Raw genomic sequence first — 55338 nt, 5'->3', positions numbered from 1 at the left:
GGGCGCGAAGAACCCGCAGCCCCTGCGCCGCCCGCGGCAGATCACCCTCCAGCCCCGCATCGACATCAGCCATTGCCATCAGCAGCGCTTCGCCGCTTCGATTGTCGTCAATGAGGTCGGCGGCGGGTTTGGGGACCGTCGAATTCGCCCCGAATGCCTGAAGCAGGATTTCGGCCCGATCTGATCCATTGCCGTTCGGCGGCGTCCTGCCGGCAAGTCCGCTGGCGAAGTCGAGCAGCCATAGATCGAATTCGGGAATGTCGGCGGGGGTTGATTGAACAACCTGCCACTGCCCGGCCTCAAGGGCGAGCCACCTTGCCATCTGCCCCGCAGTTCCATCCAGCGGCAGGGCGCCCACCTCGGCCCCGATCATGTCTGCCATGGCGGGTCCAAGCCCGGCGCGGACCATCGCGTTGAAGGCGGGCGGAAGGCTTGTCGCAACGCCTTCCACGTCGCGGGCGGTCAGCGCCAGATCAAGTTCCTGGATCGCTGCGGCGCGGTCCCATGCACCACCCGATGCGGCAGGGCTTTGTTCCTCATAGATTCTGCGCAATTGCGACGCGGGGATGGCGCCTGCGCGTGCGAGTCTTTCCGCCGCGTCGAGCCTTGCCTTCCAGCCGCCATTCTCGTCCAGATCCGCCAATGCGAAGGCAAGCGGCAGGCTCGCCGATGGCAATGGTTGCCCGATCGCTTCATGCAGCCGCAGGTCAAGCGGGGTCACGACCTGAGGCGGCGTTATGACCTCCTCCTGGTCGGAATAGGCATCGTCCAGGAAATGCGCGAGCAACGTCGCCATCTGGGGATTGATCAGGCCGGCTGTATCGGCCCCATGAAACACCAAGGCTGCGGCGGCCCAGTCCCCGCCGAGTGCGAGGCAAAAGATCCGGGCTGGAAAGCTTGGCGCGACACCGGGCGTTCTGTCCATGATATCACAAGCTTGTGCTTCATTGTTTGAAAGCAATGCAATATCGAACAGCCGACGGAACCGCTGTGGATCGGCAGAACCGGCTGTCTGAAGAAGCTCTTCGGCCGCACCGGTTGCGCCCATGTCGAGCAGCTTGTCGACGCGCGCGAGGAAAAGCTCCCCCTCGCCACCTTGCTCGGCTTTCGGAGGATCGAGCTGCGCGGCAAGAATGCGACGCTCGAGCCTGCGCAATGCCGGCAGGCGAGGATCGGATGCGAGGACCAGGCGCGCGAGCGTATGGCTGTCGCTGTCGCCCCACAGATCCTGCGGCAGTCCCGCGGCGCGCGGCGAAACCGTTCCCTTGCCGTCGGGATTGCCTTCGCCAAGGCGCGTCACGCCCACAGGTTCGACTGCGCCGCTTTTCGCGACTGACGAGTTGCTGCCCGGAGGACGGGTCGGTTCTCTGGGACGCCAGGCCGAGATGTTGTCAGGCTGCCGGATACTGCCCGAAAGCCAGTCGCTGGCCGATAGCGGCGGCCGGGCGACAGCCGGCTGCACCGTGATCGCAAAGGCGGTGACAAGCGGCGCGACGGCCCGACGGATGATCTCAGTCGAGCTCATCTTGCCCCGTTTCACTGGGCTCTTCCGCAGAAGCCTCTGGCGCTCCAGACATGTCGGATATCGCCGCCGCCGGGGCAGGCGCAGCAGGTTCGCTGCCCAGATCCAGCTGCACGGGCAGGCGCATCTCGCGCGGATCGGCCTTCATATCGCCGAAATAGGCGTAGCCCGTCAGCCCTACCACGGCCAGAATTATCAGCACCACCGCCACCCACAATAGTCTCATCGACTGTCCTTTCCGCCTCGATCGGTTCTTGTTGCGGCCGCTTCTACGACGGCTCGCGCGAAATATATATGGCATTTCCCGAAAGATCACGCCATTCAGTGCCACCAACAACTTGGCCGCGGCGGGCGCGGCGAAACGGCGGCAAACGGGGGGGTGATGCGGCGGAACATCGTGCTGATCGGAATGATGGGAGCGGGTAAGACCGCGATCGGGGCAGAGCTGTCCCGTCGCCTTGGTCGGCCGTTCTGGGATACCGATTCCGAGATCGAACGCGCCGCCGCAATGACCATCCCCGAGATTTTTGCCCGCGATGGCGAGGACTTCTTCCGAGCCCGCGAATCGGAAGTTCTGGCCCGCGTTCTGGGCGGGGGCGATAGTATCATCTCGACCGGCGGTGGCGCCTGGCTGCGGGAAACGAACCGGCAGCGCATCTCGCAAAACGGTGTTTCGGTCTGGCTTGATTGCGATCTCGACACGCTTTGGCAGCGCGTCCGCAGCCGGCCCACCCGGCCATTGCTGCAGACCGCAGATCCCTATGGAACGCTTGAGCGGCTGTTGGCCGAAAGGCGCCAGTTCTACGCTCAGGCCGACATATGCGTCCCGGCCTCGCGAAGCGACACGATCGAGGATACGACCAACCATGTCCTGGCCGAAATCAAGAATAAACAGCCCATGATCCTGGAGGCGGAATGAGCATCGAAACAGTTCATGTCGATCTGGGGGATCGCTCTTACGATGTCCGGATCGGGACGGGGCTTCTGTCCAGAGCAGGCCAGGAAATCATGGCCCTGGCCGGAAAGCGGCGTGTCGCGATCCTGACCGATGAGACGGTCGCGGGTCTGCATCTTGCCGCTTTGCAGGATGCGCTGGCTTCGGTCGGCATCGATGCCCCCGCCTTGCGGCTTCCTGCGGGCGAGGCCACGAAATGCTGGCCTGAACTGGGCCGCGCCGTCGAGTGGCTGATCGAACAGAGGATCGAACGCAAGGATCTGGTCATCGCGTTGGGAGGAGGGGTCATAGGCGACCTCGCGGGCTTTGCGGCGGCAATCCTGCGCCGCGGCGTTCGCTTCGTCCAGATCCCGACGACGCTGCTGGCGCAGGTCGACAGCTCTGTCGGGGGCAAGACCGGGATCAACAGCCCACAGGGCAAGAATCTGATCGGGGCCTTCCACCAGCCTGCCCTTGTGCTTGCAGATATCGGTGTTCTGGGAACCCTTGCGTCGCGCGATTTCCTAGCCGGTTATGGCGAGGTGGCGAAATATGGGCTTCTCGGCGACGAGCAGTTTTTCGAATGGCTCGAGGATGCAGGTCCAGATCTGTCGGGCAATCCTGCCGCGCTGCAACGCGCAGTCCGACATTCGGTCGGAATGAAGGCAGGAATCGTGCAGCGCGACGAGACCGAACAGGGCGAGCGCGCGCTTTTGAACCTGGGCCATACCTTCGGGCATGCGCTGGAATCGGCAACCGGCTATTCCCAGCGCCTGCTGCATGGGGAAGGCGTGGCGATCGGATGCACCCTCGCCTTCGAACTTTCCGCGCGGATGGGGCTTTGCAGCCAGGAAGCACCTTCCCGCGTCGCGGCACATTTCGCGGCCATGGGCATGCCATCGCGCATCTCGCAGATCCCGGGACAATTGCCCGACAACGATCAACTGGTCGCGCTGATGGGACAAGACAAGAAGGTTCAGGATGGCAAGCTGCGTTTCATCCTCGCCCATGGGATCGGTCGGGCCTTCGTCACGGATGACGTGGATATGACCATGCTCCGCACGGTCCTGTCCGAGTCGCGGAATTAGTCGGAACCGCCCGGTTCGTCGGTCGAGATGTCGGTCTGACCCTCGACTTTCGCGCTGCGCGACAGGATGCGCCTGTCCATCATGCCTTCGCCATATTCCGACAGATCCCGCGCAGGGATTTCGATGCCCGCCCCGGGTGAGATTCGCGGAGGCACAATTTCATCATGCCCCAGCTTCGCATCCCGATCTCGACGCAGCCCCGCCCGTCCCAGCATCAGAAGGCTGATCGGGGTGGTGATCAGCATGAAGATGCCGATCACCAGCTCATGGACAACCAGCCTTTCTTCGAGCAGCGAAAACATCATCATCGAGCCGATGATAATCAGCAGTGCGCCATAGCTGTAGGAAAGGGTCGGGGCATGAAGTCGCTGATAGAAGCTGCGCAGCCTAACCAGCCCCAGACTGCCCAGAAGCGCGAGCGATGAGCCAAGCACGACAAGAACAGCGACGAGAATGGCGATGATGGGTGAGAGATTGTTCAGGTGGCTCATTCGATGACCTCGCCCCGCATCAGGAACTTGGCCGCGCAGGCGGTGGTGACGAAACCCAGCACGGCGATCACGAGAGCGCCCTCGAAAAAGAATACGTTGCCATTTCCCATTCCGATGACAAGGAAAAGCAGCATCGCGTTGATATACATCGTGTCTATCGCCAGCACGCGGTCTTGCGCACGCGGGCCGTAGAGCATTCTCCAGCCTGACAGTCCCAGCGCAATGATCATCGCGATCTGCGCGTAGCTCAGGGCATATTGCAGAACCAGCATCGCGTTCATTCGAAGATCTCCATCAACAGGGCCTCATAGCGATCATGAATTAAGGCTTGCCAGTCATCCCCGCTCCGCAAGTCGAGAACATGCAGCAGCAGCCGCCCGTCTTCACGTTCATATTCCAGCCAGGCTGTGCCGGGGGTGGCGGTCAGAATGATCGCAAGCAGGGCGATGGCGTTCTGGTCGCGCAGCTTCAGCCGCAGCTCGACGAAACCCGAATGGTATCGCGGATGATCGGGCCCCAGCAAAAGCACCCTCGCCACCGCAAGATTTGAGCGGAAGATATCGACCGACACCACGGCCATCAGCCGGGGTATGGCGCTCCAGCGACGAATTCTTGGCCGGGGCGGGTGCAAACGTGCGACGGTCCATCCGGCGAACAATGCCACAATCGAGCCAAGAGCAAGGTGGCCCAGGGAAAATCGCGTCAGCATCATCCACATCAGCACGAGCGCCGCCGAAAGAAGCGGATGAGGAATTGCCTGTCTCATTCCTCATCCTCCGCGGGTTCGATCGGCGCCAGGTTTTCCGGCGGGGTCGCGTCGACGCGGGCGGCGTCCTGCAGGACCGCCTTGCGATAGGTTGCTGGTTCCAGCAGGGCGACGGCGGTGTCGCGCGCATAGCTCAGCACGGCATCGGCGCGCAAGGTCAGCAGCAGCAGCATGCCCAGCAGCATGACGACCGGCACGATTTCCAGCGCGAGAATGCGCGGCGCAGGCCCCTCTTGCGCCCAGAACCGACGGATGCCGAACCGGATCAGGGCAATCAGGGCGCCTAGTCCTGACAGGATCATCATCGCCGTATAGACCCAGAGCATGACGGGCAACTGGCCAGAAAGCCCGATATTCTGGGAAATCGCGCCGCGCAGGATGGCGACCTTGCCGACAAATCCCGGCATCGGCGGCAGGCCGGCCAGCATGGCGGCGATCAGAGAAAAACAGATTGCCATGGTCAGCCACGATACGGTGCGGGTGCTGGCGGGGCTCGGCGTATCCTCGACCGTGTCGAGACCCATCGGTGTCCACTCCCAGCGCTCGGCAAGGTGCAGGCTTGCGCCTTCATCATGGGGATGGGGTTCGTCCTCGCCCGTGTCGTTGCGCGAGACCGGTTCCGAGATGAGGAAGAATGCAGAGACCGCCGCCGTCGATCCGACGAGATAATAAAGCGCACCGCCAAGCAGATCAGCACCGCCTCCGGCCTGGGCAAGACCGATGGCTCCGAGGATCGTGCCCGAAGAAATGATGGCGATATATCCCCCCTTGCGAGCAAGATCGGGCGTGCCCAGGACGCCCACGGTGCCGAATGCCATGGTCAGTGCGCCTGCGATCATGAGCACGGGTGCGCCAAAGCCGGCCGAGGCGCCCGCCTCCCGACCGAGGATCAACAGCGATAGCCGCAAGATGACGTAAATGCCGACCTTGGTCATGATCGCCATGATGGCCGCCGCAGGAGGAGAGGCCGCCGCATAGGTGGGCGGCAGCCAGAAACAGAGCGGCCAGGCCGCCGCCTTGATCAGGAAAGCCATGCCGAGGAAAGCAGCCGCCGCATGGAACAGCAACCGCTGCGCGTCCTCGAGCGTCGTCAATTCCCGCGCGATATCGGCCATGTTGAGCGTGCCTGTCGTTCCATAGACGAGAGCGACCCCGATCAGGAAGAACAGCGATGCGGCCAGGTTCACGGCGATATATTGCAACCCGGCCTTGATGCGGTCAGGTCCCGAGCCGTGCAGCATCAGGCCGTAGGATGCGGCCAGCATCACCTCGAAGAAAACGAAGAGGTTAAAGAGATCTCCGGTCAGGAACGCGCCATTCACACCCGCAAGAAGGAACTGGAACATGCTGTGATAGTGCTGGCCCTTGCCGTGCCAGCCAGCGGCGGCATAGATCAGCGACGGACCGGCAAGCAGGGCCATCAGCATGACCATCATCGCGGACAGCCGATCGAGCACGAGTACGATGCCCACCGGTACCGGCCAGTCGCCTAGCCGGTAAAGCTGGACAAGGGCCCCGCCTTCCTGATTCAGCGCCTTTGCGTCTTCAAGGAGCTCGACCGAACTGAGAAACATTAGCCCCACCGCCGCGAGTCCCAGCAACAGCTTCGTCTGGCGATTGCGGTCGTTGTAGAACAGCATGATCGCGCCCGCGATCAGCGGGATGAGGATCGGCGCGATGATCATGTGGTTGGGAAGCGCTTCGGGTGTCATTGGCTGCGCTCCTTGCCATCGACATGATCCGTGCCGGTAATCCCGCGCGAGGCGATCAGGACCACCAGGAACAATGCTGTCGTGGCGAAACTGATGACGATCGCCGTCAGGACGAGCGCTTGCGGCAGCGGGTCGGCGTAGGCTGTCGGATCGACGAAGCCGCCTTTTGGCATGATCGGCGCCGCGCCTATGTAAAGTCGGCCCATCGAGAAGATGAACAGGTTGACGCCATATGCGAGAAGACAAAGGCCGATGATCACCTGGTAAGAGCGCGGCCGCATGAGCAGCCAGACACCCGAACCCGTCAGGACGCCGATGGCCAGTGCAAGGATGAGTTCCATCAGCCTTCCCTTTCGGTATCAGAAGGGCGGGAGCGCGGCGCGACACGCAGCGACTGGTGGGCGATCGCGATCAGCATGAGGACGATCGCGCCGACCACGAGGGAAAACACCCCAAGATCGAAGAGCATGGCAGTCGAGGCCGGAACCTTCCCGATCAGCGGGAGGTCCAGGTATTGGTAATGGGTGGTCAGGAACGGCGCGCCGAAGATCCACGATCCGGCCCCCACCGCCGCCGCAATCAGCAGCCCCGTGCCCATCCAGCGCACCGGAAGGATGGTCAGGCGCGCTTCGACCCAACGCACGTTGGTCGCTGCGTATTGCAGCAGAAGACCGATCGCGAAGGTGACGCCTGCAGCAAATCCCCCACCCGGCAAATCGTGTCCTCGGAAAAAGAGGTATGCAGCTATCGCGATGATCGGCGCAAAGAGCCACTGCATGAGGATCGCGGGAACGAAGAGATATGCCTCCAGCGCCTGTTCTTCTGCCTCATGCTGCGGCCGGGGACGGGCCACGCTTTCGGGGGCGGGGCGGAACCGGCGCAGCAGCGCATAGACCGTCAGCCCCACGATCGCGAGAACGGCAATTTCGCCGAAAGTGTCAAAGGCGCGGAAGTCGACAAGGATCACGTTGACGACATTTGTGCCCCCGCCCTCGACGTAGGAATGGCGCAGGAACCAGTCCCCCACCGAATTGCCCGGCCGGGTCAGGAGAACGGCAAGTGCGATGGCCGTCATTCCCGTTCCGCATCCCAGTGCAATCAGCAGGTCGCGGAACCTGCGAACCCGAGATCTCAGGTTGTCGTCGCCAGCGATTTCCTCGTTTCGCTTGGGGAGCCAGCGCAGGCCCAGCAGCAGAAGAGCAGTAGTGGCGATTTCGACCAATAGCTGTGTCACGGCAAGATCGGGGGCCGAAAGCCAGACAAACGTCGTGCAGGTGACAAGGCCTGCGCCACTCATCAGGATCAAGGCGGCGAAGCGGTGGTACTTCGCCTGCCATGCCGCGCCCAACGCACAGGCACCCCCGATCACCCAAAGAAGAGCGAAGACAAGCTCTCGCGATCCGATCTGCGGCAGGGGGATGTTCCAATCCAACGGTCCCAACGCGAAATAGGCGGCCGCCATGCCCATCAGGACCATGACGCGCAATTGCGACTGGAGCCCGGGCGCTGAGATCACCCTCAAGAACCGACGGGGAAGGGTCTGGCTCAGAAGCTGAAGACCCTGTTCGAAGCCTCGGCCGAAATCGAGCCTGCGCAGCAGCCGCAGACCTTCCTCGCCCCGGTCGATCCAGCGGCGCGATGAAAGATAGATCAGGATGCCGAGACCGGTCGCGATCAGGCTCATGACCAGCGCGGGATTGAGGCCGTGCCAGACTTTGAGGCTGAAATGGGGAAGATCGGGGCCGAGGATCGCCATGCTGGCGCTTTCAAGCCAGTCGCCAAGCGCCGCCTGGGGCATGATGCCGATGAAAAGGCAGGCCCCGGCAAGCAGGAAGACGGGCAGCCGCATCAGGGCCGGTGGTTCGTGCGGAGGATGGGGAAGATCGGTAGCTGGCGGGCCAAAAAAGACTGTCGCGATGAAACGCAGGGAATAGGCTGCGCTGAAGGCGCTGGCACAGACAGCGACATAAGGGGCGGCATTGTCGAGCGGGCTTCCATTGTTCCACAAGTAGGTCGCTTCGAAGAACATCTCCTTGGAGAGAAAGCCGTTGAGCAGGGGCACTCCGGCCATGGCGGCGGACGCGATGATGGCAAGCGCTGCGGTGACTGGCATCGACCGCGACAATCCTGAAAGCCGGCGCATGTCCCGGGTTCCAGTTTCATGGTCGATGATCCCGGCTGCCATGAAAAGCGACGCCTTGAAAACCGCGTGGTTCACGATGTGGAAGATGGCCGCGATCATTGCAAGCGGCGTTCCAATGCCCGCAAGCGCTGTGATAAGTCCCAAATGGCTGATCGTCGAATAGGCGAGCAACCCTTTCAGATCGTGTTTGAAAAGCGCGACGAATGCCCCCATCAGCATGGTCACTAGTCCCGCTCCGGTCACGAATTGGAACCATGCGTCGGTTCCGCCTAGGGCCGGCTGGAAGCGCAGCAGGATGAAGACTCCGGCCTTCACCATCGTGGCCGAGTGGAGATAGGAGGAAACCGGCGTCGGCGCCGCCATCGCGTTTGGCAGCCAGAAATGGAACGGGAACTGCGCGGATTTCGTGAAGGCACCAAGCAGGAACAGGATCAGGACAACCGGATAAAGCCGGTGCTCGGTCAGTTTCGTGCCCGCAGTCAGCACGTCGTCAAGCTGATAGCTGCCGACGATCTGTCCTATGAGGATCATCGCGACCATCAGGCATAGCCCTCCGGTCGCCGTGACGACCAAGGCCATGCGCGCCCCGTCGCGGCTTTCCTGCTTTCGATACCAGTAGCCGATCAACAAGAACGAGATGAGGCTGGTCAGTTCCCAGAAGACCACGAGCATGATGATATTGCCCGAAAGCACCAGACCCGCCATCGAACCGGCAAAGGCCAGCAGAAAGGAATAGAGCCGCGGCACCGGGTCTTCTGGTGCCATGTAGTACCTTGCATAAAGCAGGACGAGAAGTCCGATGCCTGCGACAAGGACCATGAAGAGCCATGCGAACCCGTCGATTCGGAAGGTCAGATCCAGGCCGATGCTGCTTGCCCAGTCGAATGTCCCGAGAATGCGCCCACCCTCGGCAACGCTGGGATAGAGCACGACAAGGATCACCAGTTCGACGACCATGGTCAGACCGGCGAGCCATGTTTCGGCATTGCGCGACCCGACCGGCAGGGTGGCCGCGAGCAAGGATGAGACGAACGGCGTCAGAACAAGCAGGAGCAACAGGTTCTGTTCGACCATCGTCATCTTTCGCCGTTTCGGGGTTGTGCGCCATCATAGGCGGCAGCTGCCCGAAAACACAATCGAGCCAGTCGCGAAAAAGCGCGGTCCCGCGCGTCGCTCAAGAGTTTTTTATCTATTGTGCAAGGGGATTCAAGCCGCCCCTCAGAAAACCGCGATCACGCCTGCTTCACGATTCACCGATGCGGGTCGCGTCGATCATCTGCCCACCCGTCACCAAAATCTCCGAGGGCATGGGGTGGCTGATGAAGTATAGCGGGCTTGCCGTTGGGCCATAGGCACCGCCAGCATGTACCGCGATCAGGTCACCCTCGTTCAGTTGTGGCAGAGTGACCGCGCTCCCCAACCTGTCGATCGAGGTGCAAAGTGGCCCGGTGATGTCCTGCTTTTCCTCGGGCAGGCTGGCATTTTGGTCTTTGCCGATCCGGTGCATCACATAGTTCCGGCGGATCACCATTCCGAAATTTCCTGAAGCGGCAAGGTTGTTGTTCAGCCCGCCATCGCAGATCGCGATGCGGGTTCCGCGCGATTGTTTGATCGAGACCACGCGCGTGACGAAATATCCTGCCGGGCCGACCAGAAAGCGGCCCAATTCCAGCACAAGACGGGTTTTCGAGAAGCGTGGAAGGGCCCGGAATGCGTCCAGATCCGGGCCGATCTCGGCGGCGATGCCTTCGAGGTCCAGCGGGGCATCGCCCGGGTGATAGGGAATGCCCAGACCCGATCCGAAAACCAGCTTTTGCGGCGAGAGGTCGAGTTCGTCACAAAGCGTGCGATAGATCTCGATGAAGATGCGCCAGTTCTCGCAAATCGCCTCGGGCTTGAGGCTTTGCGTGCCGGAATAGATGTGCAGGCCGATGATGCGAAGGTGGGGCAGTGCGGCGATCTGCGGAATGATCTCGGCGGCATCCTCGATATCTATGCCGAACGCGCTGGGTCGGCCCGCCATCTGGTCTCCAAACCCTCGGGGGACCCGATCTGGCGCTATGCGCAGCAATACGGGCTGGGTGATGCCAAGGTCCGCGGCAATCGCATCGGCCAACTTCGCCTCGCGGAGGCTTTCCAGAACGAGCTCCCCAAGGCCATTCCCGATCGCGGGTCTCAGTTCGAACTCACGCTTTGCCGGTCCGGTGAAACTGATCAGTGCCGGATTCCATCCGGCCTGCTGGCTCAGCGTGAACTCACCACCGGACGAGATGTCCAGATAATCCAGCCGGTCGCGCATCCAGCCGAGCAGCGCCGGATTGGGATTGCTTTTCACCGCGTAGCTGATCGCGAACCACCGCCCAAGCGTGTCGCGCAGATCGTTCAGCCGCGTTTCGATCTGGTCGGTGAAATAGACATAGTTCGGCGTTCCGAAACGATCGGCCGCCTCGGCCAGTTGACGGTCCAGCGCTGCCTCGTCCATGTCAGCCCAGGCTGCCGACATAGGCCATGATCCGTTCGACACTGTCGAAGTTTTCAAGCGTGACGTCGCCGGGCTGGATCACCGCGCCGGTCTTCTCTTCGATGAAGGTGATCAGCCCGACCATGGAGACGGAATCCAGAAGCCCGCTCGAGAAAAGCTCGGTTTCTCCGTTGATGGGCGTGTCGATGTTCTGGTCGTCGCGAAGGTAGGTGATCAGATCGTCCTGGGTCAGGCTCATATTATCTTGCTTTCTGGTTCAGTCGGGGAGAGGGCGGATTTCGCGGCGGCAATGATCGTGGGCCGATCGAGTTTGCCGCTTGCCGTGCGCGGCATCGCGCCTTGCCAGGCGTGATAGCGCTGCGGTCGCATGTAATGGGGCATGGCCTTGGCACAATGTGCGGCCAGTGCCGTTTCACTTGCTTCGGGCAGGTAGCTGATGGCGACATGGACGGCTTGGCCAAGATCGGCATCATCGACACCCCAGGCGACGACGTCGGTCACAAGCCCACTTTGGGACAAGGCGTCCTCGACCTCGGTCGGGGAAAGACGGAAGCCAAGCGTCTTGATCATCTCATCCATCCGGCTGACGAACCAAAGATCGCCATCCTCGTCGACACGAACGAGGTCACCGGAATAGACGACCGGTTCGTTTCCGATGAGATGGGCGAGCTCCGGGCAGGGACGGATCTTCTGTGCCGTGACCTCGGGCTTTTCCCAATACCCCATGCTGACCAGCGGGCCGGCGTGAACCAGTTCTCCCTGCTCGCCCGGACCCGCGATGCCTTCGCCATGCTTGATGGCGAAGACCTGCGCATTCGGGATCTGGCGTCCGATCGAGCCCATCTTCTGAGCGAATTTGGCGGGCGGCAGGAATGTGGACCGGAATGCTTCCGTCAGCCCATACATCAGATAGACGTCCACGCCGGGGAAGACCTTGGGCAACAATTCCAATATGTTGGGGGGGATTTTTCCGCCCGTATTCGTGATGCGCCGGAGGGAGGGTAGGTCTATGGGGTTCTGATCCAGCAGTCGCACCACCTGATTCCAAAGTGGCGGGACGCCTGCGATTCCGGTCACGCTTTCATCTCGCGCCATGCGCACGATCTCGGCGGGCATGGTCAGGGGCTGGTGAACGATCGTGCCACCCATCAGAAGCATGGTGGTCAACTGATTCAAACCGGCATCGAAACTATATGGCAGGACAGAGAGCAGGCGATCATCCTCGCCAAGCCCGAGATAGTCGGAAACCGAGATCGCCCCGACGCGGATGTTGCGATGGCTCAGCATCACCCCCTTGGGTGCCCCGGTCGATCCCGAAGTGTAGATGATCATGGCAAGATCACGGGGGTCCACGTCGCATGGCTGCGACAGATTATTGGCAGGCAGATCCCCCCAAAGGTCAGCACCATCCGGCGGATCGGCAGGCTTTCCCTGAACCAGGAATGCGGTATCGCTGGCAAGCCCCTGAACGCCCGTCAGCGCCTCTCGCGGAAGTATCACTGCGCGGGCTCGGCAATCACCGGCGACATAGGCCAGTTGCTGCGCGGTCCACCGGTTGTTGACGTTGACGACGACCGCACCGATCTTCCATGCGCCGAACATGGACGCGACCTCGTCGATGCCCTTGCGCAGGTGGACGATGACCCGATCGCCAGGCCCGATCCCCCGTGCAATCAGCCAGTCGGCCACGCGTCCTGCCTCGGCCAGCAGCCCGGCATAGGTGATCCGCCGGTCGCGATCGATGGCGGCGATCTTTTCGGCGCGCGAAGGCAGGTTATCCGCGAGGAGCGACCACATGCTTTGGTCAAAGACATCACTCGTCATGGGAAGGCTTTCTTTTCTGGGCAAAGATCGGCAGGCTTGGATAGATCTTGGCGGGAGATCCGATCACCACGGAATCCGAGGGGACATTGGTCGAAACGGCCGTATTGGCGCCGATCCGAACGCGGTCGCCGATCTTGATCGGCCCGAGCACTGTCGAGTTTACCCCGATGAACACATCGTCTCCGATGATGGGCGCGCGCCCGCGCATATTCGTTCCGATCGTGACGTTGTGCATGACACCACACCGCTTTCCGATCACGACATCAGGGTGGATCGACAGCGATCCTTCGGCATGAATGATGTGAAAATCTTCGCCCAGTTGCACTTGCGGCGGGATCCAGACCTTGGTGACGTTCAGCACGAAGATGCAGAGAAAGCCATAAAACTTGTTCGCGATCCAGCGGCCGGCCGAGTTCTCTATGCCAGCCGCCCATCGACCATATCGATAGATCGCCAGAGAGACGAAGGCCGCGTCCAGGATCCTCTTGCCATGTCGGTCGTAGTCGCCCCTGATTTCCTCAAACAGCTTCATTCAAACACTCGGTAATTGTGGCGGAATCAAATGCATGAAGGGATCATTGATGGCGGGTCGCAGAAACTCAACCTGCCTGTTCGTACGGGTCCGATTTTTTTAGCTGCATGACCTTGTCGAATGTCCGAAGGACATCCTGCGGCTCGACCATGAAGCTTTCGGCCGTGCCATATCCGACAACCATGGCGAAACGCTGCTGCCACCGATCCGTCAGCAGCTTCATCGCCGTGGTCGCGCGATCGGGCGGTTGGATGGTCAGTAGCGTGCCGCCGGGGGGCATAGCAACGACCCCGTGATTGAGCTGGCTGCCCTCGATCCCGGCCACGACCCGTGCCGCGCCGCAGGCTGACATAAGTTCGTCCACACTGTGCTGTTCAGGCGACATCACACGGAAACCATGAGATTTTTCAAGCTGCTCCGCGATCTGCATTTCATTTTCCATGATCCTTTGATCGCCGGTTCGACCCCGGACCAGAAAGACCAGATCGTCACCACCCATGGGGGGATTTCCCATCAACCTTCTGCGCATGTCCTGCGCCCGGGCAATGCGATTGCTGTTATTGGGGTGATCGTCGAACAGAATCGCTTCGTCGAGATGGGCATCCGTGATGCGCTGCGGTTTCATCGCCAGAAGTTCTTCGTAGCGAGGCACATGGCCACCCCGTTCGGGCATGGTCGTCATGACGGTTCCCAACGCTTCGGCGAGCCTGTATGTCAGGCAGTCGTCGGTCAGCCAGTTCCCGAACCAGCGGTTCCCAATCCAGGTTTCGTAAAGGACACCTGATCCCAGGTCGTCGATACGCGATACCCCAAGGCGGCGCTTTCTTTGGCGCAGATGCAGGGTCATGCCACGCGAATAAAGAACGCCGTCAACGATATCGACATCAGACAGCCGGTAGCCCAGCGTCGGGCCGACCTTTTCCTCGGGGTCCCCGGCCAGCGACTTGATGAGCCATGGCAAGGTCGAAAACTCGGCGCGGGTGATGCGGTCTGCCTGACCTGGAAGGATAATGACCGGATGTACTTCACGCGTTTCTTCCGGCGCAATGGTCCAGATGTCATCGGCAGCCGCGGCTAGATCGCCATTTCCTCGTCCCAATAGGTTTCGAACGCGATAGGTCAGCGGGCGTAAGGACATTGGATCACCAGATAAAATCGCGAAAATCGGTCACAAACTGGTTAATACCTATCACGGGTTCCGTGTCCGGGAGAGTGTTTTCTATCCGTCCCTCTCTTGGATAGCGCTCACGATGCGGTCAGCGATCGCTTGATGGTCCTCTGCCGACGGGTGCCACAGGCATGCCGACCGGTCGAGATCGGGCAGGGTCACCAGCACGACATTCGCGCCATCCTCATGCAAGGCTTTTTCGGCGGCCTCATAGGGTCGGACAAGGGGCGTGCCGTATTCGCCAAAGGCCAGCAGAACCATCAACGCCCCCGGGTTCTCACGCAGACGGTCGCGCAAGAACGAGATGAGAATGGGCTCAAAATCGGTGCTGAGTCTGTCTTGGTCCTGCCAGACTTCGCCAGGGGCGAAATCCGAGCCGAAATCGTTGGAACCGAGTCCGACGACGATGATGTCCGCGACCCGATCAGAGAGCCACGTGGCGGAAGGGTTGCTTGGAAGGGCAAGGCCATAGCGAGATGTCATCGTCGAATTGGGCGCGGCCCCGCCGTAGTTTCTGAGCAGCCCGATTCCCGATCGCGCGATGATGCGATAATCTGCGCCAAGTCTCCTGGCGACCTGAGGGCCAAAGCTCTTGCTGGTATCGGTCGCGGCGAAGATTTCCTCCTCGGTACAATTTCGGGTCTGGGCCGCATTGCCGAACCCGACCGTGTCGGAATCGCCGATGAATTCGATGAGCCGGGGCATGGGTGCCGGAGGTGGCAGTGCTGCCGCGTCTTCTGCGATAAGTATGCCGCCAAAGCTTGCCGGCATCGAGGATTCGCTGATTTTTTCGACCCGTATCCAGTGATCAGCCTCTGGAAGCCCCTGAATGCGCAGATCGCTGACACCCGGGCGAGAGATTTCGATCCCGCCAGAGCGTCCGTCATCCAAGGTTATGCGCCAGCGGTTTTCGCTGTCCTGGAACCGGACCGTTACGGATGTCCCGTGAAATCTCGCCTCGGCATGGAAACCGGGCCATTCCTGAAGGAGGGCGCCCCGCGGACCGGTCGATGCCCGGCCGGTGACTTGCATCGACACTGCGTTCAGCCCATCCTGCGGGGGGCGCAGATCGGCGGCCAGCCAGAAATCATTTTCTCCGCGAAGAATACTGATCTGCTCGACGGGCACATGCGGTCGCGCGGGCTCTGGCCAAAGCCAGACCGTCGTCAGGATCGCAATCACCATCGCGGCCGACCCGAGCGCCAGCCTCTTGCCCCATTTTTCCATTTGCCTCGACCCGAGTTCATTCCGGATCATGCATCGGCAAAACTTCGCCTGTCTACTTCACCATTCCGGCAGGTCTCCACCGAAGCCCTTGCCACAACAAAAAAGGCGGCGCGATCGCGGCGCCGCCTTCCATTCCTGTCCGGCCGATCGAAACGCCGCAGTTCAGTAAGCCGCTTCGAAGACCGGCCGATAGATTTCCTTGAGCCGGACGACCGCTTCTTGGGGCGACACTTCGATCGATTCTCCGCTGCGGCGCGAGGTAAGTTCGACCTTGTTGTTCGCCAAGCCGCGCGGCCCGACAGTGATGCGCCAAGGCAGGCCGATCAGATCCATCGTGGCAAATTTCGCGCCCGCACGCTCATCGCGATCATCGTAAAGCGGATCGAGCCCTTGCGACCTGAGTTCGCGATAGAGCGCCTCGCAGGCGCTGTCGGTAGAGACATCGCCCTGTTTCAGATTGACGATGCCGACATGGAAAGGGGTCACGCCTTCGGGCCAGATGATGCCCTTGTCGTCATGGCTGGCCTCGATGATCGCACCGAGCAGGCGGGAGACGCCGATGCCGTGGCTGCCCATTTCGACCGGGACGCGGCTGCCATCGGGGCTGACGACGGTGGCGCCCATGGCTTCCGAGTATTTCGTGCCGAAATAGAAGATCTGGCCGACCTCGATGCCGCGGGCCGAGCGGCGGCGTTCCTCGGGGACCTCGGCGAAGATCGCCTCGTCATGGGTCTCGTCGGTGCGGGCATAGCGGCTGGTGAATTCTTCCAGCACGGCCTGGCACTGCTCGACGCTGTCATAGTCGATCTCGCGATCGCCGAATTTCAGGTCGGTGATCTGGCTGTCATAGAAGACTTCGGATTCGCCGGTCTCGGCGAGGACCAGGAATTCGTGGGTGTAATCGCCGCCGATCGGGCCGCCATCGGCGCGCATCGGGATCGCCTGCAGGCCCATGCGCTCATAGGTGCGCAGGTAGCTCACCAGGTGGCGGTTATAGGCATGCAGCGCATTTTCCCGGGTCAGGTCGAAATTGTAGCCGTCCTTCATCAGGAATTCGCGGCCACGCATCACGCCGAAGCGCGGGCGCATCTCGTCGCGGAACTTCCACTGGATGTGGTAAAGGGTCAGCGGCAGCTCCTTGTAGCTGCTGACATGGCTGCGGAAGATGTCGGTGATCATCTCTTCGTTGGTGGGGCCGTAGAGCAGGTCGCGCTTGTGACGATCCTTGATGCGCAGCATCTCGTCGCCGTAATCGTCGTAGCGGCCGCTTTCGCGCCACAGGTCGGCCGATTGCAGCGTCGGCATCAGCAGGGGGATGTGGCCCGCGCGCTGCTGCTCTTCATGCACGATCTGCTGGATGCGGTTCAGCACCTTGTAGCCCATCGGAAGCCAGGAATAGATGCCGGCTGCCTGCTGTTTGATCATGCCGGCGCGCAGCATCAGCCGGTGGCTGACGATCTGGGCCTCTTTGGGATCTTCCTTGAGTACGGGCATGAAATAGCGCGACAGACGCATGGCATTTTCCTCATGATGGCGAGCGACGAACTAACCCAGAGCGCCTCATGGGGCAACGCCCTTCCTTGCAAGCCGCCTCAGGACGTTCCAAATAGACCGTGACGCGGGGTTACGGAGTGCTCGGCCATGAGGCTGTCGGCTCAGAAACAAGTCTGGTACTGGAGCGCCGCGGCCATCGCGATGCTCGTCGTCCTTTGGACGCTCGGCAATGCAATACTTCCCTTCATCCTTGGCGCGGGTATCGCCTATCTGCTTGATCCCGTGGCCGACCGGCTGGAGCGGCTGGGGCTGACACGCACGTTGGCGGTGGTCGTGATCACGCTGGTCGTGATCCTCGTGGTGGTATTGGCCTTTCTCGTCGTGGTGCCGGTGCTGGTCAGGCAGACCAATGCGCTGATCAACACTGCGCCAGAGATGGCCGAGCGGCTGCAGCAGTTCCTCATGGCACGTTTTCCGCAGATTTTCACCGAAGGGAGCACGGTCAACAATGCGCTGACCGACGCGGCCAAGAACATCAGCGCGAAGGGCGGCCAGCTTGTCAGCACGGTGCTGGGCTCGGTGATGGGGGTCGTCAGCATGCTGGCCCTCATCGTCATCGTGCCGGTCGTGGCGTTCTACCTGCTGCTCGACTGGGACAAGATGGTGGCGCGACTGGACGAACTTCTGCCCCGAGAGCACGCGCCGACGATCCGCTGCCTGGCCGGGGAAATCGATGATGCGCTTTCCGGCTTCGTGCGCGGGCAGGGCGTTGTCATCCTGATTCTGGGCACGTTCTATTCGCTGGGGCTGGGATTGGTCGGCTTGCCTTTCGGTGTTGCCATCGGCGTGCTGGCCGCCTCGCTTTCCTTTATCCCCTATGTCGGTGTCGTGATCGGCGGTGCGACGGCAATCGGGGTTGCGCTGTTCAGCTTCTGGGGTGATCCGATCTGGATTGCCGCGGTGATCGCGATTTTCGTCGTCGGCCAGATGGTCGAAGGAAACTACCTTCAGCCGAAAATCGTCGGTGGCAGCGTCGGGTTGCATCCGGTCTGGCTGATGCTCGCATTGACGGTGTTCGGGACGCTCTTTGGCTTTGTCGGGCTTCTCGTGGCCGTCCCCATGGCTGCGGCGCTGGGTGTGCTCGTGCGCTATGCGGTCAGTCGCTACAAGGAAAGCGCGCTTTACACAGGGCGCGAGGTTCCGCTGCCTCCCGATCCCCCGACGCTGATCGAGATCGTCCCGCCCGGGACGGTGGAACATGCGCGGCGCCTTGCGCAATATTCCCATGACCGCAGGGTGGCAGAGTTGCAGCTTCAGGAAGAACGGTCCAAACTGCTGAAGGAACATCAGAAACAGGCCCTTGCTGATGACGCAGCCCCGTCGCCTCAGCCCGAGGGGCCACCTTCGCCAGCCGAACTGCACCGTGAAGCGAGACTGCGGGACGATGGTGTCAAGAAGGAAGGGTGACTGATCTTTGCAAAGCCAGTTGGCCCTGGATCTGACCATTCCCCCTGCCTTGTCGCGGGACGATTTCCTGACGACGACGGCAAATCGCGATGCGCTGGCCATGCTCGACGAACCGAACCGCTGGCCGGGTGGCCGGCTTTTGCTGATCGGGGGAGCAGGGGCGGGAAAATCGCACCTGGCGCGATTCTGGGCCGAAGAAAACGGCGCCCCGATCATCCGGGCTTCTGCCATCTCGCCCACGGGCATCGACGCGCTGCTCGACCCGGCCGGGGCCTTGGTCGTCGAGAATGCGCATCAGATCGCCGGTATCTCCGAGGCGGAGGATGCGCTTTTTCACCTGTGGAACCTTGCCGGAGCGCGACAGGCGCTGTTGCTCATCACCGCGCGCATGCCGCCGAGGGATTGGGGGATTCGTCTTCCGGACCTGCTGTCGCGACTGGAATCGGCCGCGCAAGCCGTTCTTGGTCCGCCTGACGACGCGCTTTTACCCGCCGTGCTCGTCAAGCTCTTTGCCGATCGCCAGATCCAGGTCGCGCCGGATGTCGTCGACTGGCTGGCCGCGCGGATGGAACGCGACCTGGGTCTTGCGCGCCACCTTGTGGCGGCAATCGACCGCAAGTCGCTCGCCGACCGTCGCCCGGTCACCCGTCGACTGGCGGCCGAACTGCTGGACAAGCTGTCGCCGCCCGATCACCCTCATATCCTATCCTCGACCAGCTGAGATGACATGACACAGGCCGATTTCCTGCGTAACCCGTTTCCTGTTCCGCGCGAGCTTCCCGATGGGGTCCCCGAAGGCCCCGCGCGATTCTTCAACCGGGAAATCAGTTGGCTCAGCTTCAACTGGCGCGTGCTGGACGAGGCGCGCAATCCGCGCGTGCCGCTGTTGGAACGTCTGCGGTTTCTCTCGATCTCGGCGACGAACCTTGACGAATTCTACACTGTGCGTGTGGCGGGCCTGCGCGAGCTTGTGCGTGAGGGGAATTCGGCGATCTCGGATGATGGGAAAAGTGCGGCCGAACAACTCACGCTTGTCAACGCGGATGCGCGGCGCCTGATGGGCGCGCAGCAGGCGGTCTGGAACGGGCTGCGGCGCGAGATGGAACTGGCGGATATCTCGATCCTCTCGCGGTCTCGCGTGACCCGCGCCGAGGAAGAATTCCTGCATCGCTACTTTACCGATCAGGTCTTCCCCGTTCTTTCGCCCCTGGCAATCGACCCGGCGCATCCGTTTCCCTTCATCCCGAACCTTGGTTTTTCGCTGGCCGTCGAGCTCGCACGCGAAACCGACGGGAGGCAGATGCAGGCGCTTCTGCCCATCCCGCAGCAGATCGCGCGCTTCATCCCCCTGCCGGGGGGCAAGCGTTTCCTGCGGCTAGAAGAACTGCTGCTGATGCATCTTCCCAGCCTTTTCCCCGGATATCGCGATATCGGCCATTGCGCCTTTCGCGTGCTGCGCGACAGCGATCTGGAGGTCGAGGAAGAGGCTGAAGACCTGGTGCGCGAGTTCGAGACGGCCCTGAAGCGGCGCCGTCGTGGCTCGGTCATCCGGCTCAAGATCACGGCCGGGGCACCGGACCGTATCCGTCGCCTGATCATGCAGGAACTTCATGTCGCCCCGGAAGAGGTGGTCGAGGTCGAGGGACTTCTGGGCATGGCAGACCTGCGGGAACTGGTGCTCGACAATCGGCGCGATCTGCAATGGCCCGGCTTCACACCCCGTGTGCCCGAACGGGTTCAGGATCACGATGGCGACATGTTCGCGGCGATCCGGCAAAAGGACATGCTGCTGCATCACCCCTACGAGACATTCGACATGGTGGTGCGCTTCCTGAATCAGGCGGCCGCCGATCCGAACGTCGTCGCGATCAAGCAGACGCTTTACCGAACTTCGCGCGACAGCCCGATCGTCGATGCGCTTTGCGAAGCGGCCGAGGCCGGGAAATCCGTCACGGCGCTCGTCGAGCTCAAGGCGCGCTTCGATGAGGCGGCCAATATCCGGCAGTCACGGCACCTGGAACGTTCGGGCGCGCATGTCGTTTACGGGTTCATGCAGTACAAGACCCATGCCAAGATCAGTGCTGTCGTTCGGCGCGAGGGTGACCAACTGGTGACCTATACCCATTTCGGCACGGGCAACTACCACCCGATCACCGCGCGCATCTACACCGATCTTTCTCTGTTTACCTGCGATGCGGCGCTTGGACGCGATGCATCCAGGGTCTTCAACTACCTTTCGGGCTACGTCCAGCCCGAGGGGCTGGAAAACCTTGCGATCTCGCCGCTTGACCTCAAGGAAACGCTGATCGAGCTGATCGGCCGCGAGGCGGAATATGCGCGCCGCGGGCGCCCGGCCGAGATCTGGGCCAAGATGAACAGCATTATCGAAAAGGATGTGATCGAGGCGCTTTACGAAGCAAGTCAGGCCGGGGTCCGCATCAACCTTGTCATTCGCGGAATCTGCGGCTTGCGTCCGGGGATCAAGGGGCTTTCCGACAATATCCGGGTCAAGTCGATCGTCGGGCGGTTCTTGGAACATTCCCGCATCGTCTGCTTCGGCAATGGCCACGGCCTTCCGTCGAAACGGGCGCGGGTCTTCATCAGCTCGGCAGACTGGATGGGCCGCAACCTCAGCCGTCGTGTCGAGGCTCTGGTCGAATGTCAGAATGAAACGGTCAAGGCCCAGATCACCAGTCAGGTCATGGCCGCGAACATGGCCGACGAGGCGCAAAGCTGGCTGCTGCAGCCGGACGGGCGCTATCTTCGCTATTTGCCTGCCGGTCGCGAAGATCTGTTCAATTGTCACAAATTCTTCATGGAAAACCCGTCTCTTTCCGGCCGCGGAACCAAGGGGGCCAAGGACGTTCCTGCGCTCACCCATTCGGTGGATTGACGCGAAATGGTTAATGCCGCATCCATCCCCTTGGCTCTGACACGGAAAACGGATTCGAAAGGAAGTCGATGAACGGTGTCGTGACCACCAGCGGGGAAACCGTGGAACCCTTTGGACGGTCGTTGTTCGAGAGGCTCTCTGAAAGGGCGCTCAGCCGGGTAGGCGTGGTCGACGTCGGGTCGAACTCAATCCGGATGGTGGTCTTTGACGGAGCCGCGCGTTCTCCGGCCTATTTCTACAACGAGAAGGTCATGGCCGGATTGGGGCAGGGCCTTGCCACGACCGGGAAGCTCAACCCCGAAGGGGTTACCCGCGGCATGATGGCGCTGAAGCGCTTCGCCGCTCTGGCCGAAGGCATGGGGATCAAGCCGCTGACCTGCGTTGCCACCGCCGCCGTGCGCGAGGCCGAGGACGGGCCCGCATTCCGCAAGGCCGTCGAGAAGGAAACCGGTCTCAAGCTCTGGGTGATTGACGGCGAGGAAGAGGCCCGGCTTTCTGCGCAGGGCGTGCTGCTTGGCTGGCCCGACGCCAAGGGGCTTGTCTGTGACATCGGCGGAAACTCGATGGAACTCGCCGAACTTGAAAACGGCAAGGTTGGCCGCCGGATCACTACGCCGCTTGGGCCTTTCCGGCTGCAGCAGATCAAGGGCGGTTCGTCCGGCCTGCGCGATCATATCCGCACGATCATGGTTGACGCGGTCAAGAAGATGGGTCGCGACCACGAGCAGATCTACCTGGTGGGGGGCTCCTGGCGGGCGATCGCACGGCTCGACATGGAACGGGCCAGCTATCCGATGACCGTCTTGCACGAATATCGCATGTCGTCCGATGATGTGCTGAAGACGGTCAAATGGATCGGCGATCAAAACCTGAACGAGATGCGCAACAAGCTTGGGATCTCGTCCAGCCGAATGGAGCTTGTCCCGCTTGCCAGTCTTGTCCTTCGTGAACTGGTCCAATGCTTCGAGCCGAAATCGCTTGCCGTTTCCTCCTATGGGATTCGCGAAGGGCTGCTTTACGAACAGATGCCGGGGAACCTGCGGTCGCGCGATCCGCTGATCGAGGCCGCGCGGTTCTCGGAACGGCAAATGGCGCGGATGCCTGGGTTCGGCAAGCGGCTTCACCAGTTCCTTGGCCCGATCTTCAAGGATGCAGACCCAGCGCGCGAACGCCTGATCCGAGCGGCATGCCTTCTTCATGACACGACCTGGCGCACCCATCCCGATTACCGGGCGGATGCCTGCTTCGACAATGTGACCCGCGCGAACATGGCCGCGCTGTCGCACCCGGAACGAATCTTTCTGGGTCTGGCCTTGCTGCATCGCTACCGCAACAGCCGCGCGAACTCGCCCATGGCTGCCCTGTTCAGCCTGCTCAGCGAGGACGAGATCCGCGATGCCGAGGTGCTTGGCAAGGCGATGCGGTTCGGCGCGATGTTCTCGGTCAAGGACCCGGCCGAAGCCGGAACGCTGAAATACAACCCTTCGGACAAGGTGCTCGAATTGCGGCTCACCAAGGTCGGCCGGGCGCTCATGGGCGAGGTCGCCGAAGCCCGCTTCCGGTCGCTGGCGAACTCGCTGGGGGCCCAGCCGGTTGTCCGCGGCAATTAAGCCCTTCTGAACTTGCGCAAATTCACCGGCTGGCCTGTCTTTTTGGACAGGAAAGCCGTTGAAATCTAAGCGGTTGATCGCAAAACCTGCCCCAACAGACAGGTTTCTCTTTCCGCTGGGGCATGGCAAAAGGAATGCATGGGAACGGAAGGTCACGGTGTTGTGTTTGAGTGGTTTCTTGGTCCGACCGACCGTTCCAGGGATGTGTGTTAACGATTGTGTTTTTTGCCGTGTTCGGTAGAGTTGGGGCGGTGTCAGCCGCCCCAAGTCCGTTCGAGCAGACCCAGCCAGTTCCTGTAGGCAATCTTCTCCACCAGGTCTTGCCCATAGCCATGATCCAGCATCGCCTGGATCAGCAGCTGTAGCTTCGACGCGTCTGACAGATCCTCTGGCATCTGCGCCCCGTCGTAATCTGAACCCAGCGCGACGCCATCCTCGCCCAGATGGGCCAGGAGATGGTCAAGATGGCGAAGCATGATCTCGAAACCATGCATCGGGTCGCGCCTTCCCTCAGGATGCAGGAATCCCACCGCGTAGTTCAGCCCGACGAGCCCCCCCGTTCCAGAGATGACCTGCAGCTGGCGATCGGTCAGGTTGCGCGAGCTGGGCGAGACGACATGCGCACAGCTATGGCTGGCCACCAGCGGCGCATCGGAAAGCGCGGCCACATCGTCGAAACCTTTCTCATTCAGGTGAGACAGGTCGATCATGATCCGAAGCTGGTTGCATTCCCGGATCAAGCCCTTGCCCTCGGGCGTGAGGCCGGGGCCTGTGTCGGGCGAAGACGGGAAGGCGAAGGGAACCCCGTGGCCGTAGCGGGTCGGGCGCGACCATACCGGGCCGATCGACCGCAGGCCCATGGCGTGCCAGACATGCAGGGAGTCGAGATCGGCGACCGGTTCGGCCCCTTCGATATGCATGATGGCGGCGATCTGGCCGGCCGCGATCGTTTCGCGGATCTGGGCGGCGGTCTTGCAGATCCTCAGGGTGCCCGTGCGTTCCATGGCAAGAAGCATCCCGGCCTGCGCGATGGCATGGGGAAGGGCATCGGCGTTTGACACTTCGTCGGGCAAAGGCAAGGCGAAAGGGGGATTCTGCTTCAGCATGTCCGCGACGGAATCCGCCTCGCTTTCGGGCGAAGGCGTCCAGATTGCGAAGAAACCGCCAACCATCCGGCCAGCCTGCATCCGTGGCAGGTCCAGATGGCCCTTGCCATCACCATTGAGCCAAAGCTTATCGCGAGTGCCGCCCGCCGCGACCATGCGCTGGAGAAAGTCGTTGTGTCCGTCGAATACCGGAATCATATGCGTGTTCCCTTTTTGATCGGGGCAACATGCGTCCGATGGAAAAGACCTTCAACCGCTGTCGTTTCGGCGTAATCTTGAATCGGAGCGAGGAAAGAAGGAGACCCAGCCATGACGACCATCGCCAAGGAGTTCCCGGGCCAGACGGTGATCTGCACCTTCGAGGTGACGCCCGGTTCGGCGCATGATGTGCTGGACGCGCTCAGCGCGGCCTATGAAGAAGTTATCCGTCACCAGCCGGGATATGTGTCCGGTGCCGTCCATCTGAATGACGCGCAGACCCGAATCGCAACCTATTCGCAATGGCGCGACAGAAGTGATTACCAGGCCATGCTGCGCAGCACCGAGATGCGCGAACGAAATCGCGCCATCCATTCCATGTGCCGCCATTTCGAGCCCGTGATGTATGATGTGGTGGAAACCTGGAAGCTCTGATGAAGACCGATGCTGCGACTGCGAATAGATGATGCATTCGCCCCGATCTGCTCCTAGTCTGATTTGCAATGATCGGGAGAAGATCGGGGGGCAGGTGGAAATGGCAGGTCGCATCATTACGGTCGCACAACAGAAGGGCGGCTCGGGCAAGACGACCTTGGCGGTGAACCTGGCAATCTCGCTGAGACAGAAGGGCCATAGCGTCGCGCTGCTTGACACAGACCCGCAAGGCAGTCTGGGGCGGTGGTTTCTCGAGAGGCTGGAACGGATCGGCATGGATGACGACCTGGAATTCGGCACCTCCTCTGCCTGGGGGGCAAGCTACGAATCGGAAAAGCTGAAGAAGCGGTTCGATTTCGTCATCATCGACACACCTCCGAAAATCGACAGCGATCTGCGCCCCGCCTTGCGTGTGGCCGATCTTGTGGTCGTTCCCGTCGCAACCAGCCATGTCGATCTTTGGGCAACCGAAGGCGTTCTGGATCTGGCCCGGCGCGAAAAATGCGAAACGCTTATCGTTCTCAATCGAACGCGCCCCCATACAAGACTTGCCGGGGAGATCGCCGAACGGGCGGCCGAACTCGGGGCCGAGGTCGCCGCGGCGCAGGTGGCGAACCGTGTCGCCTATGCGGAAACGCTGGGGATCGGCCTGGCCGCGCCGGACACAAACCGAAATGCACCCGCCAAGGCCGAGATCGAAAGCCTGACCGATGAGGTCCTGACTTGGCTGCCTTGACCTCGGCAGGCGAAAACTCGCCCAGCGGATGTACCCACGGAACGGCCTGAAACTTTAGCACCTGTCAGCGCGTTCGCCCCAAGTTCCATGCATCGGGGAGAATGCCCATGAAGCCCTACGTGCTTCTGCTGCCACTGCTGGCCGCCGCCTGTGTTCCTGACGCCCCGGACCCCGATCCGGTCGAGCCGCCGCCGCGACTGGCCGACGACACCTGCGGCGCCAACACCTATCTGCCGCTGATCGGGCAGACTTCGCCAAATATCACGGTTCCTGCAAATACGCCTTACCGAACCTATCGGACCGGCGATCCCGTCACGATGGATTACAACATGAAGCGGCTGAATTTCGAACACGACAAGTCGGGCCGCCTCGTTCGGGTAAGCTGCGGTTAACTCCTGATCAACTGCGACGTTTCGACCGCTTGTTGCCGCCCCGTTGTCCGGCACGGCCAGCGGTCGAACGGCCCGTCGACTTCACCGCCTCTTCGGCGGCCTCATCGATTGCGGATTGTCGGGCGAGCGGATCGTCCGCGACGGCCAGTTCGACAGCTTCAAGCCGCTTCACCTCATCGCGCAGACGTGCGGCCTCTTCGAATTCGAGGTTTTCGGCCGCCTTTCGCATCTGCGTGCGCAGCGCGTCCAGATGTGCGGCGAGATTGGACCCGACCAGCGGCTTCTCGATCCTTGCCGTGATGCGCGACTGATCGGTATCTCCCTGCCACAGGCCCGCCAGGACGTCTTCGACATTCTTCCTGACGGTCTGGGGCGTGATGCCATGCGTCTCGTTATAGGCGATCTGCTTCTGGCGCCGCCTTTCGGTTTCGGCCATGGCCCGCTCCATGCTGCCGGTGATCCGGTCGGCATACATGATGACCCGGCCATCCGCGTTCCGCGCCGCCCGTCCGATCGTCTGGATCAGCGAGGTTTCCGAGCGCAGAAAGCCTTCCTTGTCGGCATCCAGGATCGCGACAAGACCGCATTCGGGGATATCCAGGCCTTCGCGCAGCAGGTTGATCCCGACAAGCACATCGAAGGCCCCCAACCTGAGATCGCGCAGGATCTCGATCCGCTCGATCGTGTCGATGTCGGAATGCATATAGCGTACCTTGATGCCCTGTTCGTGAAGATACTCGGTCAGGTCCTCGGCCATGCGCTTCGTGAGCGTCGTGACCAGTGTCCGATAGCCCTGCGCAGTCACTTTGCGAACTTCGTCCATGACGTCATCGACCTGGGTCTCGACGGGGCGGATCTCGATCACCGGGTCAAGCAGGCCGGTCGGGCGGATCACCTGCTCGGTGAAGACCCCCCCGGTCTGGTCCATTTCCCATTGCGCGGGGGTGGCAGAGACGAAAACGGATTGCGGCCTCATGGCGTCCCATTCCTCGAACTTGAGGGGGCGGTTGTCCATGCAGCTGGGCAGGCGGAAACCGTGTTCGGCCAAGGTGAACTTGCGCCGGAAGTCGCCGCGATACATGCCGCCGATCTGCGGCACCGAGACATGGGATTCATCGGCGAAGACGATCGCATTGTCGGGGATGAACTCGAAAAGCGTGGGTGGCGGCTCGCCAGGGGCGCGGCCTGTCAGGTAGCGGGAATAGTTCTCGATCCCGTTGCAGACGCCGGTGGCCTCGAGCATTTCAAGATCGAAATTCGTTCGCTGCTCAAGCCGCTGGGCCTCCAGCAGCTTTCCTTCGTCGGTCAGCTGTTTCAACCGGGACTGAAGCTCGGCCTTGATGCCCTTGACGGCCTGCTGCATGGTCGGACGTGGCGTGACATAGTGGCTGTTCGCATAGATGCGAATCTGCTTGAAGCTGTCGGTCTTTGTGCCGGTCAGCGGGTCGAACTCGGTGATCGATTCAAGTTCATTGCCGAAGAAATCAAAGCGCCATGCCCGATCCTCGAGGTGGGCTGGCCAGACTTCGATGACATCACCCCGCACGCGGAAACCACCACGCTGGAAAGCCGCGTCGAGCCGACGGTATTGCTGCGCGACAAGTTCGGCGAGGAATTCACGCTGGTCGTACATCTCGCCGACGATCATGTCCTGCGTCATGGCCGAGTAGGTCTCGACCGAGCCGATGCCGTAGATGCAGCTGACCGAGGCGACGATGATCACGTCATCGCGCTCCAGCAGCGCGCGGGTGGCCGAATGGCGCATCCGGTCGATCGCTTCGTTGATCTGCGATTCCTTCTCGATATAGGTATCGCTGCGCGGTACGTAAGCTTCGGGCTGGTAGTAGTCGTAATAGCTGACAAAATACTCGACCGCGTTATCCGGGAAGAAGCCCTTGAACTCGCCGTAAAGCTGGGCCGCCAGCGTCTTGTTCGGCGCAAGAATGATTGCGGGTCGCTGCGTTTCCTCGATGACCTTGGCCATGGTATAGGTCTTGCCCGTGCCGGTCGCACCCAGCAGGACCTGGTCGCGCTCGCCGTCGCGCACGCCAAGGGCCAGCTCGGCAATCGCTGTCGGCTGATCGCCGGCCGGCGAGAACTCCGACTTCATCACGAATTGTCGGCCGCCCTCCAGCTTGGGGCGGGTGACTTCAGGAAAGCGCATGACCGGAGCGTTCGTGTTGTTGTGACCCATGGTTTCACCTTTGTTCCCGGGGGAATCTGGCACGAATTCTTCGGGATGCAAGGTCATTGGGCAGGATTTGCCACGACCAAGCCCAGTATCTTGATCCCGCGCGCGTCCTGAGGGATAAGACTGCCAAGCAAGAACAGAGGTTTCCGCCAATGCGTGTCCGCATCTACAAGCCTGCCCGAAATGCCATGCAGTCGGGCACTGCCCGCAGCAAGCAATGGATTCTGGATTTTCCGGCCGCCGATGCGCGCGAAATTGACCCCCTGATGGGTTGGACCAGCAGTGACGATACCCAAAGCCAGGTACGGCTGCGCTTCGAAACGCGCAAGCAGGCCGAGGATTACGCCCGCGAGAAGGGTCTGGATTTCGTGGTTGTCGAACCCCAGGCCCGCGCCGCAAATGTCCGCACACGCGGTTATGGCGAGAATTTCGCGACCGATCGTCGCGCGCCTTGGACCCACTGATCCCGTTCACGCCAGGCCCGGTACTTTGCGCCTGCGCATCGCGAGCGGCCTGACCATGCTGCAGATTTTCATGACCGCCCGGATGGGCGGTCATCTTGTTTTCCGGAGACCGCAAATATGGCCATCGAATTCCTTGTCACCCATTCCGGCGGCTTCCATGCCGATGAGCTTCTGTCATCGGTCATCCTGACCCGGCTCTATCCGGCTGCGCGGCTGATCCGCACCCGCGAGACAGAATGGATCAGCCCAGCCGAGGATCGCGTGATCTATGACGTGGGCCGCGATTATGACCCGGAACGTCTGGTATTCGATCACCATCAGAAGGACGCGCCGCTGCGCGAGGATGGTCAGCCGCTCAGTTCGTTCGGGCTGGTCTGGCGCCATTTCGGTCACGACTACCTGCGTGCCGTGGACGTGCCTGAAGCGGATATCGACGACATCCACCGGTCGTTCGATCAGGGCTTCGTCCTGCCGATTGACCTTGTCGACAATGGCGTGCTCAGCCCTTCCACCGCGGGGCCGCTTCTTGCCGACATGACGCTGCCCGTCCTTCTCGAAAGCCTGAAGCCCGTCTTTGACGATCGCGCGGCCGATGCCGATGACCTCGCCTTCGATCGCGCGCTGACAGTTGCCAGGGCCTTTGTCGAGGCAACGATTGCCCGCAAGGCCGCCAAGCGCCGAGCCGAGGCCACTGTCATGGCGGCCATAGAAGCCGCAGGTTCGGGAAGGGTGCTCGAGCTGCCCATGAGCATGCCCTTCCGCTCGGCCGTGGTCAGGGCAGGGGCCGACCACCTGCTTTTTGTCGTCCATCCCCGCGACAGGGACTGGACGTTGACCGGCATCCGACTTGAGGAAGATGGCTTCGCTTTGCGCGCCGACCTGCCCGAAGCATGGGCGGGGCTGACGGATTCGGCGCTTGAGGCCGCTTCTGGCGTGAAGGGCGCACGCTTTTGCCATAATGGGCGGTTCATTGCCGTGGCCGAAGGTCGGGAGGCAATCCTCAGGATGGCGGATTTGGCGGTGGCTGCTGCTGAAGCTCAGCCGAACTGATGCCTTGGGCCTCGCCGGGGCCGGCCTGCGACCCCGGCAAAATCTTCACTTCGGGTAAAGCATCGTGATGCTGGCGCGGACCCCCCAGTCTTCTGCCCCGTTTTCAGGAGCATCAGCCCAGTATCGCGCCCCGGCCTGGAAGCTGATCGGCTGGCCGCTGATATTGGTCACCTTGGAGATCATCATGTTGATGGGCACGCTCCACTCCTCACCCTTCCAGTCATAGGTGCTTTCGGTATTCAGCGCGAAGGTCCACGCGGTCGGCGTCGTATAACTGACGAAGGGCTGAAGGAAGGTCGAGCTGATGTCGTTCCGATCGTCTTCACCCGCGACAGACCAGACATGGTTGGCGAGCCCGCCGACCGTCCAGGGCCCGTTCTGCTTCAGAACCACAGCCGTCGGACCAAGCCCCCATTTCTCGGCCCCAAGCAATTCGTCGGTTGCCGTCGGCAGCAGGAAAACCGGGCCCACGCCCCAGATCAGGCCGCCGGGTCCCGGCTCCTTGGGTGAAAAGAAGAAGCTCTGCAGAACATCACCCAGTCCCGACTGGCTGCCGGACTCGCCGGCGATATCCTCTTGCCAGACGACGGGGATGATGGTCCTCGAAATCAGGTTCCAGTCCTCGCTGATCGAGAATGGCACCACGGGCTGGATGTTCAGGGTCGTCTTGTGTCCGTCCGACGAACCGAACCCGCTATCATAGTTGAACTGGAAGGGCAGGCTGATCAGGGATGCGACCGGGTTGGAAAGCTGCTTGGCGAGATCCTGGTCCTGAGCCGAGGCCGATGTTCCCACCAGCGCCAGCCCGGCCGCAAAGATGAGTTTGAAGGCGTCCGATTGCATCCTGCTCCACCTCTCTATCTGTTCTCTGGCCGATGCGGTGCAGGGACCCTGAAAAAGGGTGAATGAGCCCGATACAGGCCAGCGAATCGCTGCATTCTCTCAAGATGCTAGCAAAGAACCCCAGACCATTTGCGGCGCGTGGCAATATCGCGTGCCGGTTGTCGGAACGACGTGACAATTTCGACACGAGAATGGCAGGGCCGGCCTCTGCCCCGCCCCCATCGGCCTTTGCCCGCAGTCATGCACTTTGAAGCCATCCAGTGGGCAGATGCCGATTTGCAAATGTACCGCCAGACCAACGGGCTTCGAGTGGTCACCCATGGCGGGAGGCTTGGACGGATACGAAATGATCTCAGATGCCGAGATAACAGTATGATGTTGGTGAATAGGAATAGAACTTGGTGCAGGATGGGGCGGTCTCCTGTCTCATGAACAGCCAGACCGATCAGTGCCTTCACTGCGACGCAGAGATCACCGGTCCACAGATCGCTGGAAACCAATGGCACTGCCCCGGCTGCGGCACATCACCAATCAACATTTTTCCGGATGCCTTCTGGCTGGGACCGAACGATGAGAAGCCAGTGCCAGTCCAGCCCCGCGCCGAAAGGCAAGAGATTGAACCCATCGTATCAATTGTAGATCCGCGGCCACGGCTTGAGCTCAACAGTGACCAGGTGGCCCATTTGATCCGGGCTGCCCTGTTCGAGGATGCGACCAATGCCAGCGAGCGCATGGGCGCGAGTCTGGCCGAAATCTGGGTTGATGACGATCTCGCCGTGGTTGTTTCCTTCGAGGATCATTACTGGCCCGAGGACAAGGAGCCGACCGCTGCGATCGAAGTGGCTGCAGTGCTTGAGATCAAAATTGAGTTGGAAGTTACTTGGTCGGATCCGTTATTCGCATGGCCCGGTTTGGGCACCGTGACCCAGAGCACGGTCGAATATGCCCGTTTGATGCTCGACGCGTATCGCAGTCACGGCACTGTTGAGCAAAGTAAGGACACCGATAGCTCCGCGATCTGAGCTGGTTCAACAACCAACTCGCCAGGCACCTGCAGGTGAAAACGATATCAGCCCGGCGGACCTCTCCGCCGGGCATGAGAGAGACCCATCCCTGAGGATGGGCGCTCATCGCGGCAGTCGACCAAATCGGGATTTTCGTTTTCGGCCCGTTGGTGCCGTTCACCGGGTTGACCAATGCTGCGCTGCAACGTCCCTAGACCGGTCATTGGTGACACTGTGTAGCGTGGTCCGGCAAGCCAACCTCAGCAATGCAGGACGTTTCTGCCGGTCCCTGCAGGTGCTGCCCGCAGTGGGTCGACCGGCGGCGATGCGGTGCAAGCGTAACAGCTGCATCGCTCACGTGCTACGCAATGAGACCGCTGAACCGGCCGCGATGAGTTCGCGTTTCGACGACAAGCACGCCATCCTCGATCCCAGCCCGGCGGATCGGTGCCTTGGTTAGCGCAACGCCCAGCAGTCGGCCCGCCTCCGTTAGCACCCGCACGCCCTTATTCTCGACTAGCAAGACCAAGCCTTCGTCGACCAGAAAGTCGCACTTGGTCGTGCAGTCCTGCAGCCCCACTAGGCGGTCTCCTTCGAGCACGTAAAGCCGGGTGAATGTCTGGATGTAGAGGTAGCGATCCGTCTCCAGGACCCGGATCGGCGCGCTGCCCACATCGTATAGAGCGATCGGCTTGCCGGAAGCATCGATGCGCAGGACCCGCCCTTGGGAGGTTCCCAGCAACACCGACCCGTGGATTGTTCGTCGGGACAGCAAGGGACAGGAGATCAGTGTAGGTATCGGGCCTCGTTACCAGCAGGTTCGAAGGATCTTCAGTCGGGGGTCGTGAGTGAAGAACGGTCGGTTCTACGGCCCGTGGTGGCAGGGCCTTAGTGGTGAGCTTCGGTCACAGATTTTCATCAACGACACACCCACTGTCGAGATCGACTTCAAGGCGATGCACATCCAGATTCTGGCTGCTCAGCAGGGGGTAGTACTTCCTCCTGACCCGTATGACCTGCCTCCTGGGTTGTTTCCCGACACAGACCCGAAGGAACAACGCAGTCTGGTCAAACAGATGGTGCTGACAGCCATCAACGCTAGGGATGAAAAGTCTGCTTGTTCTGCATTCCGGGATGGGTTGGACGTTGGTCATCCGGGGAAGAAGCTGAAGAACGTTGCGATACAGCAGGGGATACAGGCTTTCAGGGAAAACACTCCTGCCTTGGGAGACTGCCTTTGCTCTGATGCTGGTGTCGGGCTAATGTTTACTGACTCGCAGATCATGGAGCGGGTGATTGAGGCGTGTGCCAAACTGGGACTACCCGTTCTCACTGTCCATGACAGCGCCATTGTTCCTTATACGCATAGTAAAGCACTACAGGAGTTGATGCTTCGTTCATCAGCAGAGGTCGTAGGTCGTCCTATACCCGTCGAAGCCAAAGCCCTTGGGCTGGATGAACAACAGGACAAACCTCTTGAGGTCCAGTTAGACTTCGAAGCTTGGCGTGAGACAGAACGCTGCGAGAGTTACCTTAGCCGAATGAAGAAGTGGGAAGAAACAACAGGAAGAGAAGTTGTTCCTTTCCGGTATACTGGTCAAAATGAATAAACCCATAGAATAGAGAAGAAGAAAGAATAAAGAAACCTCCTGTAACCACCGACTTTCCCTCCCTTCTTCTACATTCTTCTTCCCCATACTTATACGTATCAACCCTGCAGCTTGGGTGGCAAAGGCAGATGGTTGGCTGGGGGCAATGCCCCGCCCAAACAGTCCCTTTTCCCGCCATTCAACGTGGCGGGTGAATGCCAGCTAAAGGGAATCGGTGGTATCTACACTGGGGCAAAAAGTGGGGCGGTCTCCTGTCACATGAACAGCCAGACCGATCAGAGGGCTCCATTATTGTCGACATTTCCTTCGCTCATGGAAACATCATGCTTGGCCCAAGACACCCAAACTTAGAAGGAACTCCCCGTTCTTTGCCCGGCTTCCAGCCACGCCAGTGAACCAGTTGGTCAAAGCCGTGCTCGGGCGTCGTCGTCGGGCATGTCGCGAAAACCCTGATAGCCAAGCCGCACACCTGCGTCGGTGACGCACGAGCTTGCAGGGCCGGCGATCGAAACGACACCCCAGACCAGTCTGATCAGGTCGAAACCGAGTTCAGACCGGAGAATTTCCCATCTTGGGCAAATGTCGAATGTGCTGAGTTGGCTGGGGCGGTAGGATTCGAACCTACGGTACACGGTACCAAAAACCGTTGCCTTACCACTTGGCCACGCCCCAACTCTGTGGACCGCTATTTAGCGGAGTCTCTTGCCGCAGACAAGAGAAAAATTTCCCGTAACAATCAGATTTTCCTGATATTTATCATATGATTGTTTGGAAAAACTTGGCTGGGGCGGTAGGATTCGAACCTACGGTACACGGTACCAAAAACCGTTGCCTTACCACTTGGCCACGCCCCAACTCTGTGAGCGGCTATCTATCCAACGCTGCCAGAAGGCACAAGGGGGCCAACGAAATTTCTTGTGGGAAAATTCCCGTGCGGTTAAGCGCCGCAGATGGATTATTTCGACACGATCATTCTGGGCGCCGGGGCGGCAGGGCTTTTCTGCGCCGGCTCAATCATCGAGAACAACTCAACGCACGCGGATCACAAGGTTCTCGTCATCGACCATGCGCGCGCAGCTGGCGAGAAGATCCGGATATCCGGCGGAGGGCGCTGCAATTTCACGAACCTCGCCACCAGCCACGACCGTTTCCTGTCGCAGAATCCGCGGTTCTGTGCTTCGGCGCTTGCCGGTTTCAGTGCCCGGGGCTTCGTCGATATGGTCGATCGGGCCGGGATTGCATGGCACGAGAAGACGCTCGGTCAGCTCTTCTGCGATGAAAGCGCGCGCCAGATCATCGACATGCTGCTGCACCGCATGCGGGGGGCGCAGCTTTGGCTTGAGACCGCGATCAATGCCGTTACGCATGACGGAAAGTGTTTCTTGGTGACCACCAGCAAAGGTGTGCTGCGGGCGGCTCGCGTCGTGGTCGCCACTGGGGGAAAATCTATTCCGAAGATGGGTGCGACCGGATTTGGGTACGAGCTTGCCCGGCAATTCGGCCTCAGAGTGATCGAGCCCAGGGCGGGTCTTGTCCCGCTGACCTTCGCCGAGCAGGATCTGGATAAATGCCGTCCACTCGCGGGGGTCGCGGTTCAGGCGGTCGTGAGCCACGGCCATGGCCGTTCTGCCACCCGGTTCCGGGACGGACTTCTGTTCACTCATCGGGGTGTATCGGGGCCAGCGATCCTGCAGATCTCGAGCTTCTGGCAACCGGGAGAAGAGATCACCGTCGATCTCGCGCCGGATCACGACCTGAAGACCCTTCTGCGCGAACAGCGGGGGCAGGGCGGCCGGATCGCGGTATCGACCGCGCTTGGGCGTCATCTTCCATCGCGGCTTGCCGAAGCGATTGCCGACGAGATGGGACTGAAGGAGAAACGGCTGGCGGATCAGACCAACAGCAGGCTCGATCAGCTTGCCGAGCGCGTGAACGCGTGGAGGCTGCGACCCGTCGGTTCCGAAGGCTGGCGCACGGCCGAGGTGACCTTGGGTGGGGTGGATTGTCGGGACCTGAATGCGCGGGACATGCAAGCGCGCCAACAGCCGGGTCTGTACTTCATCGGAGAGGTGGTCGACGTCACCGGCTGGTTGGGCGGCTACAATTTCCAATGGGCCTGGGCATCGGCCCATGCCGCCGCGAAGTCGATCGCGGCGGCCTGAGAGGTTTCATCCCATCACGGGATCGGATTTCGCAAGCTGGTCGAACCGCATCAGCGATCCGATCAGTTTCGGCATCTGCGCCAGCGGGATCATGTTCGGCCCATCCGACGGAGCATTGTCGGGGTCCTGATGCGTCTCGATAAAGACGCCTGCGACCCCGATCGACACGGCCGCGCGCGCCATGACCGGCGCGAATTCGCGCTGGCCTCCCGACGAGCCGCCTTGTCCGCCCGGCTGCTGCACGGAATGGGTCGCGTCCATGATCACGGGCCAGCCGGTTCGGGCCATGATCGGCAGGCTCCGCATATCGGCCACGAGCGTGTTATAGCCAAAGCTTGCGCCGCGCTCGGTCAGCATGATGCGCTCGTTTGCAGTCGAGGCGACCTTGTCGGCCACGTTTGGCATATCCCAAGGTGCGAGAAACTGGCCTTTCTTGATGTTCACGGCCGCACCCGTCTCTCCGGCGGCAATAAGCAGGTCGGTCTGCCTGGACAGGAATGCAGGGATCTGGATGATGTCGACGACCGCACCGGCGGCGCGGGCCTGCGGGATGTCATGGACATCGGTCAGCACCGGGCAGCCAAGGCGGTTTCGCACCTCCTCCAGCATGCGCAGGCCTTCCTCCATCCCCACACCACGCTTGCCCGCAAGTGAGGTGCGGTTTGCCTTGTCGTAGCTGGCCTTGAAGACGAAGCCCGCACCCGAGGCCTCGCAGGCCGTTGCGACCGTCTCTGCGATCATCAGCGCATGGTCCAGCGTTTCCAGCTGGCATGGGCCGGCAATCAGGGCGAGCGGAAGATCGTTGCCGAAAGCGACTTTACCGATCTGGACATGTTTCATGACGATACCTGTTCACGAAGGATCGACGCGGTCAGCGAAAGCATCAGGTAGATGCCGGAAAAGATCAGGAACGCGACGATCGTATTCTGGAATGCCTTGGGATATGTCGCCTCGTCCGGGGGGACCGGGGCGACCGAAAGCGACAGATAGCGGACCTGCTTGTTCGCTTCAATCCGCGCATTTTCCATCTGCGCTGCCGCTGCCGCCAAGAGTTCCTGCCGAGTCAGAAGGTCGGATTCGGCGATCCGGATTTCGCCCGAGATCGTGGCAAGCGAGTTGCGCGCGGCCGTTCCCTCGGTCAGTTGCGACCGCGTTTCTGCAAGCATTTCCTCGAGCCGCGAAATGTCACCCTGCACCCCCTGGACACGGCTCTGGTTCGGGTTGCGGTTCGATTCCAACTGACCAAGTTCGAGCTTCTTGGAGGCAAGCTGACGTTCGAGTTCCGCGATATGGCCCATGATGACGCTGCCCTCGGCAACGGGATCAAGGACGCCCAGCCTTTCCTGCAGCTCTTGGACGCGGCGCTGCGCGTCCTGGACCTTTTTCTCGGCATCTTCATAGCTTTCGACTGAGCCACGCATCTGGTCTTCGCGCAGGCGTGAGGTCATCTGGTCGACCTGACCCTCGGCATATTTGATCAGGGCGACCGAAAAGTCCTGGCTCAGTTCCGGGTTGGGTGCGATCACCTCCATGTTGATCACGCCCTCAGTGGGGTCATAACCGATGCGGACCGAGTCCCGGTAAAGCTTGTAGGCTTGTTCGTTCGTTGCATCGGGCGCAAGTCGCAGGATCGGATCGATCTGCTCGCTTTGAAACGCCGTCTTGAATCCCAGTTCCCGGTCAAGCCGCAGCATCGCGTCCCGTGAGGTCAGGTAGCTTTGCACCGAGACTGAATCCGTGTTGGTCGCAAGCTGCGTTCCACTGAACAACCCGCTGAGCCCACCTGAGGCGGTCTTGTCGGCTTGCTGTATCTGAAACTGCGATTCGGTCGCATATAGAGGCGTTGCGACCGTAAAATAATAGTAGCCCGCAATGATCGTCGGAATGCCGACGAAGGCGACGAGGCGGGCGAACAGCATCGCAAGCTTGCGCCGCCGGCGCCGCGCAATGTCCCGCTGGATATTGATGATCTCGGTCGCGCGCTTTTCCTCTGTCAGGGCCTCGCGGGAAGGCAGGGGCGACTGACCCGGTGCGATCGGCATGATCTCGGTGCCGCGGCGCTTGGGCGGCTTGGGCTGCTGAACAGGAGCCGGAACGCCTGCGCCGCCCGCTGATTGAGGGGCGCGATTGCCCTCGGCGGAAATCATCTGGCCCAGGGCCGCGCGGTGGAACGGATCGATCCCACGATCTCGCAGGGCGACGACGGCCTCAAGGTCGGAATCGACCTCGATCTCGTGCATTGCGGCAATGCGACGCGCCATGCGCAGTTGCCGGCTTGAAAGGTTCTCGGCGCGGACGGCTTCGATGCGCTCGGCCATATCCGGGTCGCTTCCGCCTGTCTCGGGCGATGCGTCTTGTGTGGCGCCGGGAAAACGCATTTCGCCGAAGCCGTCATCTTCCTCGGCGAAAAGCTGCCCGGGGTCCTGATCGATCTGCGGCTGTTCGACGCGGCGCTTGCGCGATTCGACCTGCACCGCTCGAGCCGTTTCGACGGCGCCGGCGCCGCGCTTGACGGCCAGAACGGACTCTTCGCGGCTGATGCGATAGACCCTCGCCTTAGGCGGTGTAGTCATAATATTGCTTTGCCTCTTCGAGGGTTTCGAACTGATAGAGCTTCCCGTCCCGCAAGACCGCGGCCGAGCTGCAGAATTTCTCGATCGTGCGGGCCTGATGCGACACGACGACGACCGTTGCCGATTTCAGGCGATCATAAAGCACTGCACCAGCTTTGCGGTTGAAATCCACATCGGTGGTGGAGGGCATGCCTTCGTCGATCAGGTAGACGTCGAATTCGAGCGCAAGCATCAGCGAAAAGGTGAAGCGAGAGCGCATACCGGCACTGTAGGTGCCGACGGGCATGTCGAAATATTCCTTGATGTCCGTAAGCCACCGACAGAACGCCTCGACGTAATCCGGGTCGAGCCCATAGATCCGCGCGATGTAGCGGCAATTCTCGTTCGCGCTCAGCTTCGAGGCGATGCCGCCCATGAAACCCAATGGGAACGATACCCGGCAATCGGTTCGGATCGTCCCTTCATCCGGTTTCTCCAGCCCGCACATCATGTTGATGATCGTCGTCTTGCCCGTGCCATTTGGTGCAAGAATGCCCACGGACTTGCCAAGTTCGATCCGGAACGACGCGCGATCGAGGATCACCTTGCGCTGTTTGCCGGTCCAGAAGGATTTCGAGACATTGTCGAATTCTATCATCAGGCCGCCTTGGTCGCCTCGCGTAGGATCGCCCGTCGCGCGTGGCGTGATCTGAATAAACCCATCTGCCTCAGTGCACGATGAATACGCTTGACCGGACAATATGCTGCACCTGCGATACTGTCCACCTTGACCGCGAGTTCATTGATTTATCGTGAAGAACACGGGGCTTTCCATTCGCGAAATCCGACCTATCTGCACTTGATGGAGCTTTCTGACCAGATCCGGGCATGTCGCATATGTGCGCAGCGTTTTGCCGCGACCGCCACGAAACACCAGCCACGCCCCGTGGTCTGGTTCGAATCCGGCGCGCGCATCCTGATCGTCGGCCAGGCTCCCGGGATGCGTGTGCATCTGGCGGGGCGACCCTTCGCCGATCGTTCGGGCGACCGGCTTCGCGACTGGATGGGTGTCACCGACAGCGTCTTCTATGATCGAAGAAGGATCGCGATCGTACCGATGGCGTTCTGCTTTCCCGGATATGACACCCGGAACTCTGATCTCCCGCCACCACCGATTTGCGCGGCGACATGGCGGGAACGGGTGATGAATGAATTGCAGCCCCGGCTCACGCTCCTGGTCGGGGGGCATGCGCAGCGCTGGCATCTCGGGGTGGGTTCCCGCCAAGGCGTGACGGCCACGGTTGCAGAGTGGCGCAACCATGCACCGGACATCTTTCCCTTGCCTCATCCGTCCTGGCGAAATACCGGCTGGCTGAAACGCAATTCCTGGTTCGAGGCCGAGCTTTTGCCCGAGCTTCGTTCGGCCACGAACCATATCCTGAGAGATGGCGATGACACCGTTTGACGCATTCTTCACGATTCCCTTCCATGAGGCCGATCAGGCACAGCGCGCCCGCATTCTGTCACGCCTCGCTGATACCGAGCTTTTCGCCGCCCTCGTGACCGAGCCCACTGGCGACAAGGCCGAATTGCGTGTTTTTCCCCTTGATAACGGATCGGTCGCGCTGGCCTGCGATGCCGAAGACCGGCTGGCAGGGTTCATGGGCGGGCCGGTTGCCTATGTCGCGTTGCCCGGCCGGGTTCTTGCGGCGACGCTGGTGAATGAACACCGCGGATTGCTTGTCAATCCGGGCGAACCATCCGAGATGCTGCTGGATGCGCCAACGCTCGGCTGGCTGGTCGATGCCTTGGAAGCAGAGCCAAGCCTTGCCAGCGACGAGACGCCGAGGCAGGTGCGGGCTCCGGATCTTGCTGTTGTAAGCTGCCTTGCCGAACCCATCTCGACTCGGCTCGGCGATATGGCCGGAATGGTCCAATCAGCGGCGCTGGTGGCAGCGGACTGGGAAGACGGACGTTCAAATCACGTGCTGATGCTGAAAGGGGTGGATGAGTCGCATCGTTCTGCCGTTGCAAAGGCCTTTGCCGAGTTGATGGCGTTTCTGCCTGAGATCGCTGGCGGGGTTGATCTGGCATTCACCAGTGCCATGCACCCGCCGGTTGCGCTGGTGATCGATGTGCCCCAGCCGGAAGCGCCCCAGCCTGCTGCGCGGCGCGATCCAAATGCTCCACCGATCCTGCGCTTCTGAGCGGACCGTCAAAACGCGAAAACCCGCCCCTAGGGGCGGGTCTTAGCGAGATCGCGCAAACTTTACCGTTTGCGAGTCAGGCGCCCCAGTGCCGGATAGGTCCACAATCCATGTGCACGAAATTGGAGCGCGAGTATTTACCAACCCCACCGGCGCGGCAGGCCGCAGCGGCCTTGTACATCTGGCCGACCGATCGCGACTTGAGCCGCAGATCCGCAGCCTTGCCGACCATGTGCAGCGAGTTCTTGGCCACCCCGGACGAGCGCGAGCGAAGCATCGCATTGGTCTTGGGTGAGCGGTAACCCGACAGCATCATGTAGGGTTCGTTGGTCTGCAGCAACCGGTGCGAGGCCGCTGCAATATCGACGGTGCGCGGGTCTATCCCGATCGCTTGGCCCGTGCGCCAATCGCGCATGAACACATTGATTTCATTCAGTGCGTCGCGGATGTACTTGCCATCGACCCAGTAAACCGTGTCGATGCTTTCCCCCGTGCGTCCCGAATACATGCGAATGCGGCGTACGTCACCGGCACCCCGCATCAGACCGAAGGCATTGGCCATAACCGGCGCTGCTGCCACCGTCGTCGCCGCGAACACACTAAGGATGCCGCGACGCGAGATAGTTTCGAACGTCATGTCAGATCGCCTGTCCTGCTTCGTTGTTTATGCCGGCTGTTGCTCGGCAGGCCCCGTTTTAGCCGGGATCCCGTAAACAATATGTCACCACCGCGCGAGCCGAGGAAAGCATTTCGTTCCGCCGGTGGCAGACATCCGCTATATTCGGCGAGAATCCGCCGATCACAAAGCGAGTACCTAGCCGTGCTAACGGTTTTGTTCGACGCGTGTTCGCCTTGCATCATCCGTGACGCAAAATTGCAACGCCTTCTGGACTGCGGCCACCATCAATGGCAAGGATTTTGATCTTGGCAAACGGGAATTTCAATTTGGTGGGTTTTGGATTGATTCGCTCTCTGGTTGCGCCATGTCTGTTGTCGATGGCCCTGATCATTCAGGGCGGAACTGCGACCGCGCAGGGGCTGGAAACGGCCTCCGTCGCGGCCTTGCCCGCTCCCCGGCTGGTGTTCAGTGAAAGGGAAATGCAACTTGCCCAGGCAGTTGCGCGCAATCCCGGCCTGGCCGATTTCTACGGGACCAATGGGCTGAAGCCTATCTTCCTTGACGCCGAGGGGGCAGGGCGCCGCGATGCCCTTATCAAGGCCATTGGGCAGGCTGCGGGGCATGGGCTTCCAGCGACACGCTATGACCGCACGAAACTTGTCCGGTTGCACGAACATGGCGCGGATACGATCGACGAAGAACTTGCCTTTGCCGTTGCCTTCTTTCGCTGGACACATGACCTGACCGGCGGCCTGCTTGATCCGCAAAAGGTCGATCCCGCGATCAAGCGAACCGTCAACAGGCCGCGAGCCGGGGAAATGATGCGTGATTTCGCGAAGGCAGCCGATCCTGTCGCCTGGCTTGCCGGAATCGCCCCTTCCGGCAAGGACTATCGCAGCTTGCAGCAGGCTTTGGCGGCCACTGAAAGGCTGATCGCGCCGGCTGGAACGCCACAGGTTCCGAGAGGGACCTTGAAGGAAGGGGATTCCGGAGAGGCTGTCGCTCTGCTTCGGGTTCGTCTCGAATCGATGGGATTTGCCGCCGTGCCTCTTGGTTCGGAAACCGAGTTCGATGGGCCTTTGACGTCAGCCCTGGGGCGGTTCCAGACCGAGGCTGGCCTTGTGGCCGATGGTGTCGCCGGACCGCGCACGATCTCGCGCCTGAACCAGGGACCCGGGCCGATTGCCTGGGATCTTCTTGTTGCGCTTGAGCGACTGCGCTGGATGCAGGGCTATGATCTTGATGCCCGCCATGTCTGGGTCAATCTTCCAAGCTTCACCGCCTCGATCAACGAAGCCGGCCGCGAGGTGTTCTCGACGCGAGTCGTGATCGGCAAGGATGAAGATACCCACGAGACGCCCGAGTTTACCGAGTCGATGAAATATATCGTGGTCAATCCGCGCTGGAACGTGCCGCGCTCGATCACGGTCAAGGAATATCTGCCAAGGCTTCAGGCCAACCGTCACGCGGTCGGCCATCTCGATGTCGTCGATCGCGCCGGAAACGTGATCTCTCGCGACAGGATCGATTTCCGGAAATATACCGCCGCGAATTTTCCCTATCGCATGCGACAGAAACCCAGCGATGACAACGCGTTGGGTGTTGTGAAGTTCATGTTCCCCAATCCTTGGAACATCTATCTGCATGACACGCCGACAAAGCATCTCTTCAACCAGTCGCGGCGTGCCTATTCCCACGGTTGCATCCGCGTGGCCCGTCCCCTTGATCTGGCCTATGAACTGCTTGTCGATCAGGTGCGTCACCCCGAACAGGTCTTCAACAAGGCGCTGAATTCAGGACGCGAGACCTATCTGAACATGCGAACGGATATCCCGGTGCATCTGGTCTATTTCACGACCTTCCCGGATGCTTCGGGAAAGATCCGCCGCTATGCTGACATCTATGGCCGCGACGCCCGCGTTCGGGCCGCGCTCGTAAAGGCCGGTGTCGGCAGTCTGGATTCTGCCGCGTCGGAGAATTAGATAATCCCCAACCGAAGGGGAGCTGCATGCAACTGACCATTGCCGAACTCGCGCGGGCGCTTGACGCCCGGTTCTGGGGAGACGGAGATCTGGCCGTGCTTGGCGCCGCCGAAGCAGGGCAGGCCAGCGATGGGCAGATATCGCTGGCCACGACACCCGCCTATGCCGAGCGTCTTGCTGCGGGCAGCATGGCCATCATTGCCGAGGACATGGACCCCGATGCGCTTGGCCTCAAGGCGGCCATCCTGGTGCGCAGGCCGCGCGTCGCCATGGCAGGCCTCACGCGTGCGTTCGACCGGGGACCGGAAATCGCGCCGGGAATTCACCCGACAGCGGTCATAGATCCCAGCGCCGAGATCGGAAAGGATGCGGCGATCGGCCCCTTTGTCGTGATCGGATCAGGTGTCCGGATCGGAGCGCGCGCCCGGATCGCCGCACATGTAACCATCGGACGCGATACGGTTATCGGTTCCGACGCGCTGTTCCATCCCGGCGCACATATCGCGCATGAGATCGTGATCGGGGACCGGGTGATCCTGCATCCGGGCGCGTCGGTCGGAGCTGATGGCTTTTCCTTTGTCACGCCCGAGAAGTCAGGGGTCGAGCAGATCCGTGAAACTCTGGGTGAGCGGGATGAGATCCGCGAACAGCACTGGACCCGCATCCACTCCCTGGGCGGTGTCGAGATCGGGGACGATGTCGAACTGGGGGCGAATGCGACGATCGACCGCGGGACGATACGCGCGACGCGCGTCGGGCGCGGCACCAAGATCGACAACCTCGTGCAGATCGGACACAATTGCATCGTGGGCGAAGATTGCATGCTTTGCGGTCAGGTCGGCGTCGCGGGCTCGACCCGGATCGGCAATCGGGTCGTGCTGGGCGGCCAGGTTGGCGTTTCCGACAATATCTTTGTCGGAGACGATGTCATCGCCGGCGGTTCGACCAAGATCTTCACGAACGCACCAGCCGGTCGTGTCCTGCTGGGAAGCCCCGCAGTGAAGATGGAAACCCATGTCGAGGCGCAAAAGAACATCCGCAGATTGCCACGACTCTACGCGCAGGTGGCAGAGCTTCGTGAAACTGTTAAGAAGCTGATGGAAAAGCGCCCGGGTGAAGCGTCCGAACAGGACGCTCGCTCAGAAGATAAGGGCTGAATGGAGACCGAGATGACTGATATCCGTGATCGTATCATCCAGATCATTGCCGAACAGGCGATGCTGGACCCTGCCGAGTTGAGGCCGGAAATGTCGCCGCAGGAAATCGGTATCGACAGCATGGGCCTCGTCGAGTCGATCTTTGCCCTTGAGGAAGAGTTCGACATCTCAGTGCCCTTCAATGCGAACGAGCCCGAGAAGTCCGATTTCGATATCTCGACCCTTGGTTCGATCATTTCTGCAGTCGAGAAGCTGGTCGCTGAAAAGGCATGAACGCCAAGAAGAGCAAGGGCGACAAGCCCGAGAAATCAGGCCGCAAGACCGAAAAGGTCAAGGGCAAGGTCAAGTCTGCGACGACGCGTGCCCGGACCATGCTTGGCCGCGTCATCATGGGGCGGCATGCCAATGGCATGCGACGCGTGGCGATCACCGGCATGGGCACGATCAATGCCCTGGGCCGCGATGTCCCATCCACCCTTGAAGCCATGCGCGAGGGCCGCTGCGGGATAGGGCCACTGGATTTTCGGGATGTCGACCGTCTGGCGATCAAGATCGGGGGGCAGGTCCGGCACTGGGACCCCGAGGTTTACTTCAATCGCCAGCAGATCGTCCTTTACGACAAGTTCACCCAATTCACCCTGCTTGCCGCGCGCGAGGCCGTCGACCAGTCAGGGCTGATCTTCGAGGGGGAACTGGGATTGCGCGCGGGCGTCGTCCTTGGCACCGCCGCGGGCGGAATGAATACCTGGGATGAGAACTACCGCACGGTCTACGAAGAGGGGAAGAACCGCGTCCATCCGTTTGTCGTGCCAAAGCTCATGAACAATGCGGCCGCCTCGCATCTGAGCCTTGAATACGGGCTGATGGGGCCAAGCTTCACCGTCGCGACAGCCTGCGCCAGTTCGAACCACGCCATGGGCATGGCATTCAACATGGTGAGGTCCGGGGCGGCCACCGTCATGCTTACAGGCGGGTCCGAGGCGATGCTGTGCTTCGGCGGCGTCAAGGCCTGGGAGGGCTTGCGGGTCATGTCGAAGGACGCCTGCCGGCCTTTCTCTGCCACGCGCAACGGTATGGTCCAGGGTGAGGGCGCCGGGGTCTTCGTTTTTGAGGATTGGGAACATGCCATCGCCCGAGGCGCAGACATTCTGGCCGAGGTGGTGGGTTTTTCCATGTCTGCCGACGCGCAGGATATCGTCATGCCCTCGGCCATCGGGGCAGAACGCGCGATCACCGGCGCCATGCAGGATGCACAATTGCGACCCGAGGATATCGGCTACATCAACGCCCACGGAACAGGAACGGCGGCGAACGACAAGACGGAATGTGCAGCCGTCGCTCATGCTTTCGGCCAACATGCGGACCAGTTGATGATGTCGTCGACCAAGTCGATGCACGGCCACCTGATCGGCGGGACGGGGGCGGTCGAGCTTCTTGCATGCATCATGGCGCTTCGGGATGGGATCATCGCGCCGACGATTGGCTATGAAGAGCCAGATCCGGAATGCGCGCTGAACGTCGTTCCGAACGAGGCGCGCGAGGCGAAGGTGAATGCGGTTCTTTCGAACGCCTTTGCCTTTGGCGGGCTGAATGCGGTGATCGCGCTTCGCCGGGCATGAGGCGATCAGGGAAGGCAGGTCGATCTGCCTTCTGCTATTGCACATGAGCCGCCTTTGGCCGATGGTCCGCCGAAATTTTCGGCAGAGGTGGACATGACCGAGAACCCCGATCTTGCAGAGAGGGCCCGTCATCGCGAGTTCTGGCTGGGTCTTGGATGGATGGCGCTCAGCATGGCGTCCTTTATCGCCATGTCCGTGGGGTCGCGCGAACTCGCCGCCGAGCTTTCAATCCGCCAGGTGCTCTTTTTCCGCGCCTTGGTCGGGTTGTGCATCATATCGGTTTTCCTTCCGAGGCTTTGGCCGGAACTCCGTCAGCTGCGCCGGTTCAGTACCCATCTCGCGCGCAACTTCGTCCATTTCACCGCGCAGTATTTCTGGACCATCGGTGTCGTCTTCCTGCCTTTGGCCTCTGTCTTCGCGCTTGAGTTCACGATGCCCATCTGGGTTGCCTTTTTTGCGTGGGCGCTTCTTGGCGAGAAGCTGACCAGAGTCCGGATGCTGGCCAATCTGGGCGGGTTCATCGGTGTGCTGGTCATCGTGCGGCCGGGGCTGGGCATCGTCGATCCGGCATCGGGATTGGTCCTTCTGGCCGCCATGGGCTACGGGCTGTCGCTTGTTCTGGTCAAGCGGCTGACGCGCGACTGTTCGCCTGGGGTGATCGTCGCCTGGATGATCCTGATCCAGCTTCCGCTCGGGCTCGCCGCCGCGCTGACCGACTGGCGCCCGGTATCCGCAGGCGACATCCCATGGATGGTGGTCGCGGGGGCAGGGGCTCTCAGCGCACATTTCTGCATGGCGCAGGCGCTGAAGAGGCTCGACGCATCCATCGTCATGCCGGTCGATTTTCTGCGCGTCCCTCTGGCGGCAATCGTCGGTTATCTGATTTATCGCGAAACCGTCGATTTCTGGGTATTTCTGGGTGCGGCGATCATCCTGATGTCAAACTTCCAGGCGATGAGGGCCGAACGAAAGCTCTGAGGGTCGCGGGGCTTTCCTCCCCCGCCGCAATGGCCTATCTGCGAAGAAAATCGCAAGGAAGGCACCCATGGCCAAGATCACTTACATCGAGCACAACGGCACCGTCCACGAAATCGACGTCAAACCCGGCATGACCGTCATGGAAGGTGCAAGGGATAACGGCGTTCCTGGAATCGACGCCGATTGCGGCGGCGCCTGCGCCTGTTCGACATGTCATGTCTATGTCGCCCAGGAATGGGTCGACCGCCTGCCGGCAAAGGACCCGATGGAGGAAGATATGCTTGATTTCGCATATCAGCCCGATCCCGAAAGGTCGCGCCTGACCTGCCAGCTCAAGGTCACCGAAGAACTCGACGGGCTCGTCGTCAATCTTCCAGAGCGTCAGATCTGACGATACTGTCGAGTTGGCGAAATCACGGGAATCGCGGTGACCTGGCCTTGGGTCGCCGCCGGCGCTTGCCATAAGGGAGTCCGTCCGGCCGTCTCCTTGCCAACCCGGAGCGCGGAAACGCATGTTCGTCACAGGAGATCCGGGGAATCACCCGGGCTTGCTTCAGGCCGGCTCGACGGGCTTTATCGCCAATAGATTGTCGAGAAAGAAGTCGAACATTTCGCATACGATTTGCGAGGTCGGCCGAGGGTCGTTCACGGTCCAGGGATCGAACGCGCGAGTCAGGAAGATCGCATTCGCCCCCCGCACGATACAGTGGATCACCATCATGATCGGAGCGATATCGGTTTCTCGGGGAAGCAGGCCGCGATCGCGCATTTCATGCAGCTTGCGTTCGAACAGGTCGCGCATGGCCATGGTGAAGCGACAAAGCGTGCTGTCTTCATCGATCGGTTGGTTCAAACCTTCGACGATAAGACGAAAAAGTCCGGGATTCGCTTCGGCCCACAGGGCATAGCTGCGACCAAGGCTGCGAAGCTGCCTTTCCGGACTGTCCGATCCGGATTCGATAACCCCGCGCCGCAGCTCGTCGTTCAGCAGGGCGACACCCTGGTAGATGAGACCGTCGCGGAGCTCATCGACGGATGTGAAGACTTGGCTGACCGTCTCGACATCCAAATCGGAAAGTTCTGCAAGATCCTCAAGCGAGTCGGGAAGGGCGCCGGTGGCGTCCAATGTGGCCTGTGCGGCCAGGATCAACTTCTGGTAGATGTTGCCCCGCTCCGGCATGGCACGCCTCTGATTTCACGACACGAATTTTACCACAGTTCCGCCGTGGCGGAACCGTGTTTCTTGATGTGACGGCGCGGTTCTCAGGCTTCGGCGCGAGCTTGCCGCTTGCGCTCGTGCGGATCGAGATAGCGTTTGCGCAGGCGAATGTTCTTGGGCGTGACCTCGACCAGCTCATCGTCGTCGATATAGGCGATGGCCTCTTCCAGCGACATGCGGACCGGCGGCGTCAAGCGGACGGCTTCATCCGTGCCCGACGCGCGGACGTTGGTCAGTTTCTTGCCCTTGAGCGGGTTCACTTCCAGATCGTTGTCGCGCGAATGCTCGCCGATGATCATGCCCTGATAGACCTGCTCCTGCGCGCCAATGAACATCTTGCCGCGCTCTTCAAGGTTCCACAGCGCATAGGCGACCGAGACACCGTCTTCCATCGAGATCAGAACGCCCTGGCGGCGACCCTGGATCGGGCCCTTGTAAGGAGCCCACGAGTGGAAGATGCGGTTCAGCACACCGTTGCCGCGCGTGTCGGTCATGAATTCGCCCTGGTAGCCGATCAGGCCGCGCGAGGGGACATGGGCGACGATGCGGGTCTTGCCGTGACCGGCGGGCTTCATCTCGACCAGATCGCCCTTGCGGTTGCCGGTCAGTTTCTCGACGACGGCACCGGTATATTCGTCATCGACATCGATGATCGCTTCTTCGATCGGCTCGTGGCGGAGGCCGTCGATATCCTGGTAGATCACGCGCGGGCGCGAAATCGACAGCTCGAAGCCTTCACGACGCATGTTTTCGATCAGAACGCCCATCTGAAGTTCGCCACGGCCCGAAACGACGAACGCGTCGCCACCGGGTGTGTCTTCGACCTTGATCGCGACGTTGGTTTCGGCTTCCTTCATCAGGCGTTCACGGATGACGCGCGATTGGACCTTGTTGCCGTCGCGACCGGCCAGCGGGCTGTCGTTGATGCCGAACGTCACGCTGATCGTCGGTGGATCAATTGGCTGGGCGGGCAGGGCGGTTTCGATGTCGGGTGCGCAAACCGTATCTGCCACGGTTGCCTTGGCCATGCCGGCCAGAGTCACGATATCGCCGGCCACCGCTTCGTCGATGGGTTGCTGCGTGAGACCGCGAAATGCGAGCACTTTCGAGATGCGGAATTGTTCGACCCGCTGGCCATCACGCGACAGCGCCTTGACGGTGTCTCCAGCCTTGGCACGGCCCGCTTCGACGCGGCCCGTCAGCAGACGGCCAAGGAAGTTATCCGCGCCGAGCGTGGTGGCAAGCATCTGGAAGGGCTCATCCTGACGCGCCACTTGCTTCGGAGGCTCGACATGGCGCAGGACCAGATCGAACAGCGCCGACATGTCCTTGCGATCACCTTCAAGGGTTTCGTCTGCCCAACCACCAATGCCGGAGGCATAAAGGTGGGGGAAATCAAGCTGTTGGTCATTTGCACCAAGATTGGCGAACAGGTCGAAAACTTCGTCCAGAGCCTTGTCGGGATCGGCGGCCGGCTTGTCGACCTTGTTGAGCACGACAATCGGCTTCAGGCCAAGCGCGAGTGCCTTCGACGTCACGAACTTCGTCTGCGGCATCGGGCCTTCGGCCGCGTCCACCAGCAGGCAGACACCGTCGACCATCGACAGGATGCGTTCGACCTCCCCGCCGAAGTCGGCGTGACCGGGCGTGTCGACGATATTGATGCGGGTGCCTTTCCATTCGACCGATGTGGCCTTGGCAAGGATGGTGATGCCGCGTTCGCGCTCGATGTCATTGCTGTCCATCGCGCGTTCCGCGACGGCCTGGTTTTCGCGGAACGAGCCCGATTGTTTCAGCAGCTGGTCGACCAGAGTCGTCTTGCCGTGGTCAACGTGGGCGATGATCGCAATATTGCGGATGTCCATGAGATCTGGCCTTTGAATGAAGTTGCGGCCCCCGTAACCCAAGGGGGGCCGAAAGGCCAGCGTCAATCGCGTTCGCGCGCCGATCAGCGGCCGTGTGTGGCGATCGACTCGATCAGCGGACGGACACCGCTCAGATCGTAGCCCGCTTTCGCCGCAGTTTCGAGCAATTCGGCCGTCGGCTCTTCACCGGCACGGCTGAGCGCCCAGAGCACGGTCGAACGGTTGCCCGAACGGCAGTAAGCGATCTTGCGGCCGGGCAGGGCGAGCGCTTCGGCCTGAGCCTCGACCATGTCAGGCGTGACCTGGCCCGGCACAAATGGGATCGCGCGATATTCCATTCCCAGAGCTTCGGCAGCGGCGCGCATCGTCTCGCCATTCTCGTCAGGGCCAACTTCTGCATCGGGGCGATTGTTGATCACCACACGAAAGCCTTCGGCCGCGAGCGCGGTCAGTTCTTCGGGACGGATCTGAGAGGAAACCGAGAGTTCGGGCGTGAGGCTGCGCAGGTCCATTAGCTACTCCTTGGATTGCGTCGCTGTTTCTTTGAGATGCGCGACCGATCGACGGCTTTGCCGTCGCTGTCAAGTCACACGGCAGTCACGCCCGCGCCAATTCGGCATGCTGTTCGACCAGGCCGGGAAGATGCGCGAAGTTATCGAATTCTGCCGAGTGATAGAGGTCGCTGATTGCTGTATTGCGATATCCCCGGCTGAAGATCAGAAAGGGCAATCCCGCATTCGCGGCGCATTCGGCGTCGAATTCGCTGTCACCGACATAGATCCCGCGCGGATGAGCGGGGTCCGATCCGAGTGCCGCAAGGCTTGCATGCAAAGGCGCTGGATCGGGCTTTTTCTGTGGCAGAGAATCCCCGCCGATGACGACCCCGAACAGCGAAATCAGGCCGAAATGTTCGAGCACGGCTCGCGCGGGGCCAAGCGGCTTGTTGGTGCAGATACCAAGCGGATGGCCGCGATCAGCAAGCACGCCCAAACTCTCCAGCACATTGGGATAAAGTCGGGTCAACGCCGTTGCATGGTGATAGCGTGCCATGAAGGATGCGACGAGATCACCCTGCGCCTCGGGGGGCAAGGCCGTCGCCAAGATGATCTTGCGCCAGAGGATGTCGACGCCGCCACCGACAAAGCTGCGCACCCGGTCCAGGCTCAGCGGCGGCACGTCCTGTGTCCGAAGTACGGCATTGACGGTCGCATGAATGTCGGGGGCACTGTCGAGCAGAGTCCCGTCCAGATCGAAAACCAGGGGGCATGGCGCGAGACAGGTATTCATTCACTTCTCCACTTGATCGAACAGCCCATGGATGGAACCTGCTCGCGCGGACCTTGACCGGTTTGCGCGATAAGCGCCATCGCTTCGAACAACTCCCGACGCACGTCGGGTTCGGCTGGCTTCTTTCCCGAACTGTCGAGACGTCCGCGATATTGCAACTCGGATCGGGCGTTGTATCCAAAGAAATCCGGGGTGCATTGCGCGTCATAGGCTCGGGCGACTTCCTGTGTCGGATCGTAAAGATATGGGAATGTGAAGCCATGGTGCTCAGCAAGGATCCGCATCTTTTCGGGTCCGTCCTGTGGATAAGTTTCCACGTCATTCGACGAGATGGCAACCACGCCGATACCAATCTTCTGCAGCGCAGCCGCGTCGCGCTGGATCCGATCGACGATCGACTGCACATAGGGACAGTGATTGCAGATGAACATCACAAGACTGCCTCGCGGACCGGCAATGTCGGCGTAGCGGAACAGACGCCCCGACGTATCCGCAAGCAGGAAATCAGGCGCGCGGGCACCAAACTCACAGGTTGTCGAACTGACCGGCATGCCATTCCTTTCGAGAAAATCCGGGATCCGGACGAGTCATTCTAAATGAAAGACAGACCAGAACACCATCCAGTCGGAGATATGGAGACATAATACAGATTATCCGGATTCCTTTGTGAAGCCGGTGGATTCACAAAAGAAGTGCAAAATCTGTATGATTACAGCCCTTTGCACTGAGATTGATGAATGCCTCGCCACTATCCGCATTTGAGTTTGGAAGAGCCCCGCAACATTGCCAAATGGCGGGAAGCCAAATGCCGGTGCCGGAAATCGCCGAGCGACTGGCCCGAGCGCCATCGACGATCTCCCGGGAAGTGAAGCGAAATATGTTCCTGGATAGCGAACTTCCGCAGTTTAGCGGCGACTTTGCCGTGAATGCGAGACCATGTACGAACGGCGTCGCGCGCGGCACCGAAAGCGCGTCATCGATCCTGAATTGAAGGTCGAAGACGCGCTCAAGTCCGGTTGGTCGCCCGAGCGCATCGCGGGACGCATGCGGCTTGTTGATGATGCTCCGCAAGGAAAGCGGCAAGGTGAATGTCGCCTTTCTGGTCGAACGGGTCAGCCGCTACACGGTCGTCATGCGCAATGAAGACCGCCACTCCGAGCCCATGATGGAAGCCCTGATCGCAGGTCTGGCCCCTCTGCCCGCCGAGGCCCGCCAATCGATTACCTTTGACCGTGGCACCGGGTTTTCCGCCTGGCGACTGCAAGATGGGATCGGAGCCGCAAGCTGGTTCTGCGACCCGCAAGCGCCGTGGCAGAAAGGAACGGTCGAGAATACCAACCGAAGGCTCCGAAAGCACCTGCCCCGCTCGATCGAACCGGCGGCCCTGACAAATCGATCACTGAGGTCGATTGGCCAGCGACTCAATTCAACGCCCCGCAAATGCCTCGGCTGCCGGATATCGGCTGAGGCTTTCCGAGATGAGCTTTCCAGACTGGAGACACCGTGATGAGCCCTGCCCCGCGAGACTGGCGGATCAGGAATGGAGCCCAAAGCCGCAACGCCAGAATGTCTCACATTTCCCATTCAGGAATGTCACGGTTTCCCGATTGAAGCAGTTGGGCCGAAATCGGAAAACGGGCATGGGATGAGGGATGATGAGCGAGCGTGATCTGAAAGGAATGTCGGTTCTCGAAGAGGTCGAGGCCGGATGAGCCGGTGCACCGCCACGGCCTGCCCTTGGCCTGCGCATGCCCGCCGTACTGTCCCAGGCCCATATCCTCGGCCGCGGACATCGCCGCGACAGGCACGCATCGCAACCCACGTCGCATCCGGGCGGGCGCGTCCATCGCGACCAGCGCCAGGTCGGCCGCAGCCTTCCGGGGCATTGCGAGCGCCGGAAATACATCTGGAAGTCGACGAGCATGCCACCATCGCCAAGCACAAGCGGTCGAGCGAGCCACTGGCCTATATCATGGCCCCAACAGGAAGCGACTGCGTCCGAGATCGGGCCGGTCGAGGAGCAAGGCACCCGTCATACGCCGACCGGAATGCGGTCGCCGGGGCGGCAAAGCTGGCTCGACAAGCGCGCCGCAGGGAGAGGCACTCGCTGTCACGCATCCCGAGAAATGACGACGCGACCCGCAAGGTCGCGACCTGTCCCGACCCGCCGGGCCCCGTCCCACGGCATTGCCCAGAGAGAGCGGCCCGGGACGGCACGCGCCAAACCACAACCACCCCGCCCACGCAACATCTCTAGATGGCCGTCATCGCAACCTGTTGACCAGGCGAACGCCAACACAAGGGTTTACCCGTCAGCATGCCGCGTCAAAAGGCGAGCCGGAAGGCAGATCGGCCTGTGTCTTCTGCCAGCACGCTTGGTTCGAACCGCTTGACCCTGCCCTCGCGTCTTTGCAGGGGCGCATCCGGGTCGAGTGCCATGCAATTTCTGAGACACTGAGGTCGCTTGTTGTGATGAAGGGAATTCCCTCGTTTACCCCTCGTGCGAATTCTGTATCAGATAGCCTTGAATTTCCTCGCGATCTGATACGGGGCTGGTGCCCTCAAGTTCCTTGGGCACGGTCCATCCCGGTGCAATCCCGCTCATGTCAGGCAGTTCATGGGCGATGCCCTTGTGGCAGTCAATGCAGGTGCGCTCTCCGGTGAGGAGGTATTCGCTATGGATCCTTGCCGCCCGTGGCGCCTGTTTCGACAAATCCATCGCCACGGATGAGTGGCAGTTGCGACATTCAAGGCTGTCATTCGACTTCAGGCGGGCCCATTCGTGCTGGGCAAGTTCGATCCGCTTCTCGAGAAACTTCTGGCGGGTGTCGATCGTCCCGAAGATCTTGCCCCAGACCTCTTTCGAGGCCTGCATCTTGCGGGCGATCTTGTGGCTCCATTCATGCGGCACATGGCAATCCGGACAGGACGCACGCACCCCCGAACGGTTCGAGAAATGCACCGTGTGCGCCAGTTCTTCATAAACATTGTCGCGCATCTCGTGGCAGGAGGTGCAGAAGGCTTCGGTATTGGTCTTTTCCAGCGCGGTATTGAAGGCGCCCCAGAAGAGCACGCCGCCGACAAAGCCGCCTAGCGTCAGGAAACCCAGGCCCAAAGTGCCTGCCGGCGTCCAGAGGATGCGCCAGAACCATTTGAATGGCTTGAGGATCCAGTGCATGTCACTGATCCCCCGCGCTTTGCGCACCCATCTCGGCCATGTCGGTGAAGGTGTTCTCCACCAGCGCCTCTGTATCCGCCTGGGGCACATGGCATTGCGTGCAGAAATATCGCCTCGGAGAGACATCGGCCAACATCTGTCCCTCTCGCGTCATGTAATGCGTGATCGAGATCATCGGCGCACCTGTTCCAAGCGAATTCTCGCGTTTATGGCAGCTGAGGCACCTGTTTGCATTGACCGAAAGCTGATAGCCTTCGATCGAATGCGGGATGATCGGTGGCTGCTCGGGATAGGCCCGCATCTGACGCACGTCATCAGTGACATATCGCTCGAGCGGGGCGGCCGAGATCGACTCCATCGGATCCGGTTTGGGGCCGGTCAGTTCTGGGGGCTCTTCTGAAATCCCTTGGGCTGCGGCGATGGAGGCTACGCAGCACAGAGCAATCGCAAGGATGGTCCGAAGCGGTTTCATCATACGGCCTCGATCTTAACGGCGCATTTCTTGAAGTCGGTCTGTTTCGAGATCGGGTCCGTGGCATCCAGCGTGACCTTGTTGATCAGCTGGCTTGCATCGAACCAGGGCACGAAAATCACGCCCTTGGGCATCCGGTTGCGGCCGCGGATTTCGACGCGAGAACGGATTTCTCCGCGCCGCGAGATGACCCTTACCTCCATGCCCTGATTGAAACCGCGCTCGCGTGCGTCGGTCGCATTCATGAAGACCTTTGCCCCCGGGAATGCCTTGTAGAGTTCCGGCACCCGCATGGTCATCGAGCCGGAATGCCAATGTTCGAGCACCCTGCCCGTCACCAGCCAGAAATCGAATTCCTCATCCGGGCTTTCGGCTGGCGGCTCGTAGGGCACGGCGATGATCTTTGCGCGGCCATCCGCGTTGCCGTAGAACTGCACGCCCTTTCCGGCCTCGACATAGGGATCGAGCCCTTCGCGGAAGCGCCACAGCGTTTCCTCACCGTCGACGACCGGCCAGCGCAGGCCCCGGACCTCATCGCTCTGGTAGGTGTCATAGGGGGCCAGATCATGGCCATGGCCGCGGCCAAAGCTGGCATATTCCTCGAACAGGCCCTTCTGGATGTAGAAGCCGAAATCCTGCGCCTCGGGGTTGGCGTAATC

General features: G+C 61.0%; 54 protein-coding genes, 2 tRNA genes and 1 pseudogene (2 of these 57 cut by a window edge). 23 read left to right on the top strand and 34 right to left on the bottom strand.

Annotated elements, in window-relative coordinates:
• Nucleotides 1-1525 carry the 5' portion of a hypothetical protein gene (locus tag RGQ15_RS12100; protein ID WP_311160492.1) on the bottom strand. Its footprint begins 101 nt before the window's first position, so 1525 of the gene's 1626 nt are visible here — the first part of the coding sequence; its start codon is at nt 1523-1525; its stop codon lies beyond the left edge, outside the window.
• A complete protein-coding gene (locus RGQ15_RS12095) occupies nt 1512-1748 on the bottom strand; it encodes a hypothetical protein (protein WP_311160491.1) in 237 nt (78 codons plus the stop codon). The genes RGQ15_RS12100 and RGQ15_RS12095 overlap by 14 nt, the downstream gene beginning before the upstream one ends.
• Before the next feature lie 93 nt (nt 1749-1841).
• Between RGQ15_RS12095 and RGQ15_RS12090 the strand changes: the two genes are divergently transcribed.
• Both RGQ15_RS12090 and aroB read left to right on the top strand, forming a co-directional pair.
• Nucleotides 1842-2441, top strand: coding sequence for a shikimate kinase (locus RGQ15_RS12090; RefSeq protein WP_311161088.1), 600 nt, complete (start codon nt 1842-1844; stop codon nt 2439-2441).
• Nucleotides 2438-3544: a 3-dehydroquinate synthase gene (aroB, locus tag RGQ15_RS12085; RefSeq protein WP_311160490.1), complete on the top strand. Its 1107-nt coding sequence runs from the start codon at nt 2438-2440 to the stop codon at nt 3542-3544. Before RGQ15_RS12090 ends, aroB begins: the two co-directional genes overlap by 4 nt.
• Here the strand turns inward: aroB and mnhG are convergent.
• The 13 genes from mnhG to proS form a co-directional block, all read right to left on the bottom strand.
• Nucleotides 3541-4035 (bottom strand): monovalent cation/H(+) antiporter subunit G, encoded by a 495-nt coding sequence (mnhG, locus tag RGQ15_RS12080; protein WP_311160489.1) that lies wholly within the window; start codon nt 4033-4035, stop codon nt 3541-3543. The genes aroB and mnhG overlap by 4 nt on opposite strands.
• Nucleotides 4032-4316, bottom strand: coding sequence for a K+/H+ antiporter subunit F (locus tag RGQ15_RS12075; protein ID WP_311160487.1), 285 nt, complete (start codon nt 4314-4316; stop codon nt 4032-4034). Before RGQ15_RS12075 ends, mnhG begins: the two co-directional genes overlap by 4 nt.
• Complete coding sequence (locus RGQ15_RS12070) at nt 4313-4801, bottom strand: Na+/H+ antiporter subunit E (RefSeq protein WP_311160486.1); 489 nt, start codon at nt 4799-4801, stop codon at nt 4313-4315. The genes RGQ15_RS12075 and RGQ15_RS12070 overlap by 4 nt, the downstream gene beginning before the upstream one ends.
• On the bottom strand, nt 4798-6513 hold the full coding sequence (locus RGQ15_RS12065; protein ID WP_311160485.1) for a monovalent cation/H+ antiporter subunit D: 1716 nt from the start codon (nt 6511-6513) through the stop codon (nt 4798-4800). Before RGQ15_RS12065 ends, RGQ15_RS12070 begins: the two co-directional genes overlap by 4 nt.
• Nucleotides 6510-6854 carry a Na+/H+ antiporter subunit C gene (locus tag RGQ15_RS12060; RefSeq protein WP_311160484.1) on the bottom strand — a complete coding sequence of 115 codons (345 nt, stop codon included), beginning with the start codon at nt 6852-6854 and terminating at the stop codon, nt 6510-6512. The genes RGQ15_RS12065 and RGQ15_RS12060 overlap by 4 nt, the downstream gene beginning before the upstream one ends.
• Nucleotides 6854-9730 (bottom strand): monovalent cation/H+ antiporter subunit A, encoded by a 2877-nt coding sequence (locus tag RGQ15_RS12055; protein WP_311161087.1) that lies wholly within the window; start codon nt 9728-9730, stop codon nt 6854-6856. The genes RGQ15_RS12060 and RGQ15_RS12055 overlap by 1 nt, the downstream gene beginning before the upstream one ends.
• A gap of 169 nt (nt 9731-9899) precedes the next feature.
• Nucleotides 9900-11159, bottom strand: coding sequence for a type III PLP-dependent enzyme (locus tag RGQ15_RS12050; protein WP_311160482.1), 1260 nt, complete (start codon nt 11157-11159; stop codon nt 9900-9902).
• The gene (locus RGQ15_RS12045) at nt 11140-11376 is read right to left on the bottom strand and encodes an acyl carrier protein (protein WP_311160481.1); all 237 of its coding nucleotides are present in this window, start codon (nt 11374-11376) and stop codon (nt 11140-11142) included. The genes RGQ15_RS12050 and RGQ15_RS12045 overlap by 20 nt, the downstream gene beginning before the upstream one ends.
• The gene (locus RGQ15_RS12040; RefSeq protein ID WP_311160480.1) at nt 11373-12962 is read right to left on the bottom strand and encodes an AMP-binding protein; all 1590 of its coding nucleotides are present in this window, start codon (nt 12960-12962) and stop codon (nt 11373-11375) included. The genes RGQ15_RS12045 and RGQ15_RS12040 overlap by 4 nt, the downstream gene beginning before the upstream one ends.
• Nucleotides 12952-13494 (bottom strand): serine acetyltransferase, encoded by a 543-nt coding sequence (locus RGQ15_RS12035; RefSeq protein WP_311160478.1) that lies wholly within the window; start codon nt 13492-13494, stop codon nt 12952-12954. Before RGQ15_RS12035 ends, RGQ15_RS12040 begins: the two co-directional genes overlap by 11 nt.
• A gap of 67 nt (nt 13495-13561) precedes the next feature.
• Nucleotides 13562-14632, bottom strand: a complete 1071-nt coding sequence (locus tag RGQ15_RS12030) for a glycosyltransferase family 61 protein (RefSeq protein WP_311160477.1) — start codon at nt 14630-14632, stop codon at nt 13562-13564.
• An 81-nt stretch (nt 14633-14713) separates the two neighbouring features.
• Entirely contained in the window at nt 14714-15889 is a 1176-nt protein-coding gene (locus RGQ15_RS12025) for an SGNH/GDSL hydrolase family protein (RefSeq protein WP_311160476.1), read from the bottom strand.
• A gap of 162 nt (nt 15890-16051) precedes the next feature.
• Nucleotides 16052-17404, bottom strand: a complete 1353-nt coding sequence (proS, locus tag RGQ15_RS12020; RefSeq protein ID WP_311160475.1) for a proline--tRNA ligase — start codon at nt 17402-17404, stop codon at nt 16052-16054.
• Nucleotides 17405-17530: 126 nt separating this feature from the next.
• Between proS and RGQ15_RS12015 the strand changes: the two genes are divergently transcribed.
• From RGQ15_RS12015 to RGQ15_RS12000, 4 genes are all read left to right on the top strand, one after another.
• Nucleotides 17531-18850 (top strand): AI-2E family transporter, encoded by a 1320-nt coding sequence (locus RGQ15_RS12015; protein WP_311160474.1) that lies wholly within the window; start codon nt 17531-17533, stop codon nt 18848-18850.
• 7 nt (nt 18851-18857) lie between these two features.
• Nucleotides 18858-19571, top strand: a complete 714-nt coding sequence (locus RGQ15_RS12010; RefSeq protein WP_311160473.1) for a P-loop NTPase family protein — start codon at nt 18858-18860, stop codon at nt 19569-19571.
• Nucleotides 19572-19577: 6 nt separating this feature from the next.
• Nucleotides 19578-21743, top strand: coding sequence for an RNA degradosome polyphosphate kinase (locus RGQ15_RS12005; protein ID WP_311160472.1), 2166 nt, complete (start codon nt 19578-19580; stop codon nt 21741-21743).
• A 68-nt stretch (nt 21744-21811) separates the two neighbouring features.
• On the top strand, nt 21812-23353 hold the full coding sequence (locus RGQ15_RS12000) for a Ppx/GppA family phosphatase (protein ID WP_311160462.1): 1542 nt from the start codon (nt 21812-21814) through the stop codon (nt 23351-23353).
• Between the two features lie 254 nt (nt 23354-23607).
• Here the strand turns inward: RGQ15_RS12000 and RGQ15_RS11995 are convergent, their stop codons facing one another.
• A complete protein-coding gene (locus RGQ15_RS11995; RefSeq protein ID WP_311160461.1) occupies nt 23608-24657 on the bottom strand; it encodes a dipeptidase in 1050 nt (349 codons plus the stop codon).
• Between the two features lie 111 nt (nt 24658-24768).
• Here RGQ15_RS11995 and RGQ15_RS11990 point away from each other — a divergent pair, with 111 nt between their 5' ends.
• The 3 genes from RGQ15_RS11990 (at nt 24769) to RGQ15_RS11980 (ending at nt 26220) form a co-directional block, all read left to right on the top strand.
• The gene (locus RGQ15_RS11990) at nt 24769-25092 is read left to right on the top strand and encodes an antibiotic biosynthesis monooxygenase family protein (protein WP_311160459.1); all 324 of its coding nucleotides are present in this window, start codon (nt 24769-24771) and stop codon (nt 25090-25092) included.
• Between the two features lie 100 nt (nt 25093-25192).
• Nucleotides 25193-25828, top strand: a complete 636-nt coding sequence (gene parA, locus RGQ15_RS11985) for a ParA family partition ATPase (protein ID WP_311160457.1) — start codon at nt 25193-25195, stop codon at nt 25826-25828.
• A 107-nt stretch (nt 25829-25935) separates the two neighbouring features.
• Nucleotides 25936-26220, top strand: a complete 285-nt coding sequence (locus RGQ15_RS11980; protein ID WP_311160456.1) for an I78 family peptidase inhibitor — start codon at nt 25936-25938, stop codon at nt 26218-26220.
• Between the two features lie 7 nt (nt 26221-26227).
• Here RGQ15_RS11980 and uvrB read toward each other — a convergent pair whose 3' ends face one another.
• Complete coding sequence (gene uvrB / locus RGQ15_RS11975; RefSeq protein ID WP_311160455.1) at nt 26228-28414, bottom strand: excinuclease ABC subunit UvrB; 2187 nt, start codon at nt 28412-28414, stop codon at nt 26228-26230.
• Nucleotides 28415-28563: 149 nt separating this feature from the next.
• On the opposite strand from uvrB, the gene RGQ15_RS11970 reads away from it, so the two are divergent.
• Nucleotides 28564-28875: an ETC complex I subunit gene (locus RGQ15_RS11970; protein WP_311160454.1), complete on the top strand. Its 312-nt coding sequence runs from the start codon at nt 28564-28566 to the stop codon at nt 28873-28875.
• 117 nt (nt 28876-28992) lie between these two features.
• A complete protein-coding gene (locus RGQ15_RS11965) occupies nt 28993-29925 on the top strand; it encodes an MYG1 family protein (RefSeq protein WP_311160453.1) in 933 nt (310 codons plus the stop codon).
• A 45-nt stretch (nt 29926-29970) separates the two neighbouring features.
• Here the strand turns inward: RGQ15_RS11965 and RGQ15_RS11960 are convergent, their stop codons facing one another.
• Nucleotides 29971-30768, bottom strand: a complete 798-nt coding sequence (locus RGQ15_RS11960; protein WP_311160452.1) for a transporter — start codon at nt 30766-30768, stop codon at nt 29971-29973.
• Nucleotides 30769-31196: 428 nt separating this feature from the next.
• On the opposite strand from RGQ15_RS11960, the gene RGQ15_RS11955 reads away from it, so the two are divergent.
• Entirely contained in the window at nt 31197-31790 is a 594-nt protein-coding gene (locus RGQ15_RS11955) for a hypothetical protein (protein WP_311160451.1), read from the top strand.
• Between the two features lie 343 nt (nt 31791-32133).
• Here the strand turns inward: RGQ15_RS11955 and RGQ15_RS11950 are convergent, their stop codons facing one another.
• Nucleotides 32134-32514, bottom strand: coding sequence for a hypothetical protein (locus tag RGQ15_RS11950; RefSeq protein ID WP_311160450.1), 381 nt, complete (start codon nt 32512-32514; stop codon nt 32134-32136).
• A 106-nt stretch (nt 32515-32620) separates the two neighbouring features.
• Here RGQ15_RS11950 and RGQ15_RS11945 point away from each other — a divergent pair, with 106 nt between their 5' ends.
• Nucleotides 32621-33382 carry a hypothetical protein gene (locus tag RGQ15_RS11945; protein ID WP_311160449.1) on the top strand — a complete coding sequence of 254 codons (762 nt, stop codon included), beginning with the start codon at nt 32621-32623 and terminating at the stop codon, nt 33380-33382.
• A gap of 597 nt (nt 33383-33979) precedes the next feature.
• Here RGQ15_RS11945 and RGQ15_RS11940 read toward each other — a convergent pair.
• Together RGQ15_RS11940 and RGQ15_RS11935 are read right to left on the bottom strand one after the other, a co-directional pair.
• Nucleotides 33980-34054: transfer RNA gene (locus RGQ15_RS11940), tRNA-Gln, on the bottom strand.
• Between the two features lie 107 nt (nt 34055-34161).
• Nucleotides 34162-34236, bottom strand: a tRNA-Gln gene (locus RGQ15_RS11935).
• Between the two features lie 96 nt (nt 34237-34332).
• Here RGQ15_RS11935 and RGQ15_RS11930 point away from each other — a divergent pair.
• Nucleotides 34333-35544 (top strand): BaiN/RdsA family NAD(P)/FAD-dependent oxidoreductase, encoded by a 1212-nt coding sequence (locus tag RGQ15_RS11930; RefSeq protein ID WP_311160448.1) that lies wholly within the window; start codon nt 34333-34335, stop codon nt 35542-35544.
• A 6-nt stretch (nt 35545-35550) separates the two neighbouring features.
• On the opposite strand, the gene kdsA is transcribed toward RGQ15_RS11930, so the two are convergent.
• Genes kdsA through RGQ15_RS11915 form a run of 3 tightly spaced genes read right to left on the bottom strand, consistent with a single transcriptional unit; the run spans nt 35551 to nt 38754 of the window.
• On the bottom strand, nt 35551-36384 hold the full coding sequence (kdsA, locus tag RGQ15_RS11925; RefSeq protein WP_311160447.1) for a 3-deoxy-8-phosphooctulonate synthase: 834 nt from the start codon (nt 36382-36384) through the stop codon (nt 35551-35553).
• Nucleotides 36381-38117 (bottom strand): capsule biosynthesis protein, encoded by a 1737-nt coding sequence (locus RGQ15_RS11920; protein ID WP_311160446.1) that lies wholly within the window; start codon nt 38115-38117, stop codon nt 36381-36383. Before RGQ15_RS11920 ends, kdsA begins: the two co-directional genes overlap by 4 nt.
• Nucleotides 38101-38754, bottom strand: coding sequence for an ABC transporter ATP-binding protein (locus RGQ15_RS11915; protein WP_311160445.1), 654 nt, complete (start codon nt 38752-38754; stop codon nt 38101-38103). Before RGQ15_RS11915 ends, RGQ15_RS11920 begins: the two co-directional genes overlap by 17 nt.
• Before the next feature lie 204 nt (nt 38755-38958).
• Here RGQ15_RS11915 and RGQ15_RS11910 point away from each other — a divergent pair, with 204 nt between their 5' ends.
• Together RGQ15_RS11910 and RGQ15_RS11905 are read left to right on the top strand one after the other, a co-directional pair.
• Nucleotides 38959-39561 (top strand): uracil-DNA glycosylase family protein, encoded by a 603-nt coding sequence (locus RGQ15_RS11910; RefSeq protein ID WP_311161085.1) that lies wholly within the window; start codon nt 38959-38961, stop codon nt 39559-39561.
• Nucleotides 39548-40303: an SseB family protein gene (locus tag RGQ15_RS11905; RefSeq protein ID WP_311160444.1), complete on the top strand. Its 756-nt coding sequence runs from the start codon at nt 39548-39550 to the stop codon at nt 40301-40303. Before RGQ15_RS11910 ends, RGQ15_RS11905 begins: the two co-directional genes overlap by 14 nt.
• Before the next feature lie 76 nt (nt 40304-40379).
• Here the strand turns inward: RGQ15_RS11905 and RGQ15_RS11900 are convergent, their stop codons facing one another.
• Nucleotides 40380-40940 (bottom strand): YcbK family protein, encoded by a 561-nt coding sequence (locus RGQ15_RS11900; RefSeq protein WP_311160443.1) that lies wholly within the window; start codon nt 40938-40940, stop codon nt 40380-40382.
• A 359-nt stretch (nt 40941-41299) separates the two neighbouring features.
• Here RGQ15_RS11900 and RGQ15_RS11895 point away from each other — a divergent pair, with 359 nt between their 5' ends.
• The 6 genes from RGQ15_RS11895 (at nt 41300) to RGQ15_RS11870 (ending at nt 47049) form a co-directional block, all read left to right on the top strand.
• Complete coding sequence (locus RGQ15_RS11895; protein ID WP_311160442.1) at nt 41300-42904, top strand: L,D-transpeptidase family protein; 1605 nt, start codon at nt 41300-41302, stop codon at nt 42902-42904.
• Between the two features lie 26 nt (nt 42905-42930).
• Nucleotides 42931-44061, top strand: coding sequence for a UDP-3-O-(3-hydroxymyristoyl)glucosamine N-acyltransferase (locus RGQ15_RS11890; protein WP_311160441.1), 1131 nt, complete (start codon nt 42931-42933; stop codon nt 44059-44061).
• 12 nt (nt 44062-44073) lie between these two features.
• Nucleotides 44074-44334, top strand: a complete 261-nt coding sequence (locus RGQ15_RS11885) for an acyl carrier protein (RefSeq protein ID WP_311160440.1) — start codon at nt 44074-44076, stop codon at nt 44332-44334.
• A 137-nt stretch (nt 44335-44471) separates the two neighbouring features.
• Nucleotides 44472-45680 (top strand): beta-ketoacyl-[acyl-carrier-protein] synthase family protein, encoded by a 1209-nt coding sequence (locus RGQ15_RS11880; RefSeq protein ID WP_311161084.1) that lies wholly within the window; start codon nt 44472-44474, stop codon nt 45678-45680.
• A gap of 93 nt (nt 45681-45773) precedes the next feature.
• Entirely contained in the window at nt 45774-46658 is an 885-nt protein-coding gene (locus RGQ15_RS11875; protein ID WP_311160439.1) for a DMT family transporter, read from the top strand.
• A gap of 67 nt (nt 46659-46725) precedes the next feature.
• Nucleotides 46726-47049, top strand: coding sequence for a 2Fe-2S iron-sulfur cluster-binding protein (locus RGQ15_RS11870; protein WP_311160438.1), 324 nt, complete (start codon nt 46726-46728; stop codon nt 47047-47049).
• A 162-nt stretch (nt 47050-47211) separates the two neighbouring features.
• Here RGQ15_RS11870 and RGQ15_RS11865 read toward each other — a convergent pair whose 3' ends face one another.
• The 5 genes from RGQ15_RS11865 to RGQ15_RS11845 form a co-directional block, all read right to left on the bottom strand.
• Complete coding sequence (locus RGQ15_RS11865; RefSeq protein WP_311160437.1) at nt 47212-47838, bottom strand: TetR/AcrR family transcriptional regulator; 627 nt, start codon at nt 47836-47838, stop codon at nt 47212-47214.
• Nucleotides 47839-47921: 83 nt separating this feature from the next.
• Complete coding sequence (gene typA, locus RGQ15_RS11860; RefSeq protein WP_311160436.1) at nt 47922-49742, bottom strand: translational GTPase TypA; 1821 nt, start codon at nt 49740-49742, stop codon at nt 47922-47924.
• Nucleotides 49743-49825: 83 nt separating this feature from the next.
• Nucleotides 49826-50254, bottom strand: a complete 429-nt coding sequence (locus tag RGQ15_RS11855; RefSeq protein ID WP_311160435.1) for a protein tyrosine phosphatase family protein — start codon at nt 50252-50254, stop codon at nt 49826-49828.
• An 85-nt stretch (nt 50255-50339) separates the two neighbouring features.
• Entirely contained in the window at nt 50340-51029 is a 690-nt protein-coding gene (gene gph, locus RGQ15_RS11850) for a phosphoglycolate phosphatase (RefSeq protein WP_311160434.1), read from the bottom strand.
• Complete coding sequence (locus tag RGQ15_RS11845) at nt 51026-51580, bottom strand: thioredoxin family protein (RefSeq protein ID WP_311160433.1); 555 nt, start codon at nt 51578-51580, stop codon at nt 51026-51028. Before RGQ15_RS11845 ends, gph begins: the two co-directional genes overlap by 4 nt.
• A 186-nt stretch (nt 51581-51766) precedes the next feature.
• Here RGQ15_RS11845 and RGQ15_RS11840 point away from each other — a divergent pair.
• A pseudogene (locus RGQ15_RS11840) lies at nt 51767-52536 on the top strand (IS30 family transposase).
• A gap of 64 nt (nt 52537-52600) precedes the next feature.
• On the opposite strand, the gene RGQ15_RS11835 reads toward RGQ15_RS11840, so the two are convergent.
• The 4 genes from RGQ15_RS11835 to napA form a co-directional block, all read right to left on the bottom strand.
• On the bottom strand, nt 52601-52915 hold the full coding sequence (locus RGQ15_RS11835) for a hypothetical protein (protein ID WP_311160432.1): 315 nt from the start codon (nt 52913-52915) through the stop codon (nt 52601-52603).
• Nucleotides 52916-53520: 605 nt separating this feature from the next.
• Complete coding sequence (locus RGQ15_RS11830; protein ID WP_311160431.1) at nt 53521-54207, bottom strand: NapC/NirT family cytochrome c; 687 nt, start codon at nt 54205-54207, stop codon at nt 53521-53523.
• A gap of 1 nt (nt 54208) precedes the next feature.
• Nucleotides 54209-54679 (bottom strand): nitrate reductase cytochrome c-type subunit, encoded by a 471-nt coding sequence (locus RGQ15_RS11825; RefSeq protein WP_311160430.1) that lies wholly within the window; start codon nt 54677-54679, stop codon nt 54209-54211.
• Nucleotides 54679-55338, bottom strand: partial view of a periplasmic nitrate reductase subunit alpha gene (gene napA, locus RGQ15_RS11820; RefSeq protein WP_311160428.1) — the 3' end only. 1848 nt of this gene lie beyond the right edge of the window; 660 of the gene's 2508 nt are visible here — the last part of the coding sequence; its start codon lies beyond the right edge, outside the window; its stop codon occupies nt 54679-54681. The genes RGQ15_RS11825 and napA overlap by 1 nt, the downstream gene beginning before the upstream one ends.

The sequence above is a fragment of the Paracoccus sp. MBLB3053 genome (assembly GCF_031822435.1).
Classification (GTDB): Bacteria; Pseudomonadota; Alphaproteobacteria; order Rhodobacterales; family Rhodobacteraceae; genus Paracoccus; species Paracoccus aurantius.
Note: the sequence above shows the minus strand (reverse complement) of the source record. Positions and strands in the feature narration are given on the sequence as shown.

What these genes read in the sequence shown, in the direction of transcription:
- RGQ15_RS12095 (WP_311160491.1), bottom strand. Translation starts at nt 1,748, where the DNA reads ATGAGACTATTGTGGGTGGCGGTGGTGCTGATAATTCTGGCCGTGGTA.
- aroB (WP_311160490.1), top strand. Translation starts at nt 2,438, where the DNA reads ATGAGCATCGAAACAGTTCATGTCGATCTGGGGGATCGCTCTTACGAT.
- mnhG (WP_311160489.1), bottom strand. Translation starts at nt 4,035, where the DNA reads ATGAGCCACCTGAACAATCTCTCACCCATCATCGCCATTCTCGTCGCT.
- RGQ15_RS12075 (WP_311160487.1), bottom strand. Translation starts at nt 4,316, where the DNA reads ATGAACGCGATGCTGGTTCTGCAATATGCCCTGAGCTACGCGCAGATC.
- RGQ15_RS12070 (WP_311160486.1), bottom strand. Translation starts at nt 4,801, where the DNA reads ATGAGACAGGCAATTCCTCATCCGCTTCTTTCGGCGGCGCTCGTGCTG.
- RGQ15_RS12065 (WP_311160485.1), bottom strand. Translation starts at nt 6,513, where the DNA reads ATGACACCCGAAGCGCTTCCCAACCACATGATCATCGCGCCGATCCTC.
- RGQ15_RS12060 (WP_311160484.1), bottom strand. Translation starts at nt 6,854, where the DNA reads ATGGAACTCATCCTTGCACTGGCCATCGGCGTCCTGACGGGTTCGGGT.
- RGQ15_RS12055 (WP_311161087.1), bottom strand. Translation starts at nt 9,730, where the DNA reads ATGGTCGAACAGAACCTGTTGCTCCTGCTTGTTCTGACGCCGTTCGTC.
- RGQ15_RS12050 (WP_311160482.1), bottom strand. Translation starts at nt 11,159, where the DNA reads ATGTCGGCAGCCTGGGCTGACATGGACGAGGCAGCGCTGGACCGTCAA.
- RGQ15_RS12045 (WP_311160481.1), bottom strand. Translation starts at nt 11,376, where the DNA reads ATGAGCCTGACCCAGGACGATCTGATCACCTACCTTCGCGACGACCAG.
- RGQ15_RS12040 (WP_311160480.1), bottom strand. Translation starts at nt 12,962, where the DNA reads ATGACGAGTGATGTCTTTGACCAAAGCATGTGGTCGCTCCTCGCGGAT.
- RGQ15_RS12035 (WP_311160478.1), bottom strand. Translation starts at nt 13,494, where the DNA reads ATGAAGCTGTTTGAGGAAATCAGGGGCGACTACGACCGACATGGCAAG.
- RGQ15_RS12030 (WP_311160477.1), bottom strand. Translation starts at nt 14,632, where the DNA reads ATGTCCTTACGCCCGCTGACCTATCGCGTTCGAAACCTATTGGGACGA.
- RGQ15_RS12025 (WP_311160476.1), bottom strand. Translation starts at nt 15,889, where the DNA reads ATGGAAAAATGGGGCAAGAGGCTGGCGCTCGGGTCGGCCGCGATGGTG.
- proS (WP_311160475.1), bottom strand. Translation starts at nt 17,404, where the DNA reads ATGCGTCTGTCGCGCTATTTCATGCCCGTACTCAAGGAAGATCCCAAA.
- RGQ15_RS12015 (WP_311160474.1), top strand. Translation starts at nt 17,531, where the DNA reads ATGAGGCTGTCGGCTCAGAAACAAGTCTGGTACTGGAGCGCCGCGGCC.
- RGQ15_RS12005 (WP_311160472.1), top strand. Translation starts at nt 19,578, where the DNA reads ATGACACAGGCCGATTTCCTGCGTAACCCGTTTCCTGTTCCGCGCGAG.
- RGQ15_RS12000 (WP_311160462.1), top strand. Translation starts at nt 21,812, where the DNA reads ATGAACGGTGTCGTGACCACCAGCGGGGAAACCGTGGAACCCTTTGGA.
- RGQ15_RS11995 (WP_311160461.1), bottom strand. Translation starts at nt 24,657, where the DNA reads ATGATTCCGGTATTCGACGGACACAACGACTTTCTCCAGCGCATGGTC.
- RGQ15_RS11990 (WP_311160459.1), top strand. Translation starts at nt 24,769, where the DNA reads ATGACGACCATCGCCAAGGAGTTCCCGGGCCAGACGGTGATCTGCACC.
- parA (WP_311160457.1), top strand. Translation starts at nt 25,193, where the DNA reads ATGGCAGGTCGCATCATTACGGTCGCACAACAGAAGGGCGGCTCGGGC.
- RGQ15_RS11980 (WP_311160456.1), top strand. Translation starts at nt 25,936, where the DNA reads ATGAAGCCCTACGTGCTTCTGCTGCCACTGCTGGCCGCCGCCTGTGTT.
- uvrB (WP_311160455.1), bottom strand. Translation starts at nt 28,414, where the DNA reads ATGGGTCACAACAACACGAACGCTCCGGTCATGCGCTTTCCTGAAGTC.
- RGQ15_RS11970 (WP_311160454.1), top strand. Translation starts at nt 28,564, where the DNA reads ATGCGTGTCCGCATCTACAAGCCTGCCCGAAATGCCATGCAGTCGGGC.
- RGQ15_RS11965 (WP_311160453.1), top strand. Translation starts at nt 28,993, where the DNA reads ATGGCCATCGAATTCCTTGTCACCCATTCCGGCGGCTTCCATGCCGAT.
- RGQ15_RS11960 (WP_311160452.1), bottom strand. Translation starts at nt 30,768, where the DNA reads ATGCAATCGGACGCCTTCAAACTCATCTTTGCGGCCGGGCTGGCGCTG.
- RGQ15_RS11955 (WP_311160451.1), top strand. Translation starts at nt 31,197, where the DNA reads ATGAACAGCCAGACCGATCAGTGCCTTCACTGCGACGCAGAGATCACC.
- RGQ15_RS11930 (WP_311160448.1), top strand. Translation starts at nt 34,333, where the DNA reads ATGGATTATTTCGACACGATCATTCTGGGCGCCGGGGCGGCAGGGCTT.
- kdsA (WP_311160447.1), bottom strand. Translation starts at nt 36,384, where the DNA reads ATGAAACATGTCCAGATCGGTAAAGTCGCTTTCGGCAACGATCTTCCG.
- RGQ15_RS11920 (WP_311160446.1), bottom strand. Translation starts at nt 38,117, where the DNA reads ATGACTACACCGCCTAAGGCGAGGGTCTATCGCATCAGCCGCGAAGAG.
- RGQ15_RS11915 (WP_311160445.1), bottom strand. Translation starts at nt 38,754, where the DNA reads ATGATAGAATTCGACAATGTCTCGAAATCCTTCTGGACCGGCAAACAG.
- RGQ15_RS11910 (WP_311161085.1), top strand. Translation starts at nt 38,959, where the DNA reads ATGGAGCTTTCTGACCAGATCCGGGCATGTCGCATATGTGCGCAGCGT.
- RGQ15_RS11905 (WP_311160444.1), top strand. Translation starts at nt 39,548, where the DNA reads ATGACACCGTTTGACGCATTCTTCACGATTCCCTTCCATGAGGCCGAT.
- RGQ15_RS11900 (WP_311160443.1), bottom strand. Translation starts at nt 40,940, where the DNA reads ATGACGTTCGAAACTATCTCGCGTCGCGGCATCCTTAGTGTGTTCGCG.
- RGQ15_RS11895 (WP_311160442.1), top strand. Translation starts at nt 41,300, where the DNA reads ATGGCCCTGATCATTCAGGGCGGAACTGCGACCGCGCAGGGGCTGGAA.
- RGQ15_RS11890 (WP_311160441.1), top strand. Translation starts at nt 42,931, where the DNA reads ATGCAACTGACCATTGCCGAACTCGCGCGGGCGCTTGACGCCCGGTTC.
- RGQ15_RS11885 (WP_311160440.1), top strand. Translation starts at nt 44,074, where the DNA reads ATGACTGATATCCGTGATCGTATCATCCAGATCATTGCCGAACAGGCG.
- RGQ15_RS11880 (WP_311161084.1), top strand. Translation starts at nt 44,472, where the DNA reads ATGCGACGCGTGGCGATCACCGGCATGGGCACGATCAATGCCCTGGGC.
- RGQ15_RS11875 (WP_311160439.1), top strand. Translation starts at nt 45,774, where the DNA reads ATGACCGAGAACCCCGATCTTGCAGAGAGGGCCCGTCATCGCGAGTTC.
- RGQ15_RS11870 (WP_311160438.1), top strand. Translation starts at nt 46,726, where the DNA reads ATGGCCAAGATCACTTACATCGAGCACAACGGCACCGTCCACGAAATC.
- RGQ15_RS11865 (WP_311160437.1), bottom strand. Translation starts at nt 47,838, where the DNA reads ATGCCGGAGCGGGGCAACATCTACCAGAAGTTGATCCTGGCCGCACAG.
- typA (WP_311160436.1), bottom strand. Translation starts at nt 49,742, where the DNA reads ATGGACATCCGCAATATTGCGATCATCGCCCACGTTGACCACGGCAAG.
- RGQ15_RS11855 (WP_311160435.1), bottom strand. Translation starts at nt 50,254, where the DNA reads ATGGACCTGCGCAGCCTCACGCCCGAACTCTCGGTTTCCTCTCAGATC.
- gph (WP_311160434.1), bottom strand. Translation starts at nt 51,029, where the DNA reads ATGAATACCTGTCTCGCGCCATGCCCCCTGGTTTTCGATCTGGACGGG.
- RGQ15_RS11845 (WP_311160433.1), bottom strand. Translation starts at nt 51,580, where the DNA reads ATGCCGGTCAGTTCGACAACCTGTGAGTTTGGTGCCCGCGCGCCTGAT.
- RGQ15_RS11835 (WP_311160432.1), bottom strand. Translation starts at nt 52,915, where the DNA reads ATGCCCCGGAAGGCTGCGGCCGACCTGGCGCTGGTCGCGATGGACGCG.
- RGQ15_RS11830 (WP_311160431.1), bottom strand. Translation starts at nt 54,207, where the DNA reads ATGCACTGGATCCTCAAGCCATTCAAATGGTTCTGGCGCATCCTCTGG.
- RGQ15_RS11825 (WP_311160430.1), bottom strand. Translation starts at nt 54,679, where the DNA reads ATGAAACCGCTTCGGACCATCCTTGCGATTGCTCTGTGCTGCGTAGCC.